This is a genomic window from Paenibacillus lautus NBRC 15380 (assembly GCF_004000945.1).
GTDB lineage: Bacteria > Bacillota > Bacilli > Paenibacillales > Paenibacillaceae > Paenibacillus_AQ > Paenibacillus_AQ lautus.
Genome location: NZ_BIMF01000001.1, coordinates 57,672 through 114,862, shown reverse-complemented (window position 1 = coordinate 114,862; position 57,191 = coordinate 57,672). Strand labels below are relative to the sequence as shown.

The following is a 57,191-nucleotide window of genomic DNA, read 5'->3' as shown; positions in this document are numbered from 1 at the left end:
TCGTATGCAGGAGGAAGTTTGTCCTGGATGGACGGGTGTCGCCCGTGGTTGGCCTAATCTTTACCGGATATTAGTCACCAATCGACCCTGATTCGGTATATGTTAAGGTATCAGGCCATACACATGACAGGTATGCGTTTTTTTGAATTAGGGCAATGAAACACTGCTGGTATCAAGGGGATGGGTACCAATGATATATCAGTAGTGGTTTTTCATATAGATAAGTTGTGAGAAGGGTGTGGAGTTATGGGTTTGCGGAAGGTGGCAGTTGTGACGCCGGGGTCGTTTGTTATTCCTTCGGGGAGGAGCAGCTCGGTCGAGCGTGTAGTGGAGCAGACGATTCCATTGGCACAGGGAGCCATGGATGTGCGCATATTCGGAGTGCTTGGAAAAGGACTCCCTTCAAAAGACACGATCAACGGCGTTCCGTGTTACCGCCTGCCATCGGGAGCGAATTATTATCCTTCCCTGCTGCGGAGGCTTCAGAAATGGAGACCGGATATTATCGAAGTACACAATCGCCCGCTGTTAGCACAGCGTCTGAAGATGCATCTCCCGGATGTAAAGACTGTACTTAATCTCCACTCCAATACCTTTATATCGCCTCCGTATATGAGCGAGCAGCGCTTTGGGAACATTGCCAGGTGGATGGACGGCATCGTGGTGAACAGCCGTTTTTTGCTGGAAGATATCACGATAAGACATCCAGAGCTGTCGGATAAAATTACGATCAATCATCTCGGAGTCAGTCTGGAGCATTTTACTCCGCCCTTCAGCCCGGCAGCCAAGGCATTGCGGGAAGCCAGACTTGCTCATTACGGATGGAGCGGGCGGCGCATCATCCTGTTTGCCGGACGACTGATTCCGGATAAAGGCGTTCACCATTTGCTGGAAGCACTGCCGCAGATCATGGAGAAGCATCCGGATGTGCTGCTGCTCATTATCGGGAGCGCCGGATACGGATCGGATCGGGAAACCGCTTATGTGCGGGAGTTGAAAAAAACTGCAAGACCATACCAACATTGGGTAAACTTCCGGCCCTTTGTGCCATACCCGGCCATTGCGGATTGGTATTCGCTTGCAGACATCGTAGTGGTTCCATCTGCACCCAGAGAGGCGTTTGGGCTTGTAAATGTCGAAGCCATGGCTGCAGGCGTGCCGGTAATCGCTTCAAGTGCCGGAGGAATTCCGGAAATTGTGGAAAACGGAGTGACGGGGTATTTGGTCCAGAGCGATGATTTTCCAGCCGGACTTGCGCAGCGGATTAACACTCTGCTACAGGACGAAAATCTTCGCAGACAGATCGGAATGGCCGGTCGCGAAACGGTGCGGCAGCGCTTCAGATGGGATCATACGGCCGAGCGCTGGGTTCATTTGATGCAAACCATCTGAGGGTATCCGATGGAACAGTGGCAGGCGCCCCCCTTGCCGAATAGGATGAAGTAACGATTAGAAGCAGAGGAGAGAGCCGACAGTGAACAAAGCCAGAAGGATGATCACCAGGGGAAGAGGGAAGAGACCGTACCGGCGATATCCTGGCCGTCTCAAGACATCCGCGTACAGAACGGGTATTGATCGTGGTGGTACGGCCGAATATGAGTTGGCCGATGATACGATTGACTCGGCTCATCTTCGACATCGCAGTGTAAGAAGCGAGGCGATTGAAGACTATTCTGTATATAGCATTCATCTATCCCCTGAATCGATTACTTCCTCTAAAATTGCAAGCCATTCGGTGGACTTGGCGCATTTGAGCTTTAATCCGGTACAAGGGATGCCTGACAGGCCATTAATGCAGCAGTTTGGCGATATGCCCTTCATGTTTCCTGAAGGCGTCGACACCATCGATGTTGCTGTCTCGCTCCCGTCCCCTTATGCCGATGGAAATTATGTCATGGTGGTATCATGCAGCGACCCCGGGTTTCAAGCGGGGGTCAGGTCACGGAATGAGCTTCAGGCGATGATCGGCATCACAAGGTCCGCAGGTAATCCGCTTGCAGCCGGATGGTTATCATGGATAGCGATAGGCGGGCAATAGAATCATACAAAAAGGGCAGGGAGCATACTCCCCGCCCTTTTTGTATGTACAGATAGCGGATGGGGATAAGCGTTGGGGCATAACCGTACATCTGCCGTTACGGTGAAGGAGAGCAAACATACAATAGGATAGATTGCCAAGGAGCAAGTGACCGTTACGAGGGAGGAGGAGTGCAAGTATGCGCAATGTGCAGCGGTTAAGGCCCCGAAGAAGGTCGGTTTCTCGGCGTCCTTCCAGGGAATCGTTGCAGCCACCCGCTAATCCTACCACGTACCGTCCTATGGAACCACTGATCCCACGGGAGAATCACCCCCATCCTTACGTGTCTGTTATTATTCCCGCTATGAATGAAGCCGGTAAGATTTCCGCGGTCATAGCAGAAGCGCGGGCGGTTCATCCCGAAACGGAGGTTATCGTGGTTGCGAACGGGTGCAAGGATCAGACCGCAGCTGTCGCAGAACGGATGGGAGCCAAGGTGTTGTCTTTTCCGGAGCCGCTTGGACACGATGTGGGACGGAGTGTAGGCGCACAAGCAGCTAAAGGACGAATTCTTCTTTTTACAGACAGTGATATGGTTATTCCCTCCGGTGAGTTAAGGCCTTTCGTGCAGGCGGTTCAATCCGGCGTTGATGTGGCCTTGAACGATTATACCGGTCCTATCGATCGGCAGCCGGTTCACCGGGTTATTCTTGCGAAATATACATTAAATTCGATGCTTGGAAGGTCTGATTTGCGGGGTGCGTCCATGACAGCCGTACCGCATGCCTTAAGCCGTCGGGCGCTGGAGACAATCGGTGCAAGTGAGCTGTCCATTCCGCCGAAAGCGCAAGCGGCTGCAGTGAACCGGGGGCTGCGTGTGGAGGCGGTTTATCGCGTGGAAGTCGGACGCTTGAATCCCGGTCGAATCGCGGGCGGAGATCCGCTGGAAATGCTGGTGCTTGGCGATCATTTGGAAGCACTGGAAGCCGTGATGGCAGAGCGTGGTGTCCGAGGCGGATATCACGATGGTGGACGAAGACGGAGCGTGGTGAGGTGAGCACGTGCAAAGATGGGTTCATAAAAAGATAAGTCGATCAGGATCTAAAAGCCGAAGACGTTTAAGAAAAGGTTCCTCACGGGTGGTGGCGTACCGTTTAATACGGAACAGTCGTTGGGAACGGCTTGCACTGAGTGCGGGAGGTCTGTCCGGGAGAAGACGGGGTGCATCCAAAAAGGAAGCATCCATGGCTTTTGGTCAATGGCTGGCTTCCAGCGGAATTCCCCAACGCCAACTCTATCACGTTCTGCCCGGCGTGGCGGAATCGTTCCGACGCGGATACGCCAGAGGTTCCAGGCAGTCGATCCCGGCACCGCTGCTGCCGCCTCTGAAAGGGCGAGCTTCCGTAATCGTGTTCGCCTGCAACGAAGCGGGTTCCATTCCGATGGTGCTGCGAGAGCTAAAACGACTTCCATTTCATGAAATCATCGTCGTCGAGAATGGAAGCCATGATCATACGTACTCGGCAGCGCGTGCATTTGAAGGGGTTACGGTGATCCACATTCCCGAACGGCTGGGACATGATGTGGCCCGTGCCTTAGGGGCCAAGATGAGCACCGGGGACATCGTTCTGTTCATGGACGGGGATATGCCGGTGCCTGCGGAAAAACTGAGTTCCTATCTGCTTGCGGCAGATCGCGGAGTGGATGTGGCATTGAACGATATCATGCCATTGCTGCCGGAATTTAGCCGCCAAGATGAGGTTACCCGCTGTAAAACATTTCTCAACCGCATGCTGGGACGTGACGATCTAATGGCCAATTCGCTAACAGCTATTCCCCATGCGATGACAAGGCAGGCGCTGGAGAGTATCGGTTATGCGAATCTTTCAGTCCCACCCAGAGCCCAGACGTTGGCCATAAGACAGGGACTTCGGATTGAAGCGGTACAAACCGTGGATGTTTTGAGCGTAAACCGGCGAAGAAAGACGAATCGGGGTAAGGACAATCCAGTGGCAAAGCTGATCATTGGCGATCATATCGAAGCCCTGGGAGAAACGATGAAAGACCTTGGCGGGCGCCTTCAATGGGGACAGGTGTCACGGGCGGAATTATCCTTACGGAGGAACAGCCTATGAGCGGACTAACGAGTATTATTATTCCCACGTATAACGGACTGCATCTGCTCCGCACCTGTGTGGACCATATCCGTGCATACACCGATGTCCCCTACGAGATTATCGTTGTGGACAACGGCTCGCGGGATGGAACCGGTGAATATTGTGTACGGGAAGGGCTTTTGCTTGTCTCGCTGCCGGAAAACACCGGTTTCCCCATCGCGTGTAACCATGGTCTCCGGTTGGCTTTGGGAGATCAATTATTGCTGCTGAACAATGATGTATTTGTCTCGCCGCGGTGGCTGACGTTATTGCAAGAAGCGTTATACAGCAAGGAAGAGATCGGGGTCGTGGGGCCCGTAACGAATTACGCAAGCGGAATCCAGCAGGTGAAGGTAGGATATACGGACAGAGCGGGCTACATCCAGGAGGCAGAACGCTGGAATGTACCGAATCCGGAACAGTGGCACGAAGTGAATCGTATTGTGGGATTATGCTATTTGTTCAAGCGCACGGTCATGGATCGTGTGGGATACCTGGATGAGATGTTTTCGCCCGGACACTATGAGGATGATGATTATTGCTATCGCGCTCGCCTTGCAGGGTTCAAGCTGGTGGTGGCAGGTAATGTGCTGGTGCACCATGAAGGGAGTGCAAGCTTCCGAACCCGGTTTCCGAGCGGATTCCAGGAGTTGATTGAACGAAACCGGAGACGGTTTGTAGAGAAGTGGAATGTAGACCCATTACAATTCATCGAGGAGAGAGGTGACGCATCATGAAGGGCGTATTGCTGGCAGGAGGGAACGGCACCCGACTGCTTCCGCTGACGAAATATATGAATAAGCACCTGCTTCCGGTAGGAAAGCATCCGATGATTGCATATGGAATACACAAGCTGCATCAGGCGGGCATCGATGACATTTTATTGATTACCGGCTCCAAATCGGTTGGATTATACGCCGAATATTTGGAGAACGGACGGAGCTTCGGTGTCAATCTGACCTATAAGGTGCAGGAGCAGGCAGGTGGAATTGCGGAGGCGTTGGAGCTTGCGAAAGGGTTTATTCCTCACGGGGAAAAATTCGTTGTTCTGCTGGGCGATAACCTCTTTCAGGACGATTTAAAGCCGTTCATTCAGCATTATGTACAGCAGCCTTCCGGCACGGCCATGGTACTGCTTAGTCCTACGGATAGCCCGCATCGGTATGGCGTACCCGTATTTGCGGAGGATGGAGGCGGGAAATTGCTCTTCATTGAGGAGAAACCCGTAAATCCCCGGAGCCGTCATGCGGTGACGGGAATATATATGTATGATCATAGCGTATTTGATATCATCAGCCGAATCAGTCCGTCAGAACGAGGGGAATTGGAAATTACCGATGTCAACAATTTGTACGCAGCCAACGGCACATTAATCTATGACATCCTGCAGCAGTGGTGGTGCGATGCCGGCACCTTTGAATCGTTGCAGGAGGCGGCTGTGCATATGAAGGATGAATTGCCATGAAAAAACGGCGTGCAGTGCGGGTTACAGTCCATACCGGAGAGCAGCGAGAGGGGGGAGTTTCGGGTGAGCATTACCGAGCCGGTTATCAGGCCGGTTATGCTCTCGGGCTAAAGCTTGGGCAGGAGGACCGGGGCAGCGTATTCAAAGGAACAAGCATTATTATCCCTGCGGATTCTCACCATGATACAGTAGCTCAAGTCATACAGCATATTGAAACGATGACTCCCCACCTCTATGAGGTGCTTGTTGCCGATGCTGGCGCCACAGCAAATACGTGGCGGTATATTCATGATCGTAGAGGAGTCGTGCGTCACATCAAGGGGAATAGCGGAGATCATCTTGCCTGTGTAGTGAATAAGGCGATTTCAGCGTCACTTGGCGAGTATATCGCCATATTGGCCAATGTTTTACCTCACATGGATAACTGGCTTGGGATTCTGGTGAGCGAGCTTGAGCGTGAGCCTGCTATAAAAATGGTCTATGCCAGTTCTGCAGCAACGGGTTTAGGAGCAGCATGGGCGGATGAGGAGAAATCAGCTCCGTCGGGTTCCTCGTCCAATCCATTGAGCTGTCTGCTCTTCAGACGTTCGCTCCCGGCAGAGATCGGTATGTGGGATGAAGAGATCCTTTCCGCGGAAGACCATATGCACAGATGGCTTGAACGGATACCGGCGGAACAGAGGTTACAGATAGAGGAGTCATCCCTATTTGCAAGCGGGAAGTTATGATTTGAATTTTGCACGGAGACACCGTTCTCCGCATATGCTGAACCGATAGAAGAGTGAAGGGGAGTACCGACGTGGAGAGCAAAATCGATGATATGATAGCGCATCTTTCGCATTCTCAACAGCAGCTGGCCCGGATTTTGGAAGCTCAGCGCCATGCTGCTGTTCGCATGGCTCAAATTATACATTCACTTCCTGAATATGAATTTCAGCTCGCTGAAGGACCGAAATCATCAGGAGGACAGACGGTACAAATCAATCGCAGTATCGTTTCTTATTTGAACGCCATGGCGGATCTGCAGCAAACCGCAGCGGATAGCCTGGAGATCGTGCTAAAGGAACTGAGAGACCAAGAGGAAGAATAACCCGGTAATCTTACCGGATGACAGAGGCGGGAATGCAGGTGAGCAAAGAAGAGTCTTTGATGCGAATGCTGGAAGCAGCCGTTGCCATTCAGCGCGAGACCTCTCTGATCCTGGAGGGGAAGGCTGTCGAAGCTGAAAAGGTTCGCGAATGGGTACTGTCGCAGGATCCCTCTACCGGCGGATTGAAGGATTCGCTGGTGATGCATGAGCAAATCGTGGAGCAGATTGAAGGACTGACCCGAATCGGATCAGGGCTCTGCCGGAATCTGCGTGTGGCTTTAGGTACCGATGAACAGGCTGCAAGCGGAGGTTTTGATGAATTTGAGTTTGGGGATTCGGACTAATGATTACACGCACCCACCGGGAACATGAAGCAAGGGTAGCTATGATTTCGTCCATCGCCAGAAGCCAAGAGGCATTGGCCGGCATATTGGAGAATATCGCCGAGGTCTCGGCCCATTCCGACGTGACTTCGCGAAAGCTTGCTGAGAATATCCGGCTTTTGACCGGTTACCAGTCGGTCATGACTGAGATGCTGACAGGCATACCGCTGAACCGAACGAAACGGGGATCTCCTTCTTCCCCATGGCTTGCAGCCGGAAGGATTGCAAGCAACGGTATAGCAGACCAGGAACAAACCACGCACTCGGGAGGTTAATTACAGGATGAAAGTAAAACTAACGGGTTTACGAAAGAGCGGACGTGCACGTCATGCCGGCAGCAAGAGACTGTCCTTGGCTGTAAGACGCTTGAAGGTTGTTAAAGGTGCCAGACGGCGTCGTGGCGGAAGCTTGAGTTTGCGTAAACGCCGGGGGATTCGTAGTCGCTATCGGTTACGAAGAGGAGGGCGCGTGTTCTATCCCGCCTCATCCCAGGCGTTTAACCAAGGATATAATCAGGCTTATGACGAAGGATTTAAAGCGGGATTTGCGAAAGGTTATGAAGACGGGCAAACCCCTCCTGCACCCGTATGAAGGCGGACAGGGCGGCTCTCACGGAAGGTTTCGGATCCGTGAAGACCGCTCTTTTTTATTTTTCCTTGCCGTTTTCAAAGGGGCGATACGTAAGGGCATACGCCAAATTCCCGGTCCAAGGGACAGTCGTCCATGATGCATTCGTCCTCTCGGCATATAGTTATATGAACCTTTGTAAATCCCATAAGAGACAGGGTGAAGATGGTGAGCTTATCGTTTCGTACAGGTCAGAAGGAGGGCTACCAGGCTGGTTACAGTGAAGGTTACCGTTTGGGGGGGTGCCGTGCGCTGATGGAGCGTATTCCAGTCGAGCCCTCGCCATATTTCAATCTGAAAATTCTGTATGTCCCCCAAGGCTTTGAGTCCATTGATGAAGGGGTAGTCAAGGGGCTTGGCCGAATTGTTCGGGAATGTATCGTGGTGCCGCCGGAACAAGTGGTGGAGGTGGCGCTGCAGCAACTGCCGGATATTATTTTGGTCATGAATGGCTTGCACGTATTTCCGGAGGGGTTCCGCCATTCGATGAATCAGCTCCGGGACCTTGGCTTCCGGACGGCCATTTGGTTTGTGGATGACCCTTATTTCACGGAGGAGACGCCGGGGTTGGCACAGCATTTTGATGTTGTGTTCACGCACGAGCTGAGCTGTGTTCCATTGTATCAAAGCGTCGGGGTGAAAGAAGTGCATTATCTTCCGCTTGGCGTTCATCCGGAACTGTTTACCCCTACGATGGCAGGGCCGGCATATCGTTCTGACATTTGCTTCATCGGCAACGCGTTCCGCAACCGTGCGGCACTGTTTGATGAATTGGCCCCGTTCTTGAAAGGGAAGCAGGTTCGTATTATCGGAGGCTTCTGGGAGCGACTTGCCCGTTATAAAGAGCTCTCTCCGTTTGTGTACAGCGGCTTCATTCCGCCTGCTGAAACCGTGAAATTCTACAACGGTGCCAAAATTGTGATCAACCTGCACCGGCCGACCCAAAGCGGTGACGACAACCGCAACAGCCTGAATTTTCCGGGACGTTCGATCAATCCGCGCACCTTTGAGATCAATGCTTGCGGTACGCTTCAGATCACGGATATCCGTGAGGATCTGAGCCAGTATTATACGCCAGGAATCGATATCGAGACCTTTGGCTCCGTTCCGGAATTGAAACATAAGATTTCCTATTATCTTTCTCAAGAGGATCAGCGTAGAAGTATAGCGCAGCGGGCGCTTCAGACGACGATGACAAGACATACGTATGTTCACCGACTGCCTGAGCTTCTGACATTGATCGAGGCCAATCGATAGGATGAACTTGTTGGGTTCAAGCAAATATCAGGGAGGAGCGAAGCGGATGCCTAAAAGTTTAGTTACAGGACCACGTCGGTCCGCCGTATCCGATGCATATGGACGAGGCAGGAGTGTCGGTCTTCAAGCGGGATACGATGAAGGGTATTTCCGGGGGAAATCGCAAGGCATCGTCAACCGGATTGTATACACCCCGCCCGTGCGGGAGATCCATGTTTTGTTTGTCAGCTCGGGAAAAGGATTTCCCTATTCGCCGATTGACGAGGCGATCATTGGCACGCTGCATGGCATGGTACGTCAGCTTACGCTGACGGATGCGAAGCAGGATGTAGCAGCGGAAGCAAGTCGCACCAGACCGGATCTGGTGCTGGTACTGGACGGCATGTATCTGCCGGTGGAGCAGATGGATGCCATTCGGGCCATGGGAATTCGGACGGCCGTCTGGATGACAGACGATCCGTATTATACCGATATGACTTTAGGCTGGATTCATCACTATGATTATGTCTTTACGCTAGAGTTGAACTGTGTAGCCCATTATCAGAACTTGGGCTGTGCTCAGGTTCATTATTTGCCGTTCGCTGCATTTCCCGGCCATTACCGTCCGATCGCCAAGCCTGGAGCGGCAACACGCGAGATCGGTTTCGTCGGTACAGCCTATCCGAAACGGATTCAGTTCTTTGAACCCATTATGGATCAACTGATGGCGCGCCGCACATTTATTAACGGCAATTGGTGGGAACGATTCCCGGGATATGGGAGATATAACAACCGAATCGAGATTAACAAGTGGATGGGGCCTGCGGAAACGGCAGACGTATACAACAGCGCCAAGATCATCATCAATCTGCATCGTGCGGTAGATGACGATGATATTAATCAAAATAGCGGTCATATTCCAGCGGCTTCCCCGAACCCCCGTACGTTTGAGATCAGTGCCTGCGGAACGCTTCAACTCTGTGATGAGCGTGCAGATCTGGCGCGTTTTTACACGCCGGGGGTTGAGATCGATACGTACCGATCGCAAGGCGAACTGCTGGAGAAGATCGAGTATTACCTGACTAACGATCAGCTTCGTAAAGATATCGCCCACCGTGCGCTGGAGAGAACTTATCAGGAGCATACCTATGCACATCGGCTGAATACGTTGTTCTCGGTCATCTTCCCTTAATCGGTACACAGAAATAGATGAATGTTGGGGGAACAAGCGTCGTTGCGGTATCTTTGTCTCCCTAATATATTGTACCAACTGGGTGAAAAGGAGGTGGATCGCATCCGGTACTGCGAGAATCACGGTTACTGAAGATGCGGGCGATACCGATGGCCTTTAAACCGAAAATGTTGATTTTTTCACACGTATCCAATCCGTCAAGCATTACGGGAGCGGAGAAGCTGCTTTTGTTCTTCTGCGGGCAGTTGTCTCCATTCTTCGAATGTGTTCTGGTTGCACCGAATGAAGGCCGACTGACCATGCTGGCCAGACAATCCGGGATTTTGGTGAAAATCTACAAAATCCCATTGCTCTACAGTGTATATACACCTGGTGCCCATCTTATGAACGAAGCGGATAAATTAATGACAACACCTGTATTCCGGGCCTTGACGAAATGGATAGCAAGTGAAGGACCTCAGGTTATCCTTACCAATACCTGCGTTCATTTTATGCCGGCGGCTGCCGGAAAACGACTCGGGATTCCCGTGATGTGGCAGCTGACAGAGAAAATTACGGATAACGGGTATGCCCATTTGTCCACTTCGTTAATCCATCAGTACAGCAGTTGGATCATCAGTATTTCCGAGTCGGTAGCCGAGAGCTTCCCGCCGGAAGTGAGGCAGTCGAAGATGACGGTTCTTCCTCCATCCTGGAGCGAGTCTGACATTCAGCCGGAAGCATGGCCGGGGTGGAGGGCCTCCTACCGGGAGAAGCTTGGGATCACATCGAACAGACCCTTAATTGGGATGATATCGTCGTTTCTGATCGAGAGCAAAGGGGTTCATCATTTCATCGACATGGCGCTTTCGCTCAAGGATGCCTATCCGGACGCTGTCTTTCTCATTGTAGGCAGCGTGCTGGACCCGGACTATGAGAGATTGTGCCGCGATCGGATTGCTTGGTCAGGGACTCAGCACCGATTCATATTCGCCGGTCCCCAGGATGACATCTCTCAGGTGTACTGTGCGCTTGATGTTGTTGTCGTTCCGAGCGTGGTACCGGAGGGATTCGGATTGACGGCACTGGAGGGCCTGATGTACGGGAAGCCGGTCGTTGCCTATGCATCAGGAGGACTCCAGGAAGTGTTGACAGCTGCCGGCTGTGCGCATCTGCTAGCCGACTCAGGAAGCACGGCCTCTTTGGCGGAGAAAGTAAGGTTCATACTAGATCAGCCGGATCAGGGAGTTTCCTTGGGGATGCAGAACCGAATGCAAGCGCAGGCTGTTTATGGTCCTGTGATATATCAGGTACGAGTGAACGAGATGGTTTCCCGGTGGATGAATGAGCATCCGGGATGGTTCCAGGCGACGGCAAGGACGGCGAAGCATCGGGCTGCTCCCCCGACGAGACGTCACAAACAGGGAAGGCGAACCCGGAAGAAACGCAGCGAAGCGGGACTGCGCCGGATATTACCTCGCACGAGAACCAGAAGAACAAAAGGAAAACCGACCAGGCGACGGGCATCAAAGCTTAGACAACGCAGAACGTCCGCAAGGCGACGGAAGGCATAAGACGAGGGAATGGCAGAGCTGGATCAGGCGCTTAACACATTTGAAAGCAGATGCTCCTCCCCTCTGCCATCTCCACGAATACGGGAAGAATGGTCGTGCTGCGGAAAGATCGCCTTCGGATCTGTGATTAACTTGGCAAGGGAGAATCCGATATGAAAGTCATGACAATCTTGGGTACGAGGCCCGAAATTATCCGATTAAGCTTGATCATTCCTCTTCTAGACCAGTATGCAACGCGGCATGTTCTCGTGCACACGGGGCAAAATTTCACGAATACTTTGAGCGGGGTGTTCTTCTCGGAAATGGGACTCCGCAGTCCGGATTATGTCCTTCAGGACCGCCAGGCGACGCTCGGAGGCCAGCTGTCCGTGATGTTCAGCCGCATGGAAGAAATATTGGAGCAGGAGCAGCCCGATACCGTACTGCTGCTGGGCGATACAAACAGTGCGCTTTGCGCCGTGCTGGCTGAGCGTCTGGGATACCCCGTGGTCCATATGGAAGCGGGGAACCGCTGCTTTGATCTTGATGTGCCTGAAGAGAAGAACCGCAAAGTCATTGATGCGGTATCCTCCATCAATATGCCTTATACGAACTATAGTAAGAATCATCTGCTTCGCGAGGGCGTACCGAGTCAACGCATCGTCCTGACAGGGAACCCGATCTATGAAGTAATGAAGCATTATGAAGCTCAGGTCAATGAAAGCCGGATCATGGAGCAGCTGTCGCTGTCGCCCCAGCAATATTTTCTGGTTACGGTACACCGCTCCGAGAATGTGGACCGACCTGAGAATTTGAAGGAAATCTTAAATGGATTAAACGCGGTTGCGGAAACGTTCGGACACCGGCTCATATGCAGCCTGCATCCCCGGACGGCTTCGCGCCTTGAAGGGGCGAAGGAGGTCGGTCTTCATCCGCTCATTGAATTCCACGAGCCTTTTGGCTTTTTTGATTTTGTGAGGCTCGAGAAGGACGCTCTTTGTGCCATCACCGACAGCGGCACGGTACAAGAGGAATGCTGCATCATGCACGTACCCACAGTGACGGTTCGGCGGACGACGGAGCGACCGGAGACTGTGGATTGCGGAAGCAACATCGTTTCCGGCCTGAGTGCGGACCGGATCCATGGAGCGGTCCAATTGATGACTCAATTGAGTCGCGACTGGAAGTGCCCGGAAGGCTATTTAGCGGACAATGTGTCGCGTACCGTCGTAAAATATGTGCTTGGAGGGAAAGTGAATGTTCACTAATCAACGGATTTTGGTGACTGGCGGCACAGGCTCTTGGGGACATGAACTGATCAGCCAGCTTCTGCCGCTAAATCCTAAGCAGGTCATCGTCTATTCCAGAAGCGAGGCCACGCAGGTGGCTATGGACCGTGAGTTTGAAGATCCGCGACTCACTTTCCGAATTGGAGACATCCGCGACAAGGAAGCTCTTACGGCAGCCTGCCAGGATGTTGATTACGTATTTCATCTTGCGGCGCTAAAACATGTTCCTGTATGTGAAGAGCATCCCTATGAAGCTTTGAAAACCAATGTGGTAGGCACGCAGCATGTCATTGAGGCGGCCATTGAAAATCAAGTGAAAAAAGTGATATATATTTCAACGGATAAAGCTGCAAATCCATCCAACTTCTACGGCATGACCAAGGCGATTGGCGAAAAATTGATCGTGTATGCTAATCTGTTGAGTACGCACACTAAATTCGTCTGCGTGCGGGGCGGCAACGTTCTCGGAACGAACGGGAGCGTCGTTCATGTATTCAAGAATCAGATTCGGCAAAAGGGACAGATCAGTATTACCGATCACAACATGACCCGTTTCTTCCTGACCTTGAAGGACGCGATCTCCTTGCTGTTCAAAGCGTCGATTGAAAGCATCGGCGGTGAAATCTTTGTTATGACGATGCCGACCTGCCGCATCGTGGATTTGGCGGAAGTGCTTATAGAAGCTTCAGGTCGCAGCGACGTCACCGTGGTTGAAACCGGAATTCGTCCGGGAGAGAAGATCCATGAAATCCTCATGAGTGATTTTGAAAGCCTGACTACCGTTGTTTACGATGATGAATATTTGGTCATATTACCGACTCTCGAGATTCCTGGTCTGAATGAGCGTTATCAACACCTGTCCAAAGTGTCTTTCAACAGCTTCAGCTCGGAGCATCAATTGATGACCAAGGACGAAATACGGGATATTCTGCGCCGCGGAGGATTCTTGCCATGAAGATGCTCATTCTCGGGGGAAATGGCATGGCGGGACATGTGCTTGTACAGTACTTTCAGTTATCCGGCAAGCATCATGTCTTTTATACGACCCGGGACAGAAGTGATTCACAAGGCCTGGTGCTGGATGTAACCGATATGAGTGCTGTGGAGCATATGGTTAAGGCGGTTTGGCCTGATATCATCATCAACGCCGTAGGCGTCTTAAATCAACGAGCTGAAGAAGACAAAATAAACGCATATCATATCAATGGATTTTTGCCTCATCGTCTGCGATATTTAGCAGGTAGCATTTCAGCGAGACTTATTCATATCAGCACGGATTGCGTGTTTCTGGGAACCAAGGGAGGCTATCGGGAAGATGATCTTCCCGATGGTGTAACTTCCTATGCGGTAACCAAAGCGCTGGGCGAGGTCCAAGACCCGGATCACTTGACCATTCGAACCTCGATCATCGGACCTGAAATCCGGCAGAGCGGAATCGGCCTGTTTAACTGGTTTATGAAGCAGCGGGGCGAGGTTTCCGGCTACCGGGCCGTACAATGGAACGGCGTTACGACGCTGGAGCTTGCCAAAGCGATCGAATTCTTCATGAACAAGGACGTGGGAGGTCTCATCCATCTAGGGCATCCGAATCCGGTAAGCAAATATGAATTGCTGTTGTTGTTTAAGGACATTTGGGGGAAACACGATGTGGTTGTGGTCCCGACCGACGATTTTGTTCAGGATCGGACGCTGTGCAGCACGCGACTTGATGCAACATATCCATTCCCGAGCTATGTTCAAATGTTAAAGGAGATGTACGAATGGCAGCAGAAACATTAAAAAACAAAAAACTGCTGATAACAGGAGCCACAGGTTTTACAGGCTTACATGCTTGCGCTTATTTCGTTCGGCAGGGCTGCACGGTCGTTGCTGCCGGTAGGAATAAGAAAACGCTGGATTCGATACAAGGTGTCATATCCGCCGAGTGTCACCTGGAGGATCGTGAACAGGTGAATGACCTGATCCAAAGAAGCCTTCCTGATTATATTTTGCATTTAGCCGGAAAAAATTCAGCTTCGGAGTCATGGAAGCATCCTGCCTCTTATATGGAGAGTAACGTCATGGGCACCATCTATCTGCTGGAGGCCGTCCGGCAGCACTGTCCGGACAGCCGGATGGTGATGGTTGGTTCCAGACTGAGCGTGGATCCCGCAAAAGGCGCGGTCGCCGTTCCTCACCCATACAGCCTTAGCAAAACCTTTGCCAGTTGGTCGGCAGCGGCCTGGCATAGCATGTTCAACCAGCACATCGTCCTGGCAGAGCCATCCAATTTGATTGGTCCTGGAGAATCGACAGGGTTCTGCACGCTGCTTGCCCGGTATATTGCCGGTTGTGAAGCGGGCAGGCCCCTACCGCTGTTCCGTATCAGCTCCCGTTTTGAATCAAGGGACTTTCTGGACGTTCGGGATGCGGTAGCTGCATACGGCGTACTTCTGAAGAGCGGCTCTTCCGGCATGACGTATCCGATTGGATCGGGGGAAGAGCATACGCTTGGAGAGCTGGCTGAGCGCTTGCTTAAGGAGACCCAGACGGCGGTGCCCATGGATTGGGGCCCTGAATCCGCCTCACTTTCATTGGATTCATTAAATAAGGGAACCGGAGGGAAGCAAGGCGCCGAGCTTCTCAAAGCGCTGGGATGGTGTCCGCAATACCTTTTGGAGCGATCGCTTGCCGATATTATGGATGATGCCAGAATACAAGTACAGTGATCCTCTTCATAAGAAAATGAATTAAAACGCCGATGGATGCCATGATCCAATCGGTGTTTTTTTGTCCATAAAATTAGGTTTGATCATCAGTAATCTTCCATGTTAAAACCTTTCAGCATACCACCTCTGCCACAAGGTCATCCTATACGATGTTAATACACTCATTATAGAGATGGAGGATGAATCATGATTAAATCCAAGGCCCTCAACCTGACCGTCTCCACGGCATTGCTGCTCAGTATGGCTGCAGTAGCAGGATGCGGTAACGCCAATGACGGCAACACGACACGTACGAACAATGTGGACAGTGGCCGTATCGGTGTGAATTCCGTACGTAACAATCAGAATGTCCGCAGTACGCAGCAGCATGACCTGACAAACCTGAAATACAGCAAAACGCTGTCGAGAAAAGTTTCGGATATCAGTGGTTTAGGCACAGCCCATGTATTCGTGACGAACCGCAATGCGTATGTATCGCTGTCCAGGGATGGGATGAACACCAACAACATCAACGGTCATGTGACAGGTATGAGCACTCGAGCAAATCGTGCCACTGACGGAACGATGACGGGCACGAACAGAACGAATGTTAGAAACCGTACCTTTGGCACTTCAGGTACAGGCAGCGTGGGTCTTCTGCGAGGAATGGCAAATGATACAAGACGTGCAGTGGACAATACAACGGGTCTTGGAACAGGCCTGGGCCGTAATGCCGATACCCGCGGCTTCGGTGTAAACGGAACGACAACCAATGGCGGATTTGGCGGCAGCAATTATAATACGTTGAACGGAACACGCACCAATGGACTCATGGGTACTAACGGCACAGGTACCAATAACCTTAACGGAACCAATGGTACGACAAATAACACTTATATGGGAACAGGCATCAACGGCGTTCCTTATGGAACTAACAATAATAACATGGGCATGATGAGTAACAATCGTGAAGAGGTACCTCAACATGTACGTCAGGAGATTACGAGCAAAATTCGAAAGACCGCTCCACATATCAGTCAAGTATATGTTTCCACGGATGAGGGTTTTTATCAGCATGCTAATCGATTTGGAACGGACGGGAATGCAGCGAACACGGTTGGTACGCTTTCGCGCGATTTCGGTACATGGATTAACCGTGTATTTCCGCTGAACCTTGGTGGTCGTGACGGCATGAACGATACCCGGGGCAACCTGATGAAGAATGATACGGATGACGGTTGGTTTGGCGGTAATCGGAACAGCCGGTAAAAACCTCTATACCAAAAGGAGCTGCCCTTTAGGAATGAAATCATCCCTAAAAAGGCAGCTCCTTTGCTTTGTTTGCCATATAAACAATAATCAATCAAATTAATGTTTGCGTTGTCCTTGAATCCAAACCCCTTGAAGCTCTAGATCACTTGAAAGCAACAGAACGTCAGCAAGCTTGCCGGCTTCAAGAGAGCCTGTAAGATCAGCGATGCCGATTTTTGTAGCGGGATTTATGCTTCCGACGCGGGAAGCCTGCTCAATGCTTAATCCAACCTCTCGGACCAACAGCTGAAAGCCTTTAATCATCGTCAGCGTACTGCCAGCCAAACTGTCTCTATTGCTCTTGAGTGTGGCGATGCCATTCTCGACAACGACCGGAAGGTCACCCAGCGTATATTCGCCGTCTGCCATACCGGTAGCGGACATCGCATCGGTAATCAGAATCAGATTTCCGTCTTGTTTCATGCGGGCAAGAATCCGAATGGCTGCGGGGTGAACATGAATACCGTCAGCGATTATCTCGCAGCTTAAGCGATCATCACTCAGCATCGCGCCGACCACGCCAGGCTTGCGGTGATGCAATCCTGTCATCGCATTGAACGTATGCACGCCATGGCTAAGACCTGCTTCCACGGCAGCCTCGACTTCCTCATACGTGGCATCCGTATGCCCCAGAGCAGCCACGATCCCGTGATTGTTCAGCCAAGCGATGGCTTCTAGCGCTCCCTCGCGCTCCGGTGCAAGTGTCACCTGGCGAACCAGGTTAGGGTAAGTGGATACCCACTCTTCCAGCCATTCAATATTAGCGTGGACGATATGCTCCGGATTTTGTGCGCCAGGCCATTTCGGACTGATAAAAGGGCCTTCCAAATGTACGCCTACCAGTCTCGTGTAAGGCATGTTTTGGTTGCGGTAGTCGTTAACTTCTTGCAGCACATGGTCGATGGCTGCCTTAGGGGCCGTCATCGTGGTAGCAAGCATGGCCGTGGTGCCCTGGGAGCTGTGGAACGACGTGATTTTATCCAGGACATCCTTGGTGGCATCCATGAAATCTTCACCGTTACCCCCGTGTACGTGGATATCGATAAAACCGGGAATAATGTAGCCATCCGGTTGATGGATCACTTCCGTTGCCGCCTGCTTCAGATCGGCAGGGAGTCCGGAGGCATCACCGGCGTATGAAATGCCCTCTCCTTGAATTGCCAGCACGCCGTCTTCGCAGATGCCGTTTGGCGTCAGGACTTGACCGTACAGCAATTGGACAGAATCTTTTCGTTCGCCGCTCATACCAGCAGTCTCCCTGCGCCTTGATCCAGAAGGACCACCACGTTCGGATGACATTGAAGCAGCGATGCCGGACACGCTGTGGTAATAGGTCCTTTCAATGCGCGATGAACAATTTCCGCTTTATCCTCACCGCGGACGAGGAGAAGGATTTGACGTGCTTTCAGGATTGTGGCAACGCCCATCGTAATCGCATGGGTTGGCACATCATCCAGGGTAGGGAAGAATCTTGCATTGGCGTTACGTGTTTTCTCTTGCAGCTCAACCACATGCGTACCGCCGCTTAAGGATTCACCAGGTTCATTGAAACCGATATGTCCGTTATGTCCAAGTCCGAGAAGCTGGAGATCAACAGGGCCGAATTCTTCCAGCATTTTATCGTAGTTCAGGCATTCTTCTTCCGGATTGGCAGCATTTCCGTTCGGCACATGGGTCCGTTCGATCTGGATGTCCACATGATGGAAGAACTTCTCGTTCATGAAGGTGCGGTAGCTCTCCGGATGGTTCTCCGGAAGGCCTACATATTCATCCAGATTATACGTTGTGGTCTGGGCGAAGCTGACCAGTCCTTGACGGTTCATTTCAATCAGCTTGGCATAAAGCCCGACCGGCGTGCTTCCTGTTGCCAGTCCCAGCTTGGCGCGCGGATTGGTGTGAAGCAGGCTCGAGATCAGGTTAGCGCCTGTTTGCACAAATTGTTCTTCATCGCGGAATGTGTAAATATTCATTGGTTATTGTCCTCCTCGGCTTTTGCGATAGTTTTGAACATTAAGATATGATTGCTCCAGACGAGGAACATACGTAGAGAAGTCCCGACTGGCCATACCCATGAACAGGATGTCAATAATGTGAAGCTGGGCGATACGCGAAGCCATGTCTCCCCGGCGCATTCCTTCCTCTAACGAGGATGAATACAGCGTAATGTCTGCCAGCGCAGAGATGGCACTGCTTCGGTACGATGTGATACTAATCGTGAAGGCGCCGGCGTCTTTGGCACAAGTTAACGCATCGATGGTCTCCGGCGTTTCGCCGGAGTATGAAACAGCCACGGCAACGTCGCTTGAAGTCAGTGTGGAGGCGGATGTGATCTGCATATGGGAATCTGCGAAAGCCGTACAGTTTTTGCCGATCCGGATCAGCTTCTGGTAAAAATCCTGCGCCACAATGGAAGAGGTAGCCACTCCGTACAGATCAATCCGCTTCGCGCGGCATAGGGCATCTACGGCACGCTCCAGCTGACCCAGATCGAGCAGCTCTGTCGTATCCCGTATCGAAGTCAGATGATTGGATTCAATCGCCTCGACGATGCCGGCAAGCGGGTTGCCTGCAACGATATCCTGATAGCGCGTATTTCCCGTGCGTGAAGCCATTTCGGCATGAGCAATCTCGGCAGCGAGCTTGAGCTTAAAATCAGGATACCCCTTACACTGAAAGTTCTTACAAAAACGGGTTACGGTGGCAGCGCTAACCTCACACTGCTCTGCCAGATCTTTAATGCCCATATGCACAATCTCGGATGGAGCTGTCAAAATAAACTCTGCGAGCCGTCGTTCCTGACGGGGCAGACTTTCCTTTTCGACAGAAATAATATGCAAGATTGGTGTCATCACAAGCCTCCTTCAAGGTTCCCCGTGAGCTTATTGCCTGGGCATAACGAATGGGATTCCAAGTTTGAAAATTATTTTTAAAAATATGAAAAAATAAAGAAAATAATTTTTACAACATCATCATAGACCAACCTTCGAGAGGAAGCAAGGACAAAAATCGCCAATACAGGCCAATCGCCCAAATTGGTCGCCTCTTTCGCACCTTCCCCCTTGATCTTACATAAGATGAGTTGACTGTATCCCTTACCCTTGTTAGACCACACATACCCGGGCAAGGAGGGGTGACACCATTGAAGGGGACCGACCACAACAGTAAGTTCTTGTTAACCCACCGTGAACGCGAAGTTTTTGAATTGCTAGTGCAGGACAAAACGACTCGCGATATCGCCGGGCAGTTGTTTATTAGCGAAAAGACGGTGCGTAACCACATCTCCAATGTCATGCAGAAATTAAACGTCAAGGGCCGTTCGCAAGCTGTCGTTGAGTTGATAAAACTCGGTGAGTTGAAGATCTGACACCATGCCGGTTGCATGAACGAAAGCACAGCGAAAGCCTTCCTTCCCGTAGCAACGGGAGTGAGAAGGCTTTTTTGTGTTTCATTCCGGGAATCCGGTTATATTTTGAGATTGGGAAAGGGCAGGCGTCGCCATTAAAAATAGAGATATGTTAAAATGTTCGTAGTTGGAATTAAATGTAGCGACGTCGTTTATACGTGATTATGGAGTACAAATCTGCTGTTCGTTCTTTAGCTATTTTGTACAAATAGCCTGCACATGTCGGAGGTGAAATAAACGTGGGGTGGATGATCGGGATGGTGGCCGGAGCCGTTGTTGTCCTTCTTGTATTGGTACGGTTCAGGCGCAAGAAAAGCAGCGCAAGTGAGCGTAATGTTATCCATCTGAAAACAAAAACGCGAACCCGCAGCGGTCAGCATGGACAAGTATGCAGTAAATGCCGCCGCAAGCGTCAATTAATCTTTTACGCGGATGATTCCGGTGCGGTAAGAGGGCTGTGCACCGATTGTAAAAAAGAGCTTGAACGGCATCAGGAATTATATCCCGTATAGTGAGATGCATGGCGGTATACAAGAGGAAGTGCGAGGGGAAACTAACCTGCGCATCTCCTCTTTTTTTGAGTAATAAAGTACATATGCTTTGAAGCTCTCCGAAAACGGCGAGGACTCCCTAACTTCAACAAGATTGTGTATAGTGAATAACAGTTCCAAATCGAAAGGGAGTGCAGAACTTGAACAGGTTTGGCAGGCTGAATACACTGCGGAATCAAATCTTCCTTGGATTTATGCTGGTGATGGTTGTCGTATTGGCATTGGTCGGGGTTTTTGTATATGATCAGGTTTCGGCTTTGCTGCGCAACAGTGCGGAGAAGCATATTCAGCAGACGGCCGTTCAGGCCACCGGTAAGCTGGATGCGCTGCTCAAGCAGGTGGATACACTGACGGCCCAAGTCTCGACGAACGCAACGGTTCAGCGCTTTCTGGCGCAGGAGACCGCGGGTAAGCCGATTACATTTGGTGAACGGCAGTCCCTTCAACAGGAGGTTCGTAAATATGAAGCCTATGCTACGGGCATCCGGTCGCTGGAATTATATACGAAGGACTATCGGCGGCTGTTTCCGCTGGATGAAGGAAGTCTGACCAGCCGGGTTAGGGGCGATTGGATCGCTGCGGCAGACCAAGGCATGGGGAAGCTGGTATGGTTCGGTCAGGATCCCCGGGATCCGGATGTGGTGGTAGCAGTGCGGAGAATCCGGCTGATTGACCATTCCTTTGCCCACGGCGGGTACTTGCTTGTGAAGCTGGAGAAGGACTATTTTGCCCTGACGGATTCAACTGGCGGTATGGGCAGCGATTCGCGTGAAACGATGGGACTGTTTGATCAGGCGGGGAATGAAATCTCGTCGGATTTTGCTACCCCGGTGGATTCGAAAGAGGTTTTGCACCGCGAAGGGGAGACGGTTACGGTTGGCCATGAAGACTACATTGCCGTACAGAAACAGTCTGAGGCAACGGGCTGGAACTTGGTCATCTTGACGCCTGTCGATTATACGACTGAGGGAATATCGGTGCTGCGAACCGCGATTATCGTATCCGGGGGCGTTGGCGCGCTGCTGTTTCTGATCTTAAGCTTTATTCTGACCACGATGATCATCCGGCCGATTTTGAATCTGATTAAAGCCATGCGCGGCGTAAGGCTGGGGACGCTGAAGCCCATTGCCGTCACCTCGAAGACGATGGAGATCAACGAGCTTAACAATTCGTACAACCAGATGGTGGATTCGCTGAACGAATTAATCGAGGTCGTATATCAGAAGGAGATCATTCAGAGCCGTACAGAACTTAAAGCGCTGCAGGCGCAGATCAATCCGCACTTTCTTTTTAACACATTGGAAGCGTTTTACTGGGCGCTGGATGATCAAGGCGAAGAAGAGCTGGCCCAAATCGTGGTCGCGATGTCCGGCTTATTCCGTTATGTCATTAATCGCAAAGACGAGGATGAGTGGGTATCGGTCAGGGACGAGCTGGATCATGCTGAACGTTATTTGATGATTATGAAAATGCGGATGCTAGAACGATTATCCTGGAAAATCGAGGCGGATGAAGCTAGCAAAAGCGTGCCGATTCCGAAGCTGCTGATACAGCCGATCGTGGAAAATGCGATCCTGCACGGGGTTGAGCAGCGTTTGGGGCCAGGCACCGTCATTGTAAGGGCAACAGCCTCCGATCACCCGGGATATACGGTCATTTCGATTACCGACGACGGTCCCGGAATGGACGAGCAGACGGTGGCCGCCCTATATTCCTCCATGGAAAAAGGATACGCGGAATCTTCTAAAAAAAGCGGTGTGGGCATTGCCAATGTAGAGCAAAGAATCCGGCTGTATTACGCTTCCGGGCAAGCCGGCTTGCGTATTCACAGCGTGGTGGGTCAGGGAACAACGATCTCATTTCAAATTCCGAATGATTTTCCGGCAAACGATGGGGAGGGAGAAGAACATGATAACGATACTGATCGTGGACGATGAACCGAGAACGAGGGAAGGGGTAAGAAAGACCTTGGAGGCTTGGTCGTCGGGTCGCTGTAGAATCGTGACGGCTTCAAGCGGCGTAGAGGCGCTGGAGTGGCTGCAGCAGCAGGTGGCGCATCTGGTGGTGACGGATATCCGCATGCCGGAAATTGGGGGGCTGGAGCTGATTGAACGATTGCATGAACTGGAGCACCCACCTGTCATTATCGTCATATCCGGCTATTCGGAATTCGATTATGCCCGCAAAGCGCTGCAATACGGCGTCGTGGATTACCTTCTGAAGCCGCTGGATAAGCGGAAGCTGGTAACCGCGGTCGAATCGGCCCTGGAACGCCGGGAAAAAATAGATCGGATTGAGCGGATGGAGAAACTGGTGGATCCCAAGCTGCTGGAGGCGGCACAGCAGGATAAGGGCTACAGTATCCAGGTGCAGGAAGCGCTGAAGTACGTGGATCAGCATCTTCAAGAGCCGGTATCGCTTAAGGAAGTGGCCGAAGTGCTTCATTTGAATTCCAGTTATTTCAGCGTGCTGTTCAAAGAGCAGACCGGACTCACCTTCAGCGAATATCTGACGCGCCGCAGGGTGCAGCGGGCCAAGGAGCTGCTGGCGGGCACATCGCTGCCTGTCGCGGAAATTGCGGAGAAGGTGGGATACCAAACGGCTAAATATTTCGTGAAAGTGTTCCGTGACCTTGAGGAAGTAAGCCCGAGTCAATACCGCCATAGCGTATCCGATAGCGGAGAGGAAATCTAATAAAAGTGGAATTAGTCCCAATCATTATGACCTTATACAATCATCCCCTCACTGATAAAATTTGATTAAAGCGGTTTCAATACGCGAACAACATACTAGAAAAGGGGTTGTAAACGTGTTCAACAAAAAATGGACGGTTCTGCTTCTAACATTGTGTCTCGCTCTGGTTGCGGCTGGTTGTGGATCGAGCAACAGCAGCACGGGAGATTCAGGCAACAGCGGCAGCGAAGGCGATAAAGTTACGGTGAACTTCATGCACTTATGGCCGGCAGGCGTTTCTGCAGGACAGAACAAAATCGTGAATCAGATCATCGAAGAATATCAAAATGAGAATCCGAACGTGACGATCAAACAGGAAGTGCTGGATAATGAGCAATACAAAAATAAATTGAAAGTGCTTTCCGCCTCGAACGAGCTTCCGGACGTAGGGGTAACTTGGGCAGCCGGATTCCTGAAGCCATACGTGGAAGGCAGCCTGTTTGCACCGGTAGATGATTTGCTGGGCGGTCAGCTTAATGGCAAGTTCGTAGCTGGCACGACCGAAGCTTATGCTATTGACGGCAAAACGTATGCGCTTCCACTCGAGTTTAATATCGCGCCGGTATACTATAACAAAGCGATATTCGAACAGCATAACCTGGAGGTGCCGCAAACCTACGAAGAATTCAAGAATGTCGTGAAAACGCTGTCCGATAACGGGATTGCTCCGATCGCACTGGGTAATAAGGATCGCTGGACCGGCTCACTCTGGTATATGTACCTGGCAGACCGAATCGGCGGACAAGAAACGCTGGCCAGCGCAATCAGCGGTTCGGGTTCCTTCAAGGATGAATCGCTTGTAAAGGCAGCTTCCGAGGTTCAATCGCTGGTGGATGGCAATGCGTTTGTCAAAGGGTTCAACGGCTTGTCCAACGAGGAAGCGAAATCCGAATTCCTGAACGGCAAAGCGGCCATGTACATGATGGGTACCTGGGAACTGCCGAACTTTACGACCAATGAAGAGATTCCGCAGGAATTCCGCGACAGCGTCGGGTTCTTCAAATTCCCGACGGTTGAAGGCGGCAAAGGCGATATTAACAGCTGGGTAGGCGGGCCGGGTGTCGGCTTGTTCATCGGCGAGAACTCCAAGGTGAAAGAAGAATCCAAGAAGTTCGTTGAGTATTTTGTAACCAAGTGGGGCGAGCAGTCCGTGACAGGCGCCGGCGTCATCCCGGCAACGAAGGTGGATACCTCGACGCTTGAGCTTCCGCAGCTGTACATCGATCTGTTTGATGAAATGAACCAAGCAAGCAGTATCACCCTGTTCGCGGATGTACAGATGGAGGCGAATGCCGCCGAGACACATCTGAACATGATCCAGGCGCTCTTCGGCAAAGCCGTGACCCCGGACAAATTCTCCGAAGAGCATGATGCAGCGATCTCCAAAGGGAACTAAGACTCTTTAGGACAACAAAGAAACGGGACCCTGGTTTATCCGGCAGCAATGCCGGATAAATCTTTCCTCTAGACCATATGGAGAAAGGAGTCGGACACTTTGGATAAAGTGATGTCCAACAAAAAAATCATCGCGCTGTATGTACTGCCTGCACTGCTTGTGATTATGGCCGTCGTCTATATTCCAATCCTATTGACAGCCTATTACGGACTGAACGAATGGAACGGTATCGGTGCAATGACCTTTATCGGACTCGATAACTACCAGGCATTGCTTAAGGACGGAAAGTTCTGGGATAGTGCATGGCACTCCCTGCTATTAGCCGTATTCTCGGCTGCAAGCCTTATTATCTATCTGGCCGTGGCGATGGTGCTGGCCTCCAAGATCAAAGGCGCCAACCTGTTCCGTAAAATTTATCTCATACCCATGCTGCTGTCCTCCGTTGCGATCGCGCAGCTGTGGCTCCGCATTTATCACCCGACAAACGGGATTGTAAACAGTTTTCTGGAATCCATCGGGATCACGAACCCGCCAGCATGGCTCGCTGAGCCGTCGCTTGTATTGTTCGCATTGTTCATTCCGATTCTGTGGCAGTATGCCGGTTTTTATATCTTGATCTACTATGCAGCTCTGAAGAACATCCCGGCATCGCTGGTGGAAGCCGCCAAGATCGACGGGGCAACCTCTCTGCAAATAGCGTTCCGGATCAAGCTTCCGCTCATCATGGAAGTAATTAAGGTTACGATCGTTCTGGCGGTGGTAGGTTCCTTGAAATATTTCGACCTCATCTTTGTCATGACGGACGGGGGGCCTAACGGCGCGAGCGAAGTAATGGCGTCCTATATGTATCATACGGCTTTCCGCGCTTATGATTTCGGTTACGGCAGCGCGATCGGGTTCTTCCTGCTGGTGATCTGTCTGATCGTAACGTGGATCATACGGAAATTAACGGCATCAAAAGAAACGATCCAATATTCATAAGGAGGGATGCTTCATGATATCCGGAGCCACAGGACAGCTCCAAGACGGGCGCGCCCGATCCGGCAACGGAGTGGGAGGCAAACTGGGTTACACACTGCTGTATGCCGTGCTGATCGGCGTGGCCGTATTCCAGCTGTTCCCGCTCGTATGGCTGCTGCTGTTCTCATTAAAAAACAATCAGGAAGTATTCGATCTTCCTCCGCTGTCCCTTCCGATGAATCCGCGTTGGGAGAATTACGAGAAGGTATGGAGTGCCGGCAACATCAGCGTCTATTTTCTGAATAGCGTCTGGATCACCGTCGCAGCAACAGCGCTAACGGTCATATTGGGAAGTCTCGTTACCTTTGCGATTACGAGAATGAAATGGAAGGGCAGTTCCTTTGTCCTTGGCTTGTTCATGGTCGCTATGATGATTCCGGTTCATTCCACCTTGATCCCGCTGTTCAGCATGTTCAACAAGGTTGGCTTGACCGATCATCCAATATCTTTGATATTGTCGTATGTGGCATTCAATATGCCGATTACGATTATGATTCTGCTCGGGTTCTATTACACGCTGCCGAAGGAAGTGGAAGAAGCGGCGGTGATGGACGGCTGCTCGGTTCACCGGGTCTTCTTCCGGATCGTGCTTCCGATGACGGGCTCCGTGCTGGCGACGACAGCCATCATTAACATGATCTACAACTGGAACGAGTTTATTTTCGTGAATACGTTCATCAGCTCGGATATGTTCAAGACGCTTACCGTCGGCGTGCAAAACTTTATCGGACAATATACAACCGATTGGGGGGCGATCGGCGCAACCTTGATGATCAGTATTTTGCCAATTCTGCTGATGTTCCTATTCCTCAGTGATCGTATCGTGGAAGGCATCGCTGCAGGTTCGGTGAAAGGTTAAGTTCATAGAACTCATCCATTTCCGGATAAAAAAATATCGAGCCGCTTCAAGGAGACTTCTTGGAGCGGCTCGTTTGCTTTATACACATCTCCATCTGCAGCACGGCTATCAGACGAAGAAGCATCCCAAGGTTGGACCAACCTTTTGGGATGCCTCATAGAATGTAAGGTTTAGCTAGACTTGATTCAGATTCAAGCCCCTGGCGTTAAACCCATCCCAATGCCCGGGCCACCTGAGCGACCAGGAAGGTAACGCCGATCGCGATTGCCGTTGGGATGGCAAAGGACAGGAACGTCCACTTCGGGCTTTTCGTCTCCTTCCAGATGTTGACGAGCGTGGTTCCGCAAGGATAGTGGAGCAGCGAGAACAGCATCATGTTCAGCGCGGTCAGCCAGGTCCAGCCTTGGTCCAGGAAGATTTGCTTGAGGGCAAACATATCGGTAACCTCGGTCAGGGAGCCTGTAGCCAAATATCCCATCAGCAGGATTGGCAGCACAATTTCATTTGCGGGAAGGCCGATGATAAAGGCCATTAGAATGAAGCCGTCGAGTCCGAGTGCGCGCGCAAACGGATCAAGGAATTCAACGAAATGAATCAGAATGCTGGAATCGCCAATATAGATGTTGGCAAGTACCCAGGTGAGCACGCCTGCAGGCGCCGCTACGATAATGGCTCTGCGCAGTACATAGATGGTTTTATCCAGGGTCGACCGGAGAATCGTATTCAGAATTTTCGGTTTACGGTATGGCGGCAGCTCCAGCGTGTAGTGGGAAGGAACGCCTTTCAAGGCCGTTTTGGATAATCCCCATGATACTGTGAACGTTACAACGACACCGATCAGCACCATGCCCATAACAACCGAAGCCGTCACGAGCGTCTGGGTTCCTCCCGAAAAACCTGCAGCCATGAACAAGGAGGCCAGCAGGATTAGGGTCGGCCAGCGACCGTTGCAGGGCACGAAGTTGTTGGTCAGAATGGCGAGCATCCGCTCCCGCGGCGACTCGATAATCCGGGTCGACATAATGGCCGCCGCATTGCAGCCGAATCCCATCGCCATGGTGAGGGACTGCTTGCCGTGCGCGCCCGTTTTTTTGAACAGGCGATCCAGGTTAAAGGCTACCCGAGGCAAATAGCCATAGTTCTCGAGCAGGGCAAACGCCGGAAAGAAGATGGCCATGGGAGGCAGCATCACACTGACGACCCAGGCGGTACCCCGGAACAATCCGAGTATCAGCACGCCATGAAGCCAATCGGGGGCATGGAGGGCCTGAAAGGCCATCGTCAGGTAACCTTCGATCCAGCCAAAAAAACTCGCCAGCAGGGAAGAAGGCACGTTAGCCCCTGCTATCGTTAAGTAAAAAATAACGCCGAGCATGGCCAGCATGATCGGAAATCCCCACAGCTTAGAGGTGAAGATGCGGTCCAGACGCTCGGAACGGTACAGAAGCTCCCGGTTGGTCACGGTGACGGCGTCACTGCACAGCTCGCGGGATTTTTTGAATAACTCGCCCACGATGTCTTCCCGAACATCCTCTACCTGCTCAGCAGGAATGGCGGCTGTTAGAGCTTCCAAGCGCTTTAGCTGTTCCAAGTGACATCCCCCCTTTATCCGAAGCCTTTAATCGGTCTTTCAGCGTCGCGATCAGCTTCCGGTCTCCATCGAGAAAGCGGATGGCCAGCCATCTGGCTGGATATTCGTCGCCGAAAATGTCTCTTAATTCGGACTCCAGGCTTGAAATTTGTGATTCCAGCTGTTCGTTATATTTCATCCGGTAAGGCGTAGTCGGAGTCTGCCCTGTGCACATCAGAAGCAACTGCTCGGACAGGGTATCCAGCCCTTCGTTGTTTCTGGCCGAAATCGGAATAACGGGAACACCGAGCTGATCCGTCAGCTTGCGTGCGTTAATCTTGATTCCTTTTTTCTTCGCTTCGTCCATCAGATTCAGGCAGACGATGACCTGGTCGGTCATTTCCAGCACTTGAAGCGCAAGGTTAAGGCTTCTTTCCAGCGCCGTAGAATCCAGAACCAGAAGGGTAACGTCCGGTTTCTCAAAAATAATATAATCGCGCGCCACTTCTTCATCGGCCGAATTGGAGAACAAAGAGTACGTCCCGGGCAGATCAATAAATTGGAAGCGGGCGTCTTTGTATTCGTAAAAGCCGCTTGCGAGACTGACCGTTTTGCCGGACCAGTTGCCGGTGTGCTGTTTCAGGCCGGTGAGCGCATTAAAAAGCGTGCTTTTGCCCGTGTTCGGGTTACCGGCCAGCGCGGCGGTAAAAGTTCTCATGATGACATCACCTTACCCCAGATTAACTGACTTTCTTCTTTCCTTAACGCAATGACGGTACCTGCTACTCTATATGAGGTGGGGTCGCCGAGCGGGCTGGCTTTCAGCACTTCGATAACGGAGCCCGGAACGAATCCAAGGTCCAGAAGCCGCCGTTTATGCTCTCCGCGGATATCCACCTGTTCAATCAGAAACCGCTCGCCGAGCGCTGCCTGATGCAAATGCTGCCTATATTTTGTCTCATCCATAAAGTTTAACCTCTCCCTACTAAATTGGTCCGAGCATATATTGTTTCCTCGAAGCAACTTTATGCCTATAGTATGACCGAATGCGTGTATTGTCAACTGGATTCATCAGATATTTATGCAGTTTCATGCGGGCGTTTGACGATCAATCACCATTTTATGCTTGAAGGGAGAACAAGATACATGTTATATCTATGTATGAACAATCATTCATATTATTGGAGTGATACCTATATGATATGGGACGTAATCGTTATCGGCGCGGGGCAGGCAGGACTGGCAGCCGGCTATTGGCTGCAGCAGGCAGGAATGAAGTTTCTGTTGTTGGATCGGGGGACGGAGGCGGGAGATGCATGGAAGACGAGATATGATTCCCTGAAGTTGTTTACGCCGCGGACTCATAGTGCATTGCATGGAATGAGGATAGAGGGGGATCCGGACGGGTTCCCGGATAAAGATGAGATGGCTTCCTATCTGAAATCCTATGCAGCACGGTTTGAGCTGCCCATTCAGTTTGAGACGGATGTGAAGTGTGTTAGCAAGGAAGAAGACATGTTTAACATCGATACCCATCAGGGGGAATTTCATGCGAAGGCGTTGATTATCGCTACCGGACCGTTCCGGGAGCCGCGAATTCCGACGTTTGCAGCATCGGTTCCAGATGATATTCTCCAGCTGCACTCATCCGATTACAGGAGACCTTCCCAGCTTCAAGAGGGCGGCGTTCTTGTCGTTGGCGGCGGGAACAGCGGGGCGCAGATTGCGGTCGAACTGTCGGGTGGTCGGGAAACGTATTTGGCCCTTGGACAGCAGCCGCGGTATTTACCCATGACCGTTGGGGGAAAAGGGATGTTCTGGTGGTTGGACAAACTCGGCATTTTATCAGCCAGCGGTTCCTCCTGGGTGGGACGTAAGCTGAAGCGCCGGGGAGACCCGATTTTTGGATATGAATTGAAACAAGCGGTCAAGTGCGGTAAAGTGGTGTTGAAAAAGAGAGCCGTTGATGCCGGCGCTTCCGGCATGGGATTCGAGGATGGAACGGAGCTTAAGGTTCGGAATATCATCTGGGCGACCGGCTTTGTTCCCAGCTATGATTGGCTTCATGTGGATCAAGCGCTGGATCATAAGATGGCTGTTATTCATACACGCGGAATTAGTCCGGTGAAAGGGCTCTATTATGTAGGTTTGCCTTGGCAGACGCATCGGGGCTCCGCACTCTTGGCAGGAGTTTCACGGGATGCCCGCGAAATCGTTCAAGCCATTATGGAGAAGAGGGGATTAGTTTATGGAAAAAGAGCACCATGAGCTGCTGCACGAAGACCAGGCCATGGAAGCGTCACGACTGCTGAAGGCCATTTCAGATCCGACGCGGATCCGGATTCTTCATTTGCTCTCGCAGGAAGAATGCCCGGTCGGCCATATTGCCGAGGTGCTTGGCATGAGTCAGTCGGCGGTATCCCACCAGCTTGGCTATCTGCGCAGTTTAAGACTGGTCAAATACCGCAGGGACGGAAATACATATTTTTACACGTATGAAGATGAGCATGTCATCGGGATCTTGCGGCAGGTGCTGGACCATATCGCACATTAGAAATGCCTGACCTATTCATGCTTGACATTCCGATCGTCCGGCTGTAATGTATTGGAAAATGAAATTCCCGTGAATAACGATCATCAAGGACATGAGGATGCAAGATTCAGCGAGACAGAAAAGAAGCCCCTGGCTGAAAGGCTTCCACCCGCTAGGCTGCGTCCTTCCTACCTTGTAGTTGCCCGCTGTGAACAAGCGGCGCCGGTTCGGCCCGTTACCGCCTTATGAAGCATCTTGCAAGGAGCGTCTGTTGCGTCCCGCAAGATGGAATCAGGGTGGTACCACGAGCACATTCGTCCCTAGGAGCGAATGTGCTCTTTTTGCGTTGGGGCCAGGTCATTCATGGATATAAGAAGGAGTATGAGGAAGATGCGGCAAAGCCAATTATTGATGACAACGATGCGTGATGTGCCTTCCGAGGCGGAGGCACTGAGCCATCAATGGATGCTCCGCGGCGGCTATATCCGTCAAACGGCGGCAGGAATCTATTCGTATCTGCCGCTGGGATGGCGGGTCTTGCGCAAGATCGAAGCCATTATTCGGCAGGAAATGGATGCCGCGGGCGTGCAGGAGATGCTCATGCCCGCTGTCCAGCCCGCCGAGCTGTGGAAGGAATCGGGCAGGTACGATGTTTACGGTTCGGAACTCATCAGGCTGCATGACCGCCATAACCGGGAGTTCGTGCTTGGACCTACCCATGAAGAAGTGATTACGTCCATCGTTCGCCAAGAGATTTCTTCGTACCGGAAGCTGCCGGTCAACCTGTACCAAATTCAGAGCAAATACCGGGATGAGCGGCGTCCGCGTTTCGGTCTGCTGCGGGGTCGTGAATTCCTGATGAAGGATGCGTATTCCTTTGACCGGGACTGGGAGGGCCTGGATGTATCTTACCGGAACATGTATGAAACGTATGAACGAATCTTTAAGCGCTGCGGTCTGACGTTCCGGGCGGTGGAAGCGGATGCGGGTGCCATTGGCGGGCAAGGGGAAACCCATGAGTTTATGGCACTGGCGGATATCGGCGAGGATACCGTAGTTTCGTGCAGCGATTGCAGTTATGCGGCAAATCTGGAGCGTGCGGAGTCTGCGGCTCCGGCTGAGCAGGCTGATATGAAGTTTGTGGCGGCTGACGGTAATTCTGCCATAGAGCAGATATTTACGCCGAATGTGAAGAGCATTCAGGAACTGACAGACTTTCTTCAGGTCGATTCGCAAGAATTGATCAAGACACTGATTTACCATGTAGACGGAGAACGGGTTGCGGTGCTTGTCCGCGGAGACCGCGAAGCGAACGAGGCCAAGGTGAAGTCTTACCTAGAAGCGGAACTCGCGGGATTGGCGAGTGCTGAAGAGGTGATGCTGGCGACGGGCGCCCCAGTCGGGTTTGCGGGACCGGTAGGTCTAACCCTAAAAATATTGGTCGACTACGAAGTAGCAGCTATGGCAGAGGGGATCACCGGTGCCAACCAGGGAGATACCCATCTGAAGGGAGTTCGCCCAGGACATGATTTTTCGCTGGAGCACATCGGCGACTTCCGGAATGTAACCGAAGGAGAGCCTTGTCCGCGCTGCGGAGCGCCGCTCCAGTTTCATCGCGGAATTGAGCTTGGACATGTGTTCAAGCTGGGTACGAAGTACAGTGACGCCATGAACGGCATGTACCTGGATTCCGACGGGCGGGAGAAACCGCTGATTATGGGCTGTTACGGGATTGGCGTCTCCCGCGTTATGGCCGCCATCGCCGAGCAGCGCATCTCGGATGAACGCCTGATCTGGCCGATGTCCGTCGCTCCGTTCAAGGTGCACATTATCCCGGTTGCGGTTAAGGATGAGGCCCAGATGAAATTGGCTGAACATATCTACAGCGAACTGAACAAGGCTGGTCTGGAGCCGTTGTTGGATGATCGGGACGAACGGGCCGGCGTCAAGTTCAAGGATGCCGACCTTGCCGGCGCTCCGCTTCGTCTGATCGTTGGCCGCGGAGCGGTTAACGGAGAGGTCGAATGGATGGGCGAGGACGGAAACAAGATCAACCTGTCTGCTGAGGAAGCCATCCAGCGCTCACGCGAGGAGATAGCCCGGCAGCTGAAGTGAATGCTAGGAAGTCTTTTAATATGAGTTGAGTATTCATTAAGCTGGAAGTGTGAAAGGGTAAGAACTTGGAAGATATTGAAGTCGCAGAACGTGCAATGCACCGATTGGGACTTTATGGATCGTAATGAGGGGCAAACATGTGCATGTCCCTAAGAAAGATTTACAGGATTGAAAATGGAGCGAACGCAGCTAGCTATAAAGTCCCCAAGAGGACCTTGACCTACAATTTCGTCAATGGAGAAGGCATCCCCAAGGTCGTATGACTTTTCGGGGATGCTTTTCGTATATGAAAGATGGTCCTCTGCTAATAGGCCAAGAGGAGTCGACTCGATGGTTAACGCTTTATTATGGGTGAGCACGAAGCAGCGGAGCGGGCGAATCGATTCCGGAAAAGCGGCAGCGGTCGCCTTTGCCATCGGATTTTTACAATGGATCAATACAATAAGAAAAATCCGGGGGCAACAGCGATTGGAGGAACGATACGTACGTGCAGCGTCCTTTAATGGAAAACAGTAGCATCTATACCAGGCACCCTTCTATACATATCGCGAATACAAGCTTATGATGAAAGAGTCGAATTTGAAGTCATAATGCGGATGGAGGTTGCATCTACGATGAATCAGGAAGAGAAGGGACCAAGCCCGGACATTCATCATATAGAAGAACATCAGCTCAGTCAGGTGAAGATTACATTGTCCAATCCCTTAAGATGGGTGAACAGCTATGTGCTTCGCGGAGATGACGGTATTACTATTATCGATCCGGGGCCGCGTACGGCTGCCTCGGAGCGGGAATGGCTGGCGGGGATGGAGCAGCTCGGGTTCGGGTTCAGCGACATCGCCTCGATCGTGCTGACCCATCATCACCCGGACCACTATGGGCTTGCCGGGTGGTTTCAGGAGCGGTCAGGCGCCAAGGTGTGGATGTCAGAGCGGGCGCATCGGGAAGCGATGCTCATGTGGGGAACGGATTCCACGATGGATCACGCGCTCCCGGCGTTCTTCCGGCAGCATGGCATGCCGGAAGCCAAGCTTGCCCTGCTGCCGGAGCATCTGAACGGCTTTTTCCCCCAAGTCACGCCGCAGCCGGACATATCGTTTATCGGCGAGGACCTGCCGTTCCGGATGGGCAACCGGATATGGGTGCCGGTGCAAACGGCCGGTCATGCTCCGGGACATCTGTCGTTCTTCCATGCGGAGAGCGGCATCCTGTTATGCGGCGATGCCGTGCTGCCGCAAATTTCGCCCAACGTGAGCCTGCTGCCCGGCAGCGACGCCGAGCCGCTGGCGCTTTTCCTTGCAGGGCTGCGCCGCCTGCGCGAACTGCATGTCCGGACCGCTTACCCCGGACACCGCCACCCGTTCACGCATTTCCGTGAACGGATCGATGCGCTCCTCCTCCATCACGAGGAGCGCCTGGCCTCCATCGCCGGCATGCTGAGCGCTGCCGGCCGTCTAACCGCCTTCGAGGTCTGCACCGCCCTCTTCGGCGAGAAGCTCGGCATCCACCAGCTGCGCTTCGCCATGTGCGAAGCGCTGGCCCATCTCGCCGAGCTGACCCGCCGCGGGGAAGCCGAGGTGATCGAAAACGAGGACGGCATGTGTTATTTTTTTGTACGGAAACAGCCACATTCCTGATATAATCAAGACATGAATAAAACCGTCTGCTTGTACGTTGACTTCCATCATGCGTAGAAAGGGCGGTTTTTTGTTTAATAGATTCAGAGGGTTACATTGTGGAGCATCCGTTGTCTGATATCGGCCAGCTCATTATCCGCATAACCGCCGCATTTCAGAATGCTTGGTAAGTGGTTCCACGGCACTCTTTCTCAATAGAGAAAAGGCGCGTTCATACCTGAGTCGGGTGCGTTTCCCTCATTCGAGTCAGAGTTTCTCTCTCCCCCGCATATAGTTGATATACCTTGCTGTTTAAGTAAGGCATTCCCTCAAGTGCTTTTTTCTTAATCACTCATCACCATGATCGACTCCACCATATTCGTATCGAAGCGTTCCCTTGGTTCAATCCGCAATTTTCATGTTATAGGATTCGTATCTCATAAAGCCCCTAAAGGAGAATCTGTCATGAAGAAAAAAGATGTGGTCGCCATGCTGCTCGCAGGAGGTCAAGGCAAACGGCTGAAAGGCCTGACGAAGACGCTGGCCAAGCCGGCTGTTTATTTTGGGGGTACATACCGGATTATTGATTTTCCGCTGAGCAACTGCTCCCATTCGGGAATCGACACGGTCGGGGTGCTAACCCAGTATGAACCTCTGGTTCTGCATTCTTATATTGGCGTAGGAAGCGATTGGGATATGGACCGGTTGAATGGGGGCGTATTCGTGCTCCCGCCCCATGAACGCGAGGACGGGACGACCTGGTACCGCGGGACGGCGGATGCGATTTATCGGAACCTCAAGTTTATTGATCAGTACGATCCCGAGCACATTTTGATTTTGTCGGGAGATCACATTTATAAAATGGATTACGACCGCATGCTGACTTATCACAAGGAGAAGGATGCCGATTGCACCATCTCCGTCATCGAGGTGAGCCTGGATGAAGCGAAGCGGTTCGGCATGGTGAATACGGATGAGAACTACCGGATTTTCGAGTTCGAGGAGAAGCCTGCACACCCGAAGAGCACGACGGCATCCATGGGCGTTTATCTGTTTCGCTGGAAGCTGCTGCGATCCTATTTACTGCGGAATGCGGAGCTTCCGGATACGAGCCATGACTTTGGCAAAGACATACTGCCAAGCATGTTGGCGGACGGCAAAACGCTGTACGCTTATCCTTTTGATGGGTACTGGAAGGACGTCGGCACCATCGAGAGCCTATGGGAAGCTAACATGGATCTGCTCTCCGAGCAGCCCAAGCTGGATTTAAACGATCCGCTGTGGCGCATTTACACCCGGAACCCGAATCAGCCGGCAGAGTATATTTCTCCGACCGGCGTCGTTCGGAACAGCATGATTAACGAAGGCTGCACCGTGTGCGGCGAGGTAGAGCATTCGGTACTCTTTTATGGCGTGGAGGTAGGGGAAGGCAGTGTCATTACCGATTCCGTCATCATGCCCAAGGTCCGTATCGGCAGCCATGTACGCATACACCGGGCGATCGTCACTGAGGACATGGTCATTCAAGATCATGCCGTCATCGGTCCGCCTGAGGAAGATCCATCCCGGATTGTGCTGGTAAGCGGTCATGATGAAGACGTCCTGAAGCTGCTTCAGTCGTCGTCTTCGTCCCATAATAATCAAGGTTAGGACGGGATTCGCAGATGAGAGAACTCATGGGAATTATTAATTTGGAGCATGAACGGGATGTGCTGAGTGAATTGACGTATTACCGGTGCGGTGCCGCTGTGCCATTTGCGGGAAGGTACCGCCTGATCGATTTTGTGATGTCCAATATGATGCATGCGGGCATTCAGGATATCGCACTGTTCGTTCGCCGGAAATACCGGTCCCTGATGGATCATCTGGGTGAAGGTCGGCCGTGGGATATGCATCGTAAGCGGGGCGGCCTGTTCATACTTCCGCCGGATTGGAATGATGAAACGGATGTGTCTGCCGGGGAACTGCGACATATTTATAACAATCCGGGTTTTTTTGAGCGGGGGGCTGCGAAATATATCGTTCATTCCGGCAGTCAGCATATCAGCACGGTCGATTTGAATGAAGTGTACGAGTACCATCTGGAACAGGGGGCCGACGTGACGCTTGTTTATACAAGAGTGAATGAACCACGGGAAGAGCACCGTTCCTGCACCCGCCTGGATATCGATGAGGACGGTATGGTCACGGATATTCATTATGAACACAAGCATGATGCGGTATATATGGAGATGTTCGTGATGGAGAAAGCGCGGTTTCTCGAGATGGCCGATCATTGCATCGCCCATGGGGGCAACCATTTCTTCCGGGACGCGATCATGCGTAACCGGCACAAGCTGAACATTGCGGGATATGAATACCTTGGGTATCATGCGGTGATCAACTCGCTTGAAAGCTATTACCGTACCAGCATGAATCTGCTGAACCCGAAGACTTACGACAGCCTGTTCCGCAAGCAGGCGGTTCATACCAAGATCAAGTACGAGGTTCCCGCCAAATATTTAAATTCGGCCGATGTGAGCAACGCACTGGTAGCCAACGGCTGCCAGATTGACGGGGAAGTAAAGAACAGTATTCTGTTTCGAGGAGTACAGGTAAAACAAGGGGCAAGCATCCATAACTCCATCATCATGCAAAAATGCGTCATTGGCGAGAACGTGAGGCTGGAGAACGTCATACTCGATAAAGATGTGATCATTTCGCGGGATCATAAACTTCAAGGGGATTTTCGCAAACCTTTTGTCATTGCCAAGGACATCTCGATTTAATCACAAAATAAAAGGTATCCGTCAGGAGGAACTTTCTTTTGTTTAACAACAAGGAAACATTCAAGCAGGTCTTTACGGAACAATTGGTGAGTCGTTTGGGGAAGGGACTTGAGGAAGCAACAGCAGAGGATGTGTACAAAATACTCGGGGGCATGATCCGGGAATATGTCGGACGGGAATGGGCTGCTGCCAACCGGACTTACCGGGATACAGGGCAGAAGCAGGTGTATTATTTCTCGCTCGAATTTTTGATCGGCCGGCTGATGGGGAACAATCTGCTGAACCTGGGTGTGCTGGATATGGTCCGCAGCGGCCTCCTGGACCTGGGATGGAATTTGGAAGAGATTGAGGAGCAGGAACCGGATGCGGGCCTCGGTAACGGGGGACTCGGACGCCTTGCGGCATGTTTTCTCGATTCGTTGGCATCGCTTAGCTATGCAGGCCATGGATGCGGAATCCGGTATAAGTACGGATTGTTTGAACAGAAGATTATTGACGGCCATCAAGTCGAGCTGCCGGACAACTGGCTCCAGCGGGGCAACGTCTGGGAAGAACGGCGGGCTGACAAGGCGGTGGAAGTGCGCTTCTGGGGCCGCGTGGAGGTGGATGTGCAGGAGGGGCGGACCGTGTTTCACACGATGGATTATGAGCGGGTTCTGGCCGTACCCTACGACGTTCCGGTGATCGGGTACGGTGAGGGTCAAGTTAACACGCTGCGGCTGTGGAGCGCCGAGTCCGCTTCGGATATATCCAGAATCCGTTCGGCCAATCATCACAACAGTTATTATAAATTTTTGGAATATAACCGTTCGGTCGAATCGATATCGGAATTTTTGTACCCGGATGATTCGGCATACGAAGGCAAGCTCCTTCGACTGAAGCAGCAGTACTTCCTCTGTTCCGCAGGCGTTCAGAGCATTCTCAGAACGTTCGACAAGCAGGGCCGGACCTATCATGAGCTTCCCGAGCATGTCGCCATCCATATCAATGATACGCATCCGACGCTGGTGATTCCGGAGCTCATGCGGATTCTGATTGACGAGAAGGGTCTCGGTTGGGATGAGGCTTGGGACATCACAAGCCGGACTGTATCCTACACGAACCATACCCTGCTTAGCGAAGCACTGGAAAAATGGCCTGCCGGCATGGTCAGGGAGCTGCTGCCGCGTATCTATATGATGATTGAAGAGATCAATAAACGATTTTGCGGGATGCTGCTGGAGCGTTATCCAGGCGACCATGAGCGGATATCTCAGCTCGCCATCATTGAGAGTGACCAGATTCGAATGGCCAATCTGGCGATTGTGGGAAGTTATCACGTGAATGGCGTCGCGGCACTGCATACGGAGCTGCTAAAGACCCAGGTCATGAAACTGCATTATGAGATGTATCCTGAGCGATTCAGCAATAAAACCAACGGGATTACCCACCGGCGCTGGCTGATGCACAGCAACCCCGGCTTAAGTCAATTCATCAGCGATGGTATCGGCACTTCATGGATCACGGATCCTCATCAATTGATCCAGCTCCAGTCACTCAAGACCGACCCCGCCTTTCAGCAGGGGATTCAGCGGATCAAACGGAACAATAAAGAACGGCTTGCCGAATACATTGCGAATAAGCAAGGAATCGTGATCAATCCCGATTCCATATTCGATGTCCACGTGAAGCGGCTGCACGGTTACAAGCGGCAATTGCTGAATATTTTACGAGTGATGCATGTGTATAACGAGATTAAGGATCAGCCAAGCGCGGATCGCGTTCCCCGTACCGTCATTTTTGGGGCGAAGGCAGCGCCGGGTTACTATCTGGCAAAAAGCATCATCAAACTCATTAATGTCGTTGCCGAAGTCGTGAATAAGGATCCGCAGGTCAATGACAAACTCCAGGTGCTGTTCCTGGAAAATTACTCGGTGTCTCTGGCGGAGAAGATTATTCCCGCAGCCGATGTGAGCGAGCAGATTTCCACGGCTGGCAAGGAGGCATCCGGCACGGGAAACATGAAGTTCATGATGAACGGCGCGTTGACTATCGGCACGCTGGATGGGGCTAACGTAGAGATGTTCGAGCTGCTCGGCAATGAGAATATGTTCCTGTTCGGTTTGAAGCTGGAGGAAGTGCTCGAGTATTACAGGACGGGAGCTTATGTATCCAGGGAGCGGTATGAGCAGGATCCCAGAATCGCCCGCGTGCTGAATCAGTTAATATCATCAGGACCGTTCTGCTGTCACGAGTTGGAGTTTGGCCAGATTCTCCAGTCCCTGCTGGATCATAACGATGAGTTTTTTGTATTGGCGGACTTTTCCAGTTATGTGGAAACCCAGTCGGAGATCGATCGTGCTTATTTGAATACCGGAGCCTGGGCCGAGAAATCGATTATGAATATGGCGCACGCGGGACATTTCTCCAGCGATAACACGATTCACCGTTATGCATCCGACATCTGGAATGTTTCTCCTGTTAAGATTGGTGTGAACAGGTAATCTATCTCTATTACAAACTCTAAAAAAAGAACCCCGCCATAGGTTTGGCGGGGTTTCCATAGGTGCTCTATTGGAATGTTCTTCATCATAGCATATGATGGATGCTTGCAAAAATGACTAGATAGATTTACCGATTTACGTGAATGGACAGCCCGTTTTTTCATAGGTGAGAGGAGCCTTCTTATTATAGAAGAAACTCATCATTCCGGCCCGTAAAGATGGATGCTTTCTAACTGCAATCGTCTATGATTCTTTGAAATCACCCAGTTCGGCTTGGAATAGGTTTGGGTGAGTTCCTTCCTTCTGATAGGCAGGCAAAAAGGAGATTCGCATTCTGCGCGAATCTCCTTTTTAAGTCGTTTATTCTTTTGGAAGCTCTTCGGTTGTGCCGAACAGCTCGATCTCCCGCTCCGCTTGCTTGCGATGGGCGATCCGGCTGCTGGCGGCCGCGGCAACTGCGCCGACGATATCGTCGAGGAAGGTATGTACACGACCGCTTGATTTATCATTCAACTGCTCAAGAATGCCGGGCTTGAGCTTATCGATATACCCGTAGTTGGTGAAGCCGATGCTTCCATAGACGTTAACGATGGAAAATGCCAGCACTTCATCCACACCGTATAACCCTTCGTCATTGGCCAGCATTTCTTGAAGCGGGGATATGAGATTGCCTTCCTCCGCCAAAATATCTAATTGAATTCCGGTTAACACCGCGTTTTGGACTTCGCGTTTGCTGAGTACGGCATCCACGTTCTCCATACACTCACCCATGGTCAAATTCGGGTAGTATTTATTCTGAAGGATCATCACCAGTTCTGCGATTTCCTCCAGCTTGATTCCACGCTGATGCAGCAGGTTCCGTGTCGCTTCCGCTACCTTTTTGCTGTTCAGACTGTATGGAATGTTTAAATCGTTTTCTGCCATGATGGAACTCACCTCATTTTCGTGGTTGATGAAGATGCTTACGACGATTGTACTTTTTTCACCCCCCCTTTGTCCAGAAAGGGCAAAACTGAGAGTTATTTTTTTGGAAAGGGCTCGTATACATAGGAGTACAACCTGTACAAAAAAATGTTAGGGAGGAACAATACATGAAACGTAGTAAACGTAATCTTCGCAGGCTTTCCGCCGCCGGGCTGCTTGCTGTTCCGATCGTGTTGTCCGGCTGCGGCGTGTTTTCCGGGAAGCAATCGGAGGCGATTGACCCGCCGCCTGCACAAGTGGAGAAGCAGATGCTGAACACGGCCGGATCCACAGCGGCACAAGGAGACATTGGCACGCAGACAACGGTTTATCTTTCGGATGCGCGGGGAATGCTGGCACCTGTAACCTTAGGTATTCCGAAGGTAGAAGGTGCAAGCGCCGTGAAAGAATCTCTTGAAGTGCTGGTAAACGGAGGTCGCTATGCCGGCTATGTTCCACAGGGATTCCAGGCGGTATTGCCTGCCGGTACGCAGATCCATAATGTGACGGTCGATCCGGAGAGCAAATTGGCCGTCGTTGAATTCAATAAATCCTTTACGGAGTATCAAGCGGCAAATGAACGAAGAATCTTGGAGGCGTTGACGTGGACGCTGACGGGACACGAGGGCATTGAGTCGATGCAGGTATGGGTGGACGGAGTCAAACTGACCGAAATGCCGGTCAATCACACGCCGCTGGACCGTCCGCTTTCACGTGCGATGGGGATCAACCTTCAAAAGGCGGATGACGCATTGTACACTTCCTCTTCGCCGGTCACCGTCTATTTCTCATCAGTGACGCCTGAGGGCATTCAGTATTATGTACCTGTTACAAGACTTGTTCCAACCGGACAGGATGCGGTTAAGGCTGCCTTGAACGAGCTGATCCGGGGACCGCAGTACGGGGATGGGCTTGTCGAGGTCATCCCGGACGATACCACCGTTGCATCGGTCGAAAAAGGAGAGGACGGCGCTGTCACCGTATCGCTTCAGGACAGCATGTTTGAGCAGGGAGAGCAGGTTCCAACCGAACTGCTGCAGGCCGTCGTGTTAACCGTAGCCGAGAATTCGGATGATGCGAAGGTCAAAATTCGGATGAACGATCTCGCTGAGGTGGTTGGAACGGATAGCCGCAATTATAGCGAGGCTGTCAGCCGTCCGGAGTACATTAACGAAATTTCGATTTGACGCTTCACCGCTATCTTTGAAATATGCGCCGGAAAAGGTGCTTTTGTGCCTGCACTTTGGTAGAATAGGGAATGCTAATCAGGATTGCGATAAGAAGTAGGAGGCAGAAAACATGAGATCTAACGGACGTAAGAGCGATGAGCTTCGACCGATGAATTTATCGACCCATGTGAATAAATATGCGGAAGGCTCCGTGTACATCGAGATGGGAGACACCAAGGTGCTGATTACGGCGACCGTGGATGAGAAGGTTCCCCCGTTTCTGAAAGGACAAGGAAAGGGCTGGGTGACGGCTGAGTACTCCATGCTGCCGCGCGCAACACAATCCCGCAACCAACGGGAAGCCAATCGCGGTAAACTCAGTGGCCGGACGATGGAAATTCAGCGGCTGATCGGCAGAGCGCTTAGGTCTGTTGTGAATCTGCATGCTCTTGGCGAGCGGACAATTACGCTGGACTGCGATGTAATCCAGGCGGATGGCGGAACGCGGACCACCTCCATTACAGGAGCATTTGTAGCTTTAGCCATAGCGGTAAATAAAATTGCAGAACAACATAAACTGGCGGTATTTCCGATTACGGACTACCTGGCCTCCATTAGCGTGGGCATTGCAGGCGGACAGGCGCTGCTGGATCTGAACTATGAAGAGGATTCCAAAGCGAAGGTGGACATGAATCTGGTCATGACCGGAAGCGGCAACTTCGTTGAGGTCCAGGGAACTGGCGAAGAGAGCCCGTTTTCTCGTGAAGAGCTGGATCAGATCCTGGAGCTTGGTGAACAGGGAATCCGCGAGCTCATTGAGCGTCAGCAGGAGGCACTTGGCCCAATCGCAGCTAAAATCGGTTCCGTGAATGCGGGTACTGGAGTATAGTCCCATGACATTGACACTTGGAGACACGCTAATTGTAGCTACCCGCAATCAAGGGAAAGTCAAGGAATTTGCGCATGCCTTTGCTGCTTTCGGTACGGAGGTCAAGAGCATGTACGATTACCCTGATCTGCCGGATGTCGTTGAGGATGGAGCAACGTTTGCAGCTAATGCATTTAAAAAAGCCAAGGCGGTTGGCGACGCACTGGGATTGCCTGTCCTGGCTGATGATTCCGGATTATGCGTGGATGCGCTGAATGGCGCGCCCGGCGTTTATTCTGCCAGGTATGCCGGCGAGCACGGCGCGGACGAGGACAATAACGAGAAGCTGCTCGGTGAACTGGAACAATTAAGGCTCGGTGAGGATACGGAGCAGCCTTTGTTAAGTCCGGCCCGATTTGTCTGTGTGCTGGTGCTGTATGATCCGGTCTCCGGAGAAAAGCTCGAGGCCGAGGGGAGCGTTGAAGGCTGGATTACGTCGGATCCGTCCGGAAAGGGTGGTTTTGGCTATGACCCGCTGTTCTACCTGCCAAGCCATGAGAAGACGATGGCCGAGCTTTCCATGGAGGAAAAGCAGGAGATCAGCCATCGGGGAAATGCACTGCGCAAGCTTGTAGCGGACTTGCAGGCGCGATAACCGAATAGGGATGCTATAAAAAGAAACCATACCGGCCTACTGCTGGTATGGTTTCTTTGATTTTTCGTAAACAATAAGGACTTAACGTATGGATACGTTATACTCTTTGAGCCAAAAATGAACCTGGGCCAGGTAGGCAAACAGCTGCGGACCGGACATCAATTGACCGAACCAAGGGAGATTGGAGGAAGCATCCGGCGAAGAAGCCAGCTCCCGGATCCGTGCCGTATCGATGAGCGGAAGCAGCGGCGAAGAAGGATCGTCCAGAATGGACAGCACCTGCGCTTTGACGGCTGCGAGATAGTTCGGATTGTGAGTTTTTGGATACGGGCTTTTTTTGCGGTACAGGACATCTTCCGGAAGCACACCTTCAAGAGCTTTGCGGAGAATGCCTTTTTCACGGTCGCCTCTCGTTTTGATGCTCCAAGGAATATTCCACACATAGTCGATCAGGCGATGATCGGTATAAGGTACGCGGACCTCCAGTCCAACACCCATGCTCATCCGGTCCTTGCGATCGAGGAGCGTTGGCATGAAGCGGGTGATATTAAGATAGGACATGACCCGCATTTTGGCCTGCTGCCCGGTCTCCCCGTCCAGCTTCGGCACCTCGGCTACCGCATCGGCATAGCGGTCTCCGAGGTATTCCAGCGGCTTGATCCAGTCCCGAATCTCGGCAGACAGCAGTCCGGCTCTCATATCCGGGGCGACAGACCAGGGGAAAGTACCGGAATTCAGCATTTCTTCCCGGTGAAACCAAGGGTAACCGCCGAATATTTCATCAGCGGCTTCACCGGATATGGCGACGGTCGCGCCTTTTTTAATCTCACGGCAGAAGAGGAGCAAGGAAGCGTCAACGTCAGCCATTCCCGGGAGGTCCCGCTTCTGCGTAGAGACATCCAGCGCTTCGACCAGTTCGGGCGTGTCGAATTCGATCCAATGGTGGTTCGTGCCCAGCTCCTCGTGCATCCGTTTTATCCATGGCGCATCCGCACCCGGCTGGAAGGAATGGGATTTAAAATGTTTGTTGTTGTCCACATAATCGACGGAGTAGGTGTGCACTTGTCCTTGGCCCGTCCGTTTGTAGTAATCGACGGCAAGCGAGGAAAGCGCGCTGGAATCAAGCCCGCCGGATAACAGGGAGCAGACCGGTACATCGGATACCAGCTGACGTTCAACGGTGTCGCGCAGAAGATCGCCCAAGAAGCTTGCCGTCTGATCCGCATCATCCTCATGGGGCTTGCTTTCCAGTTTCCAGTAGGTATACTTGCGCAATCCTTCCCGGTTAAAGATCATGGCCATACCAGGACGAAGCTCTGCGATATCCTTATAGACACCGTGTCCCGGAGTTCGCGCAGGGCCGATAATAAACACTTCCGCAAGCCCCTCGGCCCCGACCACAGGCTCCACTTTCGGATGCTGAAGCAGTGCTTTCGGTTCCGATCCGAATACAAGCGTTCCGTCAATGTAGCTGTAGAACAGGGGTTTTACCCCCACCCGGTCCCGAGCCAAAAATACCTGTTCCCGCACGCTGTCCCAAATCGCGAATGCAAATATTCCATTGAGGCGTTCCAAACAATCGGGGCCCCATTCGATATAGGAGACTAACAAAACTTCCGTGTCGCATTTGGTATTGAAACGATGACCGCGTCGTACCAATTCGTCTTTAAGCTCCGCAGCATTATATAATTCCCCGTTATATACAATGGCATAGACTTCCTCTTCCTGATGAATGATCATCGGCTGAGCGCCATTTTCGGGGTCGATCACGCTGAGTCTTCGGTGACCGAATGCGCACGGGTTGGAAATCCAGGTGCCGGATCCGTCAGGTCCGCGGTGAGCCAAACTTTCTGTCATTTTTACCAGCAGCTGCGAATCCTGCGTCAAGTCGCCGCTCCATTGTATAAAACCGGTTATTCCGCACATGACGGTTCATCCTCTCTTTGTCTTTGTCATACGCTGTCCCATCTTTTTAATCCTACGTCGCCAAAGTGATACAGATATATGCCGAAGGAAGGCATAAAATGTCTGTCCTTTTACGAAAACTAAGAAAGAGGACGAATATCAAAGCGAAGGAGAGATGCGTCCATGAATAAGTCGACCTACTATGTTTCCGTGCAGAGCCGCTCTGTGTTGACAGAACAGGGAGCGAGTGCTTATGAATGGGAGATCGAAGCAACGCCGGAAGAAGCGGATCAAGTTCGGATTGAGCTGGACATGATGCAGGAGAAGGACGAAGAAATGACAGGGTACTTGTTTCCTTGGCCGGATACACCGCAACAAAACTCCAATGCCCTGTTTCAATCCTCCCTGGACAAGGTGTACCGGACCATCTACCAATTAGGAACACCGGCCACACGCCAGCAAATGGAAGAGCTCCGATTGCTTTCCGATTTGACATGAAAACAATAAGGATCGTGCAGTCCCTGCACATCTTAATGAAGGAGAATGTATGATGTATGCAATCAGAGATGCAAAAATCCGCCGGATTACGGAAGTAAATGGCGCCCCTTGCGCTGAGGTTGAGGTCTATCCAGCAGCGGAAGGAGAAAGTGCATTGCTGGCTTATCTGACGCCATCTTCCCCGCTGGGAGGCTATGAGCTGGTGAAAATCGTCCGCAGCGACGCCAGCATGGAGGTGGATTGGTACGACAACAGCATGCATGACGCTTTTGTGGATGTCACGGACGAAGCGTTCGAAGACACCGTTCTATCCACTGCAGAGGAAAACCGGGATGCATTCAAGCAGCAGTTGCTTTCGACAGGCCAGCTATACGAGCAGTTGAACCAGCGGCTCAGCGAAGGCCCCCAATATTTTTAGAGATATAAACAAAGAAAGAAGAGATCTGTCCGATGCCCATCGGCAGATCTCTTCTTATATGCGTTAGGTCAATGCTGTCATACCAGTATTTCCTATGCTGAAAAACCTCAGTTCTGTCCATGCTTTCGAATGATATCCTCGTCCAGCTCCATAAAAGGCCATCCCGGATATTCAACCGGCAGACGGCTTACTTCATCCAGTCGAGAAAGTTCGGCTTCATTCAGAATTAGCCCGCTCGCTCCCAAATTATCTTGCAGTTGGTCAATACGCTTAGCACCTACGATAACGGTGGTGACCGCTTGCTGATGAAGGAGCCACGCAAGAGCAATTTGGGCGACAGTTGCCTCATGTGCTCGCGCGATATCTTGAAGTACATCAAGAATCGGGTATACCCGCTCCGTATCAATCGGCGGAAAAGCCAATTTGGCATGACGGTCCTCGGAGCTTCCCTGATGTTCACGCGTATATTTTCCGGTCAAGAACCCGCCTGCTAACGGGCTCCAGACAATCAAACCCATTTGTTGATCCCTTAAGGCAGGGATAATCTCTCTTTCGATATCCCTTGCGGCGAGTGAATAATACGATTGACTGCTTTTAAATGTATGAAGACCGTGCATAGTCGAGATGCCGCGGGTCTTCATGATTTCCCAACCGGTCATATTGGAATTGCCAATGTACCGGACTTTTCCGCTTCGGACAAGGTCATCCAGTGCACGGAGTGTTTCCTCCCAATCGGTTAATTGATCCGGGTTATGAATTTGATATAGATCTATATAATCGGTGCCCAGGCGTTTAAGGCTTTCTTCTACCTGACGAATGATGTGCAGCCGCGACAGTCCGATATCGTTGGGGCCCGGACCCGTGCGCGCACGAACCTTCGTAGCAATCAGCGCTTGATGTCGCTTGGATTTCAGTGTTTTACCGAGAATCTCTTCAGAGCGGCCTTCGGCGTAGGCATTGGCTGTATCAAAGAAATTGACACCCGCATCCAGGCCTGATCTACAAGATATCCTGCTTCCTTATCATCCAGCGTGCCGAACATTCCCCACTTGGCCCCTCCGCCAAACGTCATCGTGCCGAGTCCAATCTCTGATACCAGCACACCCGTATTACCAAGTAAATTGTATTTCATCTCTTTTCAGCCTCCTATCATTTGTTTTACACTAAGGGAGACGTCGGTCTGTTGGAATGGACGCAAAAATCTCGCAAATTATTTTTTGAAGATGCCGGAGGTGAGCTTTCTGATGGATGCAGCAGCCATTTGGACGGAGTACCATGAGCCTGTCAAACGGTTTGTCATGACTAGGATTCGGGAGCGGGCTGATGTGGATGATATTGTGCAGAATGTGTTTATGAAGGTCCACACCCATGTCTCTGATTTAAAGGATGAGGAGAAACGGGGTTCCTGGATATTTCAGATTGCCCGTAACAGCATCGTGGATCATTACAGGAAGGTTCGGACTGGAGAAGAACTGCCGGAACAGTTATCTGTTGTCGATGAATATACAGAGATAGATTATGATCAAGAAGTGATTGCCTGCTTTCAGTCCGTGCTGCCGTGCCTGCCGGATAAATATCGGGAAGCTCTTGAATTGACCGAATATAAAGGCATGTCCCAAAAGGAATTGAGTGAGCATTTGGGGATATCCTACTCCGGTGCCAAATCAAGAGTGCAGCGTGGGAGAGAGATGATGAAAGAGCTGCTTACGGGTTGCTGCCATATTGAATCGGACGCATACGGGAATATCGTGGATTTTCGGATCGTGTATGACGAACCGCAGCCGATAAGAAAAAAGACCATAAAATAAAGCTTGGTGCTTTCACCAAGCTTTATTTTATGTATCATAATGTGAATCACCCCAAAGCGGATCTGTTCTTCTCGTGGCTATGACATTGATGATAATCCTATATAGGACAATGGAGTTTACGCAGTTCTGCAAAATATGTCGATAAAAGATAGGAGTCTTGTCGATTCCGATTTTGCTTCGGTAGGGAGTATGGACCACTCGGAACCCTTGATTATGAAAGAGATACAAATAGGGCTTTTCCTCTATATAATTACTGGAGAATCATCCCTATAATGTTGGATTAGCGTCAATTTCTAACATAATAGACAAGGGGAGATTGAAATTGGGTAGATGGAATAAACATATGGTCAAGCTGTGGGGAGCCGGTATTCTGGCGTTGTCGCTTACATTGGGCTCCGTCCAAATGCCGGTAAGCGCGGAAACGGTACAGAGCGTCACAGTTCTGGAGTCCACGCATGAGCTGGTGAACGGCAAGATGCGCGTGACTGCGGATATTCGCAACGGAGGAACCGGTGGGGAAGCGGGATTCTATGTCGTGGGTTACGATGAAAGCGGCAAAGCGCTTGAGGTTGTCGGTGATTCCGAATATATGATGAGTGACGAAATCGGTACATATGAAGTGGATCTGGACAGCGGCAGCCGTGTTAAGCGGGTGGAAGTCGTTCCTGCAGGACCCGCCGGCGATCAAGCACAGCTGCTGGCTTCAGGTTACTATACGAATAACAACGTGATCAACGTATCGGGCGTCGTGCAGAATTCAACGGTCGGGCACAATGTAGGCATGCTCGCGGTAGGTTATGATGCTTCCGGTAAGGCGGTTGAAGTGACATCGGCGGACAGCTATTTTGGCGGCAGTGATGTCGGCACCTTCGTCGTACAGCTGAAAGCAGCGAAACTGATCAAAAGCGTAAAGGTATCCGTTATTGATCCGGTTGAAGATGCCGTGAAGCTGCTTCAAACAGGCAGCCGCCTGGAGAACGGAAAGCTTGTCGTTACCGGCTCGATTCAGAACCGGAATAAAGGCGGACAAGCCGGCGTGATTGTTGTCGGCAGCAACGGCAGCGGCAAGGTTTTGGAAGTCAATACGACCTCGGGATACCTTTCATCCAACGAAATCGCGAATTTTCAGGCTGAGCTGGAAGTAGGCAAAGCCATCAGCGATCTCAAGGTGTTCTTGACAGGAAACAGCCAGACTCCGAAAATCATAGCCGAGGGCAGAACGACCATCAACAATAAACTTGTCGTTACGATCGGTGTGGAGAACGGGGATGTGTCCCAACGAATTACCGTGAAATCAACGGCGTATGATGCGAAGGGGCGCTCCTTGGGGACGGATACGGATTCCATGTTCATGACAGCCAATGAAACGACGACCCTGCGCATTGATTATGATACGCGCGTCAAAAGTGTGAAGCTTAAATATTATGACCAGTCCGGCAAAGAAATCGGAGAAGCGCCGATCCGCATCAAAATCAACGGCCAACTCCAATCCTATGCACAGTCACCGGTCATGGTAGGGGGAAGCGTTCTTGTCCCTATGCGCCCGATCTTCGAATCCCTCGATGCCTCGGTCAAATGGGATCAAAAGACGCAAAGCGTTTCTTCCAGCAAAGGATCTACCCAGATCAAGCTGAAGATGGGCTCCAAGCAAGCGGTTGTTAACGGGAAAAATGTAGCACTGGATTCGGCGCCACGGATGGTGAAAGGCACCACGATGGTTCCGCTTCGTTTTGTGGCATCCGCGCTCGGCTGTGAAGTGAAGTGGGACGGCAATGAAAAAATGGTACTGATTACAACGAAGTAACACAACAAGGACCATGCGGTTAAGCGCATGGTCCTTTTAAAATGATAAATGCTCAATAAGCATACTCCCTCAGCACTTGAATACCCATGATCACGTTATAAACAAATGCCCCGAAGTAGATGATGCCGAACAGGATAAGGTATCCGATGACGGAACCGAAGGAACCTGAGGTTACGGCCATGTAAATCAGCGGTATCGCTGCTATGACGGGGAATATATGCGAGAACAAGGCGCGACGGGCGTGCTTGGCAACATAGGCGTCCGGGGAAAAAATCCATACGATGACAGGAAGGATGAAGGGTGCAAAGAAGATGCTGAAATACGATAAAGAGGATAAAAGCTGTCTCATGATATCACGCTCCTGAAGTCATTTTCATGATATACATATTACCCAGTAAGCCCGCTCCTGATTCTGTTCTGAACATTCCGAAAAAAAGTTCTTTGAAAAATACAAAAGATGCGATATAATATACTTCGTTACTGTTTAAAAGATTTTCATACATATATGTCCCAGTAGCTCAGCTGGATAGAGCAACGGCCTTCTAAGCCGTCGGTCAGGGGTTCGAATCCCTTCTGGGACGTAAAAGAAAGAAGCTGCCAATCCTGGCAGCTTCTTTGCGTATTCCAGAAGGGTAATGAACCCCAATTTTGGGGTTCGTCGGAGCATAAGCTTCGGGAGGAATACTTCGCAGTCGGCCTGGAAGGCCGTACCCCGACTGGGACGGGAGCGTCCTGATATAGCTTATGTTTGAGAAGTTTCTGACATCCTAGCGTTTTCGTCTTATAATAGAAGAAAAAAGGATTTTACGAACTATATTGAGGAGGCATCGAGCTTGCAGCTTACTAAAATATCACAGAATACCGCCATTTTATTGGAGCATGCCAGGAAATCGGGGCTGACTTCCTCCGAACTGCTGGAGGCTGTGCGCTCGGGTGAGGTAGACAGATTCCAAGTCGCGAACAATGGCCATTTTCACTACGAGGAATTGTTTTCTTATGCAAACGAACATGGGGAAGATTTGGAGAAGGCCGTCAGCGAGGGATACAAAATTACGTTTAATACCCGCAACGGGTTGAAGATCTGGCTGGAGGAAGCCTTCCGCATCAGCTCGGAATCCGATTTTAGTGTAGGTGAAGGCATTATTGAGGGGCTGAAGCTCCAAGAGGAGCAGGTCGCTCGCTTGAAGGAAGCGTTGGCTGTCAATTGGACCCTGCAGGAAGAGCCGGCAGCAGATGGCGTCCAGGTCAGACTGGCCGTCAGAGGGTTGCAATAATATAAGATAGCCACCGTACGTATTCGCAGGAATAGTATGGTGGCTTTTTTTATAAAGTATGGTCCGCTAATTCTTCAGAGGGAATTTACATCCGGCTCGGTGTAGGCAGTCCCAGGACCTCCAACGCTTCGCCAAGCGTGTTCTTGAATAAGGAAGTGAGCCATACACGGAACTGGAGCACTTCATCCGCCGATTTCAGAATCGGGCATGCCGAATAAAAATTGTTAAACAAGGAGCACAGCTCATAAGTAAAGTTGCAGATGGCGCTTGGAGATAGATCCCGTCCGGCGGCGTATAGGGTATCATGCCAGGTGCTGATATGGCGAAGCAGCGCATGCTCCGCTTTTTCCATCGCAGGGAACCGGGCAGGCACCGACGGCGTAACACCGGCTTCTTGAGCTTTATTGAGCACGCTGAGTGCACGCGCATAGGAGTAGAGCAGGTATACCCCCGTATTTCCTGATATTTCAGTCGCCTGCTTCAGATCGAACACCACCTCGGTTTGCAGTGCAAAGCGAAGCAGATAGTAACGGATGGAGGCGGCTGCGATCGTATGACTGGACAAACCGTTCTTATCGGAACGGGTGTCTTCGATGAACTTGGCTACTTGGTGGATAAGCTCGGTGATTTTAATTCCGATTCCCTGACGTCCGGACATCGCATAGGACGCTTTCCCATCGGAGGTATCGATTCCGAGATCCGCAGCCGCAGAAGGGCTTAACGAAACGACGCCGTAGCTGACATGACGGAGCTTGTCGGCCTCTTTTTGGAATCCTAAGCTTTCCAGCGCCTGCTTCACCATCGCCTGCGGGTACTGCTGTCTGTAATCAATGACGTTGATGACCATGTCTGCTTTGCCGAAAGTGAGCTGCTCGCCATGGGTGCTCGTCGTCCAAACCTCGTCTGTGAATTTTTTATATACAAAATCGTTGGAGAGCACACCGTATTTCCACAGATGATAGGCGATGTCTTTGGCAGTGTAGGTCAGTATGCCATTCGAGCGTACGAGCACTTTATCCATGCTGTGGTCTGACTCCGGATCGTCCCCAGCCTCCGCTCCTGTTTGCTTGAGCACCCAGCAGCCAGCAAGTTTACCCTCGGTTTCCTGATGGAAGAGGGGCGTGTTCTTCAACAGCTCGAAAGCCGACGTCCAGAATCCCTCTCTGACAATGCTGCTCTCCCACACAAGCAGATCATAGTCAATGCCGAACTGCTTCATTTCTTCAAGATGCTCTTTGACGATTCGCTCGGCCACGAGCAGTCCGATCCAGGATAGGTTCTGGTTGCCCTCTTCCAGTGCGTGCAGAACCTCGGTCCGATGCTGAACCAGCCCAGGTTCTCTTTCATAGGCCTTATTGGTGCTTGAATAGACGTCCCAGCAGTAATCGCCGAACCGGACATGTTCCTTGGACAGCGGCGTGTGGAGCATCCCGACCACCGTATCTGCCAGTTGATTGCCAAGGTCGTCGATATAATTATGAACCTCCACCTCGTAACCAAGCTTCCTCATCAGCCTGACCAGCGTATCCCCGATACAGGAGTTTCTTAGATGGCCGATATGGGCGGATTTGTTCGGATTGATGGAAGTATGCTCAATGACAATCTTCTCGTTCGTTGCCGGAGGCAATTCAAAGCGATGACCAGCCCAATATTCCCAATCGATTCGCAGATTCATAAAACCTGGGGCAACAATCTCCGTAGCATAGACAAGCTGATTGTAGGACGCATCCTGCTCAAGCTCGGCTTGAATCAGCTCGGCAATGTGCAGCGGAGGCTTACGAAGCAGCTTTGCAAGCTGCATCGCAATGTTGGTGGCGTAATCCCCATGCTCCATGCTGGCAGGCTGCTCAACCCGGACTGGAGTGGAATCCGGCAGTTTGGCGCCCGAAGCTTCACACACCTGGTTTACAGCTTGTTGAAGGCTCGAAGTAATCAAATGACTTAACACGTTAAATCCCCCTTTGAAAATAAAAAAACTTCGGAAAAATCAAAAAAAGCCCTCATCTCCTAAAGAGACGAGGACTTGTGCTCGCGGTACCACTCTTGTTGTTAAACCGATAGGGTTTAACCACCTTTATACGATAACGGTGTAAGCCGGGGCTCCCTACAGCATTTCACTTCGGAAGGCCATCTCCTGGGTCCGCTTCACGGCCGACTTTGTACCGGTTTCCACCCTCCCGGCTCGCTTGGACTAAAGTCAAGTGCAGTTACTCTCCCAATCAACGAAAATAATATCTTCAAGTTTTTTCATATTATAACCATTCTATTTAGAAAAGCAACCCCCAAATGACTAAACCTTCTCTGCAAAGACTCGCAGGCGCCTGTAATCTGCGTAAAATGCATCCTCATGCCAGAGCGTCGTTTGGGCAGCTTGGCTGATGCGGGCAATTGCTTTGTCCTTCTCGCCAGCCGAGAATCCAGCGAAGAAGTGATCGCCAAAATGTTGCAGCCAATACATCATACCGTCCTTGCCCTCAGGCAGCTTCGTGGGACGGTCGAAGTGATGGGCGATATGCACCCGGAACCCTTGGGATTCAAGCAGGCTGGCATACTGGCCAAGACTAGGAAAATACCACGGATTTCGGGTGTCGGCATCGATTCCATAATGATCGGCGAACACCGTTTTTAAGGCTTGATAGATTCCGTCGATATTCCCTTTGCCTCCAAATTCCGCGACGAATCGGCCGCCGGGCTTGAGGGCTCCATGGACGGAGCGTACCACGCCTGCAGCATCCTTCATCCAGTGCAGGGCAGCATTGGAGAAGACGGCATCATACGGCGTTTCGGTTTCGAAGTTCTCTCCGTCTCCGGCCAGAAACGAAAGCCCGGGGTATTTGCTTTTGGCGCGTTCAATCATTTCGGCCGAATAATCCATGCCGGTTACGTATGCACCCGAAACGGATATTTCATAAGCCAAATCACCGGTCCCGCAGCCCAGGTCGAGAATCCGTTCTCCGGGTTGAGGCGCAAGAAGCTCTACGACTCCTTTTCCATAAGCCGAGACAAACGATAACTGCCGATCATAATCGTAAGCTTTCCATACTTGCTCTGACATAACAACACCCCTTCACCCATGAATTATCCTCATTGTGACATGTTTGTCTTATAATTAGAAATATATAAATGCGATAATGTTGATAGGTTTTATCAATAAACCAACGGGCAAAAAGCCGCTGAGCAGCGGATTTATGTAGAACATTATTTGACGGCAACAAGAAGAGCGCCAACGGCAATGAGTGCAACGCCAGCTGCGTTAATCCAGGATATCTTTTCTCCAAGAAACACAAAGGCAAGAATGACCGCGATGACAACGCTCAACTTATCGATCGGTCCTACCTGCGATACTTTGCCGTATTTTAGCGCGAGAAAATAAAACAGCCAGGACAATGCCCCCGCAATGCCGCTGAGCACAATGAAGCTTAATGCTTTCTTCTGAACCAGAATGTCACCGAGTTCCGAGAACTTCCCCTGAACCCCCACGACCCCCAGCAGAAACAATGCCATGATGACAGAGCGAATGGCCGTTGCCGAGTTGGCATCGATGGTTTGCAGACCGATTTTTCCGAAAATGGCGACAAGTGCCGCCGTGACCGCAGACAGCAATGCGTATACAAGCCATAATGGCAATGCTAATCTCTCCTTCCTGACAAAGATAAAGTCTCTGATTAATGTACCGGATTCCTTTATAATAGTACAGAGCAATTTTAACGATATCATGAATTCTCAAGGGATAGAACGATTTGGAAGGGACTGGATGAAAAATGACGCATTATATAGCGCCTTACGCAGAAGAGTTTCATGATCAGCTAGTGGAATTATGGCTTCATGCCGTATCCCAAACGCACGATTTCCTGACGGAGGAAGATATCGGATTTTACTATGATATGATGCAAAACGGAGCGCTGAGATCCATGGAGATCTGGGTCTGCTTGAATACGGAACAGGAACCGATTGGATTTATGGGGCTGGATGGCTCCAAAATCGAAATGCTGTTTGTGGATCCCCTCCATCACGGCCAAGGTACCGGAACGACACTGATCCGGCACGCCGAACAATTGAAGGGGCGGAGGCTGCAAGTCGATGTGAATGAACAGAACCCCAAGGCCCATGCCTTTTATAAAAAATACGGATTTGTGCAAATCGGCCGCTCCGAGCTGGACGGCTCCGGGAAGCCGTTTCCGCTTATTCACATGCAGCTGCCTTATCCAATCCGATGAAAAAGGGAGGTGCAGCTAAACTGGAGGAATCAAAGTTTTTTCCGAGTAACTTGTCGTTTCGATATCCTTGGCGCTCCTATCAGAAACGGGTGCTTCAAGGGCTGGAGCATCATCTGAAGAATCGCCATCTGCATCTGGTGGCGCCGCCGGGTTCGGGGAAAACCGTTCTGGGACTGGAAGTCATGCTACGAATAAATCGGCCCACCATTATATTAGCTCCCACGCTCACCATTAAGCAGCAATGGGCAAGCCGCCTCGTGGAAATGTTCCTTGATGAGCAGGACCAGCCGGAATGGATCTCTACTTCGCTCAAACGACCGGCCTTGGTAACGATTACGACCTATCAAGCCCTTCACAGTCTGCTAAGTGCTTCAGGCCAGCAGACGTCTGCGAGAAAGAAAAACACTGCGGAGATGGAGCATGTGGATCAAGCCGGAGATGAGAACCGCGAGTTTTCAGATACGGGCATGGAAGGCTCTGAGGCGGAGCGGGTAGGGAGTGACAGTGACCGCGCGGATGATATCACGGACGGTACCGAGGCACAAGAAGCTCTGGAACTGTTGAAGCAACGGGGATATCATACCGTCATTTTTGACGAGGCGCATCATCTTCGGATGTCTTGGTGGCAAAGTGCCATGCAGCTATGCGAAATGTTGGATCAGCCAACGAAAATCGCGCTTACGGCGACGCCGCCATACGACGTCAATCCGAGGGATTGGCAGCGATATATCGACCTTTGCGGTCCCATCGACGAAGAAATCAGCGTCCCCGAGCTAGTCCGCCATGGGGAGCTTTGCCCGCATCAGGATTACATAAGCTTGACGATGCCTACTCAAGAGGAGGCAGCTAAACTAAGGGAGTTTCGGCTGCAGGCAGCGCAGGTCAGAGACGAGCTGGTGCGGGATCAGTTTCTGGCAGACCAAATCGCCAATCATCCCTGGATTGCACAATCCGAAACGTACATGGAGGAAATTTTGTCCTCGCCGGGATATTACTCCAGCATGGTGTTTTATCTGCGTGCCGCCAATCAGCCGATCTGGAAGGACGCAGTGAAGCTGCTCGGCATGAAAGAGAAGGAAACGCCCGACTTTTCTGAGGAGTGGCTGGAGGAGCTCCTTGGCGGTATGCTGTATAAAGATACACATATAAATGGCGAGCTGCCCGAGTTAAAGGCTTTGCAGAAGAGGCTCAGTCGATTGGGCATGATTGAACGTCGTAGGGTATATATGCGTTCTACACCTGCCTTTGACAAAATGCTGGTCCAAAGTGTCTCTAAATTACATGGGATCAGCCGTATTCTTGAATTCGAGCGTTCCATTCTGGGAGATAACTTGCGGATGGTCATTTTGACCGATTATATCCGCAAGGAGGACTTGCCGAAGGATGCAGATGACGAGAAGCCGCTGAATCGACTCGGCGTTGTCCCTATTTTTGAGTTGATCCGAAGGCAGCTAGCTGAAAAAAGAGGTTCACAGCGCGAGGACGAGCTGCCCATAGGCATTCTGACAGGCTCCTTTGTTGTGCTGCCGGTAACGGCTCTGCCTTTGGCCAGGGCTTGCGCCGAACGGCGGGGGCATCGC

58 protein-coding genes, 1 tRNA gene and 1 other annotated feature (1 of these 60 only partly in view) are annotated in these 57,191 nt (G+C 51.4%); of the genes, 45 read left to right on the top strand and 14 right to left on the bottom strand.

Features of this window, described 5'->3' with window-relative positions:
• The first annotated feature begins 246 nt into the window (after window positions 1–246).
• From PLA01S_RS00540 to PLA01S_RS00450, 19 genes are all read left to right on the top strand, one after another.
• Window positions 247–1,392: a glycosyltransferase family 4 protein gene (locus tag PLA01S_RS00540; protein ID WP_127589580.1), complete on the top strand. Its 1,146-nt coding sequence runs from the start codon at window positions 247–249 to the stop codon at window positions 1,390–1,392.
• Window positions 1,393–1,474: 82 nt separating this feature from the next.
• Window positions 1,475–2,038 (top strand): WIAG-tail domain, encoded by a 564-nt coding sequence (locus tag PLA01S_RS00535; RefSeq protein WP_127589579.1) that lies wholly within the window; start codon window positions 1,475–1,477, stop codon window positions 2,036–2,038.
• 322 nt (window positions 2,039–2,360) lie between these two features.
• Complete coding sequence (locus tag PLA01S_RS00530) at window positions 2,361–3,074, top strand: glycosyltransferase family 2 protein (RefSeq protein ID WP_246059259.1); 714 nt, start codon at window positions 2,361–2,363, stop codon at window positions 3,072–3,074.
• Window positions 3,075–3,159: 85 nt separating this feature from the next.
• Window positions 3,160–4,152, top strand: a complete 993-nt coding sequence (locus PLA01S_RS00525) for a glycosyltransferase family 2 protein (RefSeq protein ID WP_246059258.1) — start codon at window positions 3,160–3,162, stop codon at window positions 4,150–4,152.
• Entirely contained in the window at window positions 4,149–4,910 is a 762-nt protein-coding gene (locus PLA01S_RS00520; RefSeq protein WP_127589577.1) for a glycosyltransferase family 2 protein, read from the top strand. Before PLA01S_RS00525 ends, PLA01S_RS00520 begins: the two co-directional genes overlap by 4 nt.
• Window positions 4,907–5,638, top strand: coding sequence for a sugar phosphate nucleotidyltransferase (locus tag PLA01S_RS00515; RefSeq protein ID WP_127589576.1), 732 nt, complete (start codon window positions 4,907–4,909; stop codon window positions 5,636–5,638). The genes PLA01S_RS00520 and PLA01S_RS00515 overlap by 4 nt, the downstream gene beginning before the upstream one ends.
• Entirely contained in the window at window positions 5,635–6,366 is a 732-nt protein-coding gene (locus tag PLA01S_RS00510) for a glycosyltransferase family 2 protein (RefSeq protein WP_127589575.1), read from the top strand. Before PLA01S_RS00515 ends, PLA01S_RS00510 begins: the two co-directional genes overlap by 4 nt.
• A 71-nt stretch (window positions 6,367–6,437) precedes the next feature.
• Window positions 6,438–6,728 (top strand): nucleoside-diphosphate sugar epimerase, encoded by a 291-nt coding sequence (locus PLA01S_RS00505; protein WP_100540750.1) that lies wholly within the window; start codon window positions 6,438–6,440, stop codon window positions 6,726–6,728.
• A 32-nt stretch (window positions 6,729–6,760) separates the two neighbouring features.
• Entirely contained in the window at window positions 6,761–7,072 is a 312-nt protein-coding gene (locus PLA01S_RS00500) for an alpha-helical endospore appendage domain-containing protein (RefSeq protein WP_371860379.1), read from the top strand.
• The gene (locus PLA01S_RS00495; RefSeq protein WP_127589573.1) at window positions 7,072–7,386 is read left to right on the top strand and encodes a hypothetical protein; all 315 of its coding nucleotides are present in this window, start codon (window positions 7,072–7,074) and stop codon (window positions 7,384–7,386) included. Before PLA01S_RS00500 ends, PLA01S_RS00495 begins: the two co-directional genes overlap by 1 nt.
• Window positions 7,387–7,393: 7 nt before the next feature.
• Window positions 7,394–7,702 (top strand): hypothetical protein, encoded by a 309-nt coding sequence (locus tag PLA01S_RS00490; protein WP_127589572.1) that lies wholly within the window; start codon window positions 7,394–7,396, stop codon window positions 7,700–7,702.
• A 201-nt stretch (window positions 7,703–7,903) separates the two neighbouring features.
• Window positions 7,904–8,995 (top strand): CgeB family protein, encoded by a 1,092-nt coding sequence (locus PLA01S_RS00485; RefSeq protein ID WP_127589571.1) that lies wholly within the window; start codon window positions 7,904–7,906, stop codon window positions 8,993–8,995.
• A 46-nt stretch (window positions 8,996–9,041) separates the two neighbouring features.
• Window positions 9,042–10,166 carry a CgeB family protein gene (locus tag PLA01S_RS00480; RefSeq protein ID WP_127589570.1) on the top strand — a complete coding sequence of 375 codons (1,125 nt, stop codon included), beginning with the start codon at window positions 9,042–9,044 and terminating at the stop codon, window positions 10,164–10,166.
• A 167-nt stretch (window positions 10,167–10,333) separates the two neighbouring features.
• On the top strand, window positions 10,334–11,719 hold the full coding sequence (locus PLA01S_RS00475; RefSeq protein ID WP_246059257.1) for a glycosyltransferase family 4 protein: 1,386 nt from the start codon (window positions 10,334–10,336) through the stop codon (window positions 11,717–11,719).
• Window positions 11,720–11,871: 152 nt separating this feature from the next.
• Entirely contained in the window at window positions 11,872–12,966 is a 1,095-nt protein-coding gene (gene wecB / locus PLA01S_RS00470; protein ID WP_127589568.1) for a non-hydrolyzing UDP-N-acetylglucosamine 2-epimerase, read from the top strand.
• Window positions 12,956–13,942, top strand: coding sequence for a polysaccharide biosynthesis protein (locus PLA01S_RS00465; protein ID WP_127589567.1), 987 nt, complete (start codon window positions 12,956–12,958; stop codon window positions 13,940–13,942). Before wecB ends, PLA01S_RS00465 begins: the two co-directional genes overlap by 11 nt.
• Window positions 13,939–14,766 (top strand): dTDP-4-dehydrorhamnose reductase family protein, encoded by an 828-nt coding sequence (locus PLA01S_RS00460; protein ID WP_127589566.1) that lies wholly within the window; start codon window positions 13,939–13,941, stop codon window positions 14,764–14,766. Before PLA01S_RS00465 ends, PLA01S_RS00460 begins: the two co-directional genes overlap by 4 nt.
• A complete protein-coding gene (locus PLA01S_RS00455; RefSeq protein ID WP_127589565.1) occupies window positions 14,748–15,695 on the top strand; it encodes an NAD-dependent epimerase/dehydratase family protein in 948 nt (315 codons plus the stop codon). Before PLA01S_RS00460 ends, PLA01S_RS00455 begins: the two co-directional genes overlap by 19 nt.
• Window positions 15,696–15,881: 186 nt before the next feature.
• Window positions 15,882–16,943, top strand: coding sequence for a YhcN/YlaJ family sporulation lipoprotein (locus PLA01S_RS00450; protein WP_127589564.1), 1,062 nt, complete (start codon window positions 15,882–15,884; stop codon window positions 16,941–16,943).
• Between the two features lie 99 nt (window positions 16,944–17,042).
• Here PLA01S_RS00450 and nagA read toward each other — a convergent pair whose 3' ends face one another.
• From nagA to PLA01S_RS00435, 3 genes are read right to left on the bottom strand one after another with little or no spacing between them, the layout of a single operon-like run.
• Entirely contained in the window at window positions 17,043–18,230 is a 1,188-nt protein-coding gene (nagA, locus tag PLA01S_RS00445; protein ID WP_127589563.1) for an N-acetylglucosamine-6-phosphate deacetylase, read from the bottom strand.
• Window positions 18,227–18,955 (bottom strand): glucosamine-6-phosphate deaminase, encoded by a 729-nt coding sequence (gene nagB / locus PLA01S_RS00440; RefSeq protein WP_127589562.1) that lies wholly within the window; start codon window positions 18,953–18,955, stop codon window positions 18,227–18,229. Before nagB ends, nagA begins: the two co-directional genes overlap by 4 nt.
• A gap of 3 nt (window positions 18,956–18,958) precedes the next feature.
• On the bottom strand, window positions 18,959–19,834 hold the full coding sequence (locus PLA01S_RS00435; protein ID WP_127589561.1) for a MurR/RpiR family transcriptional regulator: 876 nt from the start codon (window positions 19,832–19,834) through the stop codon (window positions 18,959–18,961).
• A 290-nt stretch (window positions 19,835–20,124) separates the two neighbouring features.
• Here PLA01S_RS00435 and PLA01S_RS00430 point away from each other — a divergent pair, with 290 nt between their 5' ends.
• The 7 genes from PLA01S_RS00430 to PLA01S_RS00400 all read left to right on the top strand — a co-directional run bounded on the left by PLA01S_RS00430 (window position 20,125) and on the right by PLA01S_RS00400 (window position 26,947).
• Entirely contained in the window at window positions 20,125–20,349 is a 225-nt protein-coding gene (locus tag PLA01S_RS00430; RefSeq protein ID WP_006208732.1) for a helix-turn-helix domain-containing protein, read from the top strand.
• Window positions 20,350–20,636: 287 nt separating this feature from the next.
• Window positions 20,637–20,900 carry a hypothetical protein gene (locus PLA01S_RS00425; RefSeq protein ID WP_246059296.1) on the top strand — a complete coding sequence of 88 codons (264 nt, stop codon included), beginning with the start codon at window positions 20,637–20,639 and terminating at the stop codon, window positions 20,898–20,900.
• Window positions 20,901–21,079: 179 nt separating this feature from the next.
• Complete coding sequence (locus PLA01S_RS00420) at window positions 21,080–22,876, top strand: cache domain-containing sensor histidine kinase (RefSeq protein ID WP_127589559.1); 1,797 nt, start codon at window positions 21,080–21,082, stop codon at window positions 22,874–22,876.
• Window positions 22,848–23,633, top strand: coding sequence for a response regulator transcription factor (locus PLA01S_RS00415; RefSeq protein ID WP_127589558.1), 786 nt, complete (start codon window positions 22,848–22,850; stop codon window positions 23,631–23,633). Before PLA01S_RS00420 ends, PLA01S_RS00415 begins: the two co-directional genes overlap by 29 nt.
• A gap of 115 nt (window positions 23,634–23,748) precedes the next feature.
• Window positions 23,749–25,068: an extracellular solute-binding protein gene (locus PLA01S_RS00410; RefSeq protein ID WP_127589557.1), complete on the top strand. Its 1,320-nt coding sequence runs from the start codon at window positions 23,749–23,751 to the stop codon at window positions 25,066–25,068.
• Window positions 25,069–25,167: 99 nt separating this feature from the next.
• Window positions 25,168–26,049 (top strand): carbohydrate ABC transporter permease, encoded by an 882-nt coding sequence (locus tag PLA01S_RS00405; RefSeq protein ID WP_127589556.1) that lies wholly within the window; start codon window positions 25,168–25,170, stop codon window positions 26,047–26,049.
• Window positions 26,050–26,062: 13 nt separating this feature from the next.
• Window positions 26,063–26,947, top strand: coding sequence for a carbohydrate ABC transporter permease (locus tag PLA01S_RS00400; RefSeq protein ID WP_127589555.1), 885 nt, complete (start codon window positions 26,063–26,065; stop codon window positions 26,945–26,947).
• Window positions 26,948–27,152: 205 nt separating this feature from the next.
• Here the strand turns inward: PLA01S_RS00400 and PLA01S_RS00395 are convergent, their stop codons facing one another.
• From PLA01S_RS00395 to PLA01S_RS00385, 3 genes are read right to left on the bottom strand one after another with little or no spacing between them, the layout of a single operon-like run.
• Window positions 27,153–28,538, bottom strand: a complete 1,386-nt coding sequence (locus tag PLA01S_RS00395; RefSeq protein ID WP_127589554.1) for a nucleoside recognition domain-containing protein — start codon at window positions 28,536–28,538, stop codon at window positions 27,153–27,155.
• Entirely contained in the window at window positions 28,489–29,235 is a 747-nt protein-coding gene (locus tag PLA01S_RS00390; RefSeq protein ID WP_127589553.1) for a FeoB small GTPase domain-containing protein, read from the bottom strand. The genes PLA01S_RS00395 and PLA01S_RS00390 overlap by 50 nt, the downstream gene beginning before the upstream one ends.
• A complete protein-coding gene (locus PLA01S_RS00385) occupies window positions 29,232–29,483 on the bottom strand; it encodes a FeoA family protein (RefSeq protein ID WP_127589552.1) in 252 nt (83 codons plus the stop codon). Before PLA01S_RS00385 ends, PLA01S_RS00390 begins: the two co-directional genes overlap by 4 nt.
• A 231-nt stretch (window positions 29,484–29,714) precedes the next feature.
• Here PLA01S_RS00385 and PLA01S_RS00380 point away from each other — a divergent pair, with 231 nt between their 5' ends.
• From PLA01S_RS00380 to PLA01S_RS00350, 8 genes are all read left to right on the top strand, one after another.
• Window positions 29,715–30,785, top strand: coding sequence for a flavin-containing monooxygenase (locus PLA01S_RS00380; RefSeq protein WP_127589551.1), 1,071 nt, complete (start codon window positions 29,715–29,717; stop codon window positions 30,783–30,785).
• Window positions 30,766–31,071, top strand: a complete 306-nt coding sequence (locus PLA01S_RS00375; RefSeq protein ID WP_100540774.1) for an ArsR/SmtB family transcription factor — start codon at window positions 30,766–30,768, stop codon at window positions 31,069–31,071. The genes PLA01S_RS00380 and PLA01S_RS00375 overlap by 20 nt, the downstream gene beginning before the upstream one ends.
• 369 nt (window positions 31,072–31,440) lie before the next feature.
• Window positions 31,441–33,165: a proline--tRNA ligase gene (locus PLA01S_RS00370; protein WP_127589550.1), complete on the top strand. Its 1,725-nt coding sequence runs from the start codon at window positions 31,441–31,443 to the stop codon at window positions 33,163–33,165.
• A 330-nt stretch (window positions 33,166–33,495) separates the two neighbouring features.
• Window positions 33,496–33,681 carry a hypothetical protein gene (locus tag PLA01S_RS31800; RefSeq protein WP_164817237.1) on the top strand — a complete coding sequence of 62 codons (186 nt, stop codon included), beginning with the start codon at window positions 33,496–33,498 and terminating at the stop codon, window positions 33,679–33,681.
• 98 nt (window positions 33,682–33,779) lie between these two features.
• On the top strand, window positions 33,780–34,802 hold the full coding sequence (locus PLA01S_RS00365) for an MBL fold metallo-hydrolase (RefSeq protein WP_127590068.1): 1,023 nt from the start codon (window positions 33,780–33,782) through the stop codon (window positions 34,800–34,802).
• A gap of 444 nt (window positions 34,803–35,246) precedes the next feature.
• Window positions 35,247–36,431, top strand: a complete 1,185-nt coding sequence (locus tag PLA01S_RS00360) for a glucose-1-phosphate adenylyltransferase (protein WP_127589549.1) — start codon at window positions 35,247–35,249, stop codon at window positions 36,429–36,431.
• 14 nt (window positions 36,432–36,445) lie between these two features.
• A complete protein-coding gene (gene glgD / locus PLA01S_RS00355; protein ID WP_127589548.1) occupies window positions 36,446–37,549 on the top strand; it encodes a glucose-1-phosphate adenylyltransferase subunit GlgD in 1,104 nt (367 codons plus the stop codon).
• A 38-nt stretch (window positions 37,550–37,587) separates the two neighbouring features.
• Window positions 37,588–40,032, top strand: a complete 2,445-nt coding sequence (locus PLA01S_RS00350) for a glycogen/starch/alpha-glucan phosphorylase (protein WP_127589547.1) — start codon at window positions 37,588–37,590, stop codon at window positions 40,030–40,032.
• A gap of 360 nt (window positions 40,033–40,392) precedes the next feature.
• On the opposite strand, the gene PLA01S_RS00345 is transcribed toward PLA01S_RS00350, so the two are convergent.
• Complete coding sequence (locus PLA01S_RS00345; protein ID WP_127589546.1) at window positions 40,393–40,956, bottom strand: phosphatidylglycerophosphatase A family protein; 564 nt, start codon at window positions 40,954–40,956, stop codon at window positions 40,393–40,395.
• A gap of 167 nt (window positions 40,957–41,123) precedes the next feature.
• Between PLA01S_RS00345 and PLA01S_RS00340 the strand changes: the two genes are divergently transcribed.
• From PLA01S_RS00340 to PLA01S_RS00330, 3 genes are all read left to right on the top strand, one after another.
• Window positions 41,124–42,182, top strand: coding sequence for a GerMN domain-containing protein (locus tag PLA01S_RS00340; protein WP_127589545.1), 1,059 nt, complete (start codon window positions 41,124–41,126; stop codon window positions 42,180–42,182).
• Between the two features lie 112 nt (window positions 42,183–42,294).
• Window positions 42,295–43,053, top strand: coding sequence for a ribonuclease PH (gene rph / locus PLA01S_RS00335; RefSeq protein WP_100540782.1), 759 nt, complete (start codon window positions 42,295–42,297; stop codon window positions 43,051–43,053).
• A gap of 4 nt (window positions 43,054–43,057) precedes the next feature.
• Window positions 43,058–43,687 carry an XTP/dITP diphosphatase gene (locus tag PLA01S_RS00330; protein ID WP_100540783.1) on the top strand — a complete coding sequence of 210 codons (630 nt, stop codon included), beginning with the start codon at window positions 43,058–43,060 and terminating at the stop codon, window positions 43,685–43,687.
• An 81-nt stretch (window positions 43,688–43,768) separates the two neighbouring features.
• Here PLA01S_RS00330 and asnB read toward each other — a convergent pair whose 3' ends face one another.
• Window positions 43,769–45,613 (bottom strand): asparagine synthase (glutamine-hydrolyzing), encoded by a 1,845-nt coding sequence (gene asnB / locus PLA01S_RS00325; protein ID WP_127589544.1) that lies wholly within the window; start codon window positions 45,611–45,613, stop codon window positions 43,769–43,771.
• 162 nt (window positions 45,614–45,775) lie between these two features.
• Here asnB and PLA01S_RS00320 point away from each other — a divergent pair, with 162 nt between their 5' ends.
• A complete protein-coding gene (locus PLA01S_RS00320; RefSeq protein WP_127589543.1) occupies window positions 45,776–46,090 on the top strand; it encodes a hypothetical protein in 315 nt (104 codons plus the stop codon).
• Between the two features lie 52 nt (window positions 46,091–46,142).
• A complete protein-coding gene (locus PLA01S_RS00315; RefSeq protein WP_127589542.1) occupies window positions 46,143–46,508 on the top strand; it encodes a hypothetical protein in 366 nt (121 codons plus the stop codon).
• Window positions 46,509–46,615: 107 nt separating this feature from the next.
• Here the strand turns inward: PLA01S_RS00315 and PLA01S_RS00310 are convergent, their stop codons facing one another.
• Together PLA01S_RS00310 and PLA01S_RS32240 are read right to left on the bottom strand one after the other, a co-directional pair.
• Window positions 46,616–47,500, bottom strand: coding sequence for an aldo/keto reductase (locus tag PLA01S_RS00310; protein ID WP_246059295.1), 885 nt, complete (start codon window positions 47,498–47,500; stop codon window positions 46,616–46,618).
• Window positions 47,419–47,640 carry a hypothetical protein gene (locus tag PLA01S_RS32240; RefSeq protein WP_218033634.1) on the bottom strand — a complete coding sequence of 74 codons (222 nt, stop codon included), beginning with the start codon at window positions 47,638–47,640 and terminating at the stop codon, window positions 47,419–47,421. Before PLA01S_RS32240 ends, PLA01S_RS00310 begins: the two co-directional genes overlap by 82 nt.
• A gap of 112 nt (window positions 47,641–47,752) precedes the next feature.
• Between PLA01S_RS32240 and sigZ the strand changes: the two genes are divergently transcribed.
• Window positions 47,753–48,316 carry an RNA polymerase sigma factor SigZ gene (gene sigZ, locus PLA01S_RS00305; RefSeq protein WP_127589541.1) on the top strand — a complete coding sequence of 188 codons (564 nt, stop codon included), beginning with the start codon at window positions 47,753–47,755 and terminating at the stop codon, window positions 48,314–48,316.
• 322 nt (window positions 48,317–48,638) lie between these two features.
• Window positions 48,639–50,120, top strand: coding sequence for a copper amine oxidase N-terminal domain-containing protein (locus PLA01S_RS00300; RefSeq protein ID WP_127589540.1), 1,482 nt, complete (start codon window positions 48,639–48,641; stop codon window positions 50,118–50,120).
• Between the two features lie 52 nt (window positions 50,121–50,172).
• Here PLA01S_RS00300 and PLA01S_RS00295 read toward each other — a convergent pair whose 3' ends face one another.
• Window positions 50,173–50,469, bottom strand: a complete 297-nt coding sequence (locus tag PLA01S_RS00295) for a magnetosome magnetite crystal formation protein family (RefSeq protein WP_100540788.1) — start codon at window positions 50,467–50,469, stop codon at window positions 50,173–50,175.
• 158 nt (window positions 50,470–50,627) lie between these two features.
• Here PLA01S_RS00295 and PLA01S_RS00290 point away from each other — a divergent pair.
• Both PLA01S_RS00290 and PLA01S_RS00285 read left to right on the top strand, forming a co-directional pair.
• A tRNA-Arg gene (locus PLA01S_RS00290) sits at window positions 50,628–50,701 on the top strand.
• A gap of 252 nt (window positions 50,702–50,953) precedes the next feature.
• Window positions 50,954–51,394, top strand: a complete 441-nt coding sequence (locus PLA01S_RS00285; RefSeq protein WP_127589539.1) for a hypothetical protein — start codon at window positions 50,954–50,956, stop codon at window positions 51,392–51,394.
• 85 nt (window positions 51,395–51,479) lie between these two features.
• Here PLA01S_RS00285 and PLA01S_RS00280 read toward each other — a convergent pair whose 3' ends face one another.
• From PLA01S_RS00280 to PLA01S_RS00270, 3 genes are all read right to left on the bottom strand, one after another.
• Window positions 51,480–53,342: an arginine--tRNA ligase gene (locus PLA01S_RS00280; protein WP_127589538.1), complete on the bottom strand. Its 1,863-nt coding sequence runs from the start codon at window positions 53,340–53,342 to the stop codon at window positions 51,480–51,482.
• 60 nt (window positions 53,343–53,402) lie between these two features.
• Window positions 53,403–53,626, bottom strand: a binding site (T-box leader).
• Window positions 53,627–53,684: 58 nt separating this feature from the next.
• The gene (locus PLA01S_RS00275; RefSeq protein ID WP_127589537.1) at window positions 53,685–54,449 is read right to left on the bottom strand and encodes a class I SAM-dependent methyltransferase; all 765 of its coding nucleotides are present in this window, start codon (window positions 54,447–54,449) and stop codon (window positions 53,685–53,687) included.
• Between the two features lie 143 nt (window positions 54,450–54,592).
• Entirely contained in the window at window positions 54,593–55,021 is a 429-nt protein-coding gene (locus PLA01S_RS00270; protein WP_127589536.1) for an EamA family transporter, read from the bottom strand.
• Window positions 55,022–55,155: 134 nt separating this feature from the next.
• On the opposite strand from PLA01S_RS00270, the gene PLA01S_RS00265 reads away from it, so the two are divergent.
• Both PLA01S_RS00265 and PLA01S_RS00260 read left to right on the top strand, forming a co-directional pair.
• Entirely contained in the window at window positions 55,156–55,611 is a 456-nt protein-coding gene (locus tag PLA01S_RS00265; protein WP_127589535.1) for an acetyltransferase, read from the top strand.
• A 50-nt stretch (window positions 55,612–55,661) separates the two neighbouring features.
• Window positions 55,662–57,191: the 5' portion of a DEAD/DEAH box helicase family protein gene (locus tag PLA01S_RS00260; RefSeq protein WP_246059256.1), read on the top strand. It continues 1,251 nt past the right edge of the window; the window shows 1,530 of its 2,781 coding nt (coding positions 1–1,530); its start codon is at window positions 55,662–55,664; the stop codon falls past the right edge of the window.

Bases quoted from the DNA above. Each gene is read 5' to 3' on its own strand.
- PLA01S_RS00540 (WP_127589580.1), top strand. From the start codon at position 247: ATGGGTTTGCGGAAGGTGGCAGTTGTGACGCCGGGGTCGTTTGTTATT.
- PLA01S_RS00520 (WP_127589577.1), top strand. From the start codon at position 4,149: ATGAGCGGACTAACGAGTATTATTATTCCCACGTATAACGGACTGCAT.
- PLA01S_RS00515 (WP_127589576.1), top strand. From the start codon at position 4,907: ATGAAGGGCGTATTGCTGGCAGGAGGGAACGGCACCCGACTGCTTCCG.
- PLA01S_RS00510 (WP_127589575.1), top strand. From the start codon at position 5,635: ATGAAAAAACGGCGTGCAGTGCGGGTTACAGTCCATACCGGAGAGCAG.
- PLA01S_RS00500 (WP_371860379.1), top strand. From the start codon at position 6,761: ATGCAGGTGAGCAAAGAAGAGTCTTTGATGCGAATGCTGGAAGCAGCC.
- PLA01S_RS00495 (WP_127589573.1), top strand. From the start codon at position 7,072: ATGATTACACGCACCCACCGGGAACATGAAGCAAGGGTAGCTATGATT.
- PLA01S_RS00490 (WP_127589572.1), top strand. From the start codon at position 7,394: ATGAAAGTAAAACTAACGGGTTTACGAAAGAGCGGACGTGCACGTCAT.
- PLA01S_RS00485 (WP_127589571.1), top strand. From the start codon at position 7,904: ATGGTGAGCTTATCGTTTCGTACAGGTCAGAAGGAGGGCTACCAGGCT.
- PLA01S_RS00480 (WP_127589570.1), top strand. From the start codon at position 9,042: ATGCCTAAAAGTTTAGTTACAGGACCACGTCGGTCCGCCGTATCCGAT.
- PLA01S_RS00475 (WP_246059257.1), top strand. From the start codon at position 10,334: ATGTTGATTTTTTCACACGTATCCAATCCGTCAAGCATTACGGGAGCG.
- wecB (WP_127589568.1), top strand. From the start codon at position 11,872: ATGAAAGTCATGACAATCTTGGGTACGAGGCCCGAAATTATCCGATTA.
- PLA01S_RS00465 (WP_127589567.1), top strand. From the start codon at position 12,956: ATGTTCACTAATCAACGGATTTTGGTGACTGGCGGCACAGGCTCTTGG.
- PLA01S_RS00460 (WP_127589566.1), top strand. From the start codon at position 13,939: ATGAAGATGCTCATTCTCGGGGGAAATGGCATGGCGGGACATGTGCTT.
- PLA01S_RS00455 (WP_127589565.1), top strand. From the start codon at position 14,748: ATGGCAGCAGAAACATTAAAAAACAAAAAACTGCTGATAACAGGAGCC.
- PLA01S_RS00450 (WP_127589564.1), top strand. From the start codon at position 15,882: ATGATTAAATCCAAGGCCCTCAACCTGACCGTCTCCACGGCATTGCTG.
- nagA (WP_127589563.1), bottom strand. From the start codon at position 18,230: ATGAGCGGCGAACGAAAAGATTCTGTCCAATTGCTGTACGGTCAAGTC.
- nagB (WP_127589562.1), bottom strand. From the start codon at position 18,955: ATGAATATTTACACATTCCGCGATGAAGAACAATTTGTGCAAACAGGC.
- PLA01S_RS00435 (WP_127589561.1), bottom strand. From the start codon at position 19,834: ATGACACCAATCTTGCATATTATTTCTGTCGAAAAGGAAAGTCTGCCC.
- PLA01S_RS00425 (WP_246059296.1), top strand. From the start codon at position 20,637: ATGATCGGGATGGTGGCCGGAGCCGTTGTTGTCCTTCTTGTATTGGTA.
- PLA01S_RS00415 (WP_127589558.1), top strand. From the start codon at position 22,848: ATGATAACGATACTGATCGTGGACGATGAACCGAGAACGAGGGAAGGG.
- PLA01S_RS00400 (WP_127589555.1), top strand. From the start codon at position 26,063: ATGATATCCGGAGCCACAGGACAGCTCCAAGACGGGCGCGCCCGATCC.
- PLA01S_RS00390 (WP_127589553.1), bottom strand. From the start codon at position 29,235: ATGAGAACTTTTACCGCCGCGCTGGCCGGTAACCCGAACACGGGCAAA.
- PLA01S_RS00385 (WP_127589552.1), bottom strand. From the start codon at position 29,483: ATGGATGAGACAAAATATAGGCAGCATTTGCATCAGGCAGCGCTCGGC.
- PLA01S_RS00380 (WP_127589551.1), top strand. From the start codon at position 29,715: ATGATATGGGACGTAATCGTTATCGGCGCGGGGCAGGCAGGACTGGCA.
- PLA01S_RS00375 (WP_100540774.1), top strand. From the start codon at position 30,766: ATGGAAAAAGAGCACCATGAGCTGCTGCACGAAGACCAGGCCATGGAA.
- PLA01S_RS00370 (WP_127589550.1), top strand. From the start codon at position 31,441: ATGCGGCAAAGCCAATTATTGATGACAACGATGCGTGATGTGCCTTCC.
- PLA01S_RS31800 (WP_164817237.1), top strand. From the start codon at position 33,496: ATGGTTAACGCTTTATTATGGGTGAGCACGAAGCAGCGGAGCGGGCGA.
- PLA01S_RS00365 (WP_127590068.1), top strand. From the start codon at position 33,780: ATGAATCAGGAAGAGAAGGGACCAAGCCCGGACATTCATCATATAGAA.
- PLA01S_RS00360 (WP_127589549.1), top strand. From the start codon at position 35,247: ATGAAGAAAAAAGATGTGGTCGCCATGCTGCTCGCAGGAGGTCAAGGC.
- glgD (WP_127589548.1), top strand. From the start codon at position 36,446: ATGAGAGAACTCATGGGAATTATTAATTTGGAGCATGAACGGGATGTG.
- PLA01S_RS00345 (WP_127589546.1), bottom strand. From the start codon at position 40,956: ATGGCAGAAAACGATTTAAACATTCCATACAGTCTGAACAGCAAAAAG.
- PLA01S_RS00340 (WP_127589545.1), top strand. From the start codon at position 41,124: ATGAAACGTAGTAAACGTAATCTTCGCAGGCTTTCCGCCGCCGGGCTG.
- rph (WP_100540782.1), top strand. From the start codon at position 42,295: ATGAGATCTAACGGACGTAAGAGCGATGAGCTTCGACCGATGAATTTA.
- PLA01S_RS00330 (WP_100540783.1), top strand. From the start codon at position 43,058: ATGACATTGACACTTGGAGACACGCTAATTGTAGCTACCCGCAATCAA.
- asnB (WP_127589544.1), bottom strand. From the start codon at position 45,613: ATGTGCGGAATAACCGGTTTTATACAATGGAGCGGCGACTTGACGCAG.
- PLA01S_RS00320 (WP_127589543.1), top strand. From the start codon at position 45,776: ATGAATAAGTCGACCTACTATGTTTCCGTGCAGAGCCGCTCTGTGTTG.
- PLA01S_RS00315 (WP_127589542.1), top strand. From the start codon at position 46,143: ATGTATGCAATCAGAGATGCAAAAATCCGCCGGATTACGGAAGTAAAT.
- PLA01S_RS32240 (WP_218033634.1), bottom strand. From the start codon at position 47,640: ATGAAATACAATTTACTTGGTAATACGGGTGTGCTGGTATCAGAGATT.
- sigZ (WP_127589541.1), top strand. From the start codon at position 47,753: ATGGATGCAGCAGCCATTTGGACGGAGTACCATGAGCCTGTCAAACGG.
- PLA01S_RS00295 (WP_100540788.1), bottom strand. From the start codon at position 50,469: ATGAGACAGCTTTTATCCTCTTTATCGTATTTCAGCATCTTCTTTGCA.
- PLA01S_RS00275 (WP_127589537.1), bottom strand. From the start codon at position 54,449: ATGTCAGAGCAAGTATGGAAAGCTTACGATTATGATCGGCAGTTATCG.
- PLA01S_RS00265 (WP_127589535.1), top strand. From the start codon at position 55,156: ATGACGCATTATATAGCGCCTTACGCAGAAGAGTTTCATGATCAGCTA.